We start from the raw sequence: 46,644 nt of genomic DNA, 5'->3' as shown, positions 1-46,644 counted from the left end.
ACCGAAGCGAAGCGGAGTGGAGAAATCCCTAATATACGTAAGAATAATAGATAAAAACAAAAAACTAGAGATCTCTCCATGCCCTCGCTACCGCTCATTTAGTCGAGATGGAAATAGAACTCTATTACAAACTTCGCCTGAATTAAAATGAAGTTGAGAAAAATGAAGAAATTCCATTATGTAGTTAATAAGTGAAAATACCCAATCCATTTCGACCGAAGCGAAGCGGAGTGGAGAAATCCCTAATATACGTAAGAATAATAGATAAAAACAAAAAACTAGAGATCTCTCCATGCCCTCGCTACCGCTAGTTTAGTCGAGATGGCAATAATACCACACCCATTTCGACTGTAGTGAAACGAAGTGGAATGAAATGGAGAAATCTTTAGCATATACCTAAGCTTGAGAAATTTCCAGCAAAACAATTAAAAAATTATTCGTGAATTAAAATTAATCATAACAAATTGATGATTAAGATATCATAAAGATAGCTTGCAATTCATATAAAGCAAAGTATATTAAACAAGTATGAATTATATATTATACAAATTTATCAAGGAATACACACAAAACTTACAAATTTTAATTATGTTGGTAAATTTCGCTAAAAATAGCCTATTCCTACATAAAGACTATTGTATATTTTGTGGCTAATATGTATAATATTATATGAACAACTTATTAATTTAATATTTAAAAAGTAAGCACGTTTCAAGTAATTGATTCATTCAATGAGTTGTATTCAGTTGTCACATTCTTCGGTAAAATAAATTTGGGGTTAGCGTCTCTAACCATGCTAAGACATCATTTGCCTTGGAAAAAATACTACTGATTCTTTTAAGTATTTTCGGAGTTTTTCGCTAAGGATCACTGTTTGATATTATAATCATTCTAAATTTATAATTAATAATTTACATAATCTATATTAATTATGCGATCATTCTAGAATTGATTATTCTATCAACAATTGCTTTTTCGCAAAAAATTTAATAAAAAGGAGAAAACAAAATATGAAAAAAGCAACAAATAGAATATTGTCATTCTTATCAGCTTTTGCAATGGTTCTAGGAATCCTAGTAGCACCATTCACATCTGCTAATGCTGCTGAAGGTGATGCTGATCCAGCACCAGAAACACCATCTGCTACAAGTGATGTAACTGAAACTTTGACAATCCATAAAATATTAATGGATAAAAAAGCTTTTGGTGACTTTAATGAAGGAACAAAAGGTAAGAATGGTACTGAATTTGATGGTAATAAAATTACTAGTTTACAAGATTTCTTTTTAGCAAAAGATAAAAACAATGAATACGTAGGTTCAGCAAAAGAAATTGAAGGTGTATACTTCAAATTGCAAAAGCCTGCTAAAGACGGAACAGATCCAGACGTAAATAAAGATTCTGACTGGGTAGACCTAGGTGAAGGTTACCAAGGTCTTACAACTGCAAATGGTTTAGAAATAAAAGACGTATCAAAACTAGAAGGAAAATACAGAATTGTAGAAGATTTAACTAAATCTACTTACAAAGGTGAAGATGAAGAAACTCTTGCTGCGGCAAAAGCTGTACCATCAGTAATTACACTTCCATTAGTAAACAATAAGGGTGTTGTAACAGATGCGCACGTATACCCAAAAAACACACAACAAAAACCACAAATCGACAAAAACTTTACAAAAGATTCAGCTTTAGAACACGCTGAAGGATTTGATAAAGCAGAAGAAGGTGCTGGTGCAGATGCTGGTGCTAAATACGAAAACTATGATAAAACAAAAGAGACTGCAAAAGCATATGTTGGTAAAAAAATTCCTTATGAAGTAAAAACAAAAATCCTAAAAGATTCTCACTACAAAAAACTTGTTTGGTCAGATGAAATGACAAAAGGTCTAACATACAATGAAGACCTAACAGTTTCAGGTGCTGGCCTTGCAGAAGCTGACTACAGAGTAGTTGCATCAGAACAAGGATTTGTACTTGAATTATTAAAATCTGGTCTAGACAAAGTTGAAGAAGCAGCAAAAACTTCTGATGTAGAAATCACATTAACATACTCTGCAACAGTAAACAGTGAAGCAGAAGTAGATACACCAGATGACAACATTATCAAACTAGACTACTCAAACAATCCATCAAATGACAATGAGTCAAAAACAGTAAAACCTAAAAACCAAGAAATCAAAGTTACAAAAACTTGGGCTAAGGAAAATACTGTAACAGAAGATGATAAAGACGCAAAAGTTGTTTACATCCTTCAAAAGAAAGATGGAGAAAAATGGACAGATGTAGATTCTGTAACTAAAACATATGATGAAGAAAATCCATCAGAGTCATTCAATCACACATTTACAGGACTAGATGATAACTCAGGATACAGAGTTATAGAAAGAGTTTCAGGATATGCACCAGAATACATCAAAAAAGGTGAAGATGGTGTAGTAGAAATCAACAACGAAAAAGATACAAAAAATCCAAAAACACTTGAACCTACAAAAGTTTCTGTAGTAACAGGTGGTAAAAAATTCGTTAAAACAAATCAAGACGGAAGTGAAAGACTTCCTGGAGCAGAATTTTACGTTAAAAATTCAAAAGGTGAATATTTAGTAAAAGCTGCTCAAAAAGATAACACTGCTGTAACAAATGCTAAAAAAGCATTAGATAATGCTAAAGCAAAATATGATGCATTAAGTCCTGAGGAACAAGAATCTGAAGAAGGTCAACAAGCTAAAGCAGAATTTGATAAAGCACAAGAAGCTTATGATAAAGCAGTTAAAGATAATCTTGGTGCAGGTGAAGGTTATGCTTGGGGCAAAAAAGACGCTACTAATGTTGTATTGTTAAAATCAAATGAACAAGGTCAATTTGAGATTACAGGTCTAGCATACGGCAATGACTACAAATTAGAAGAAGAAACTCCTCCAAAAGGATATGCTAAGCTAGATCCTAAGGAAAAACAACTTAAATTTAAAGTTAAAAAAGGTTCATATTCAACTGAAGATGTAAATATTAAATACAACGCAGCTGATAATGATGAATCAGCTAAACAAATCAAGAACAAGAAAGTAACAATCCCACAAACAGGTGGTATTGGTTCACTAATCTTCATCGTAGCAGGTATAGTTATCATGGCTATAGCATTCGCTATGAAAAGAAGAAACTCTTACGAAGAAGCTTAAGGTTTAGTTAAACTAAGAGAAAAATAAGAAAAAGCAATAAAAGAGAAAGGCTCAGGATAAGCTCCTGAGTCTTTTTTAAGTAATTACTGGAGAATAATATGTCAAAAGAAGAACAAAAGAAATCAAAAAAAATTAGTTGTGATTGTAAAATTGAACTTAAAAATGAAAACTCTAAAGAGATAGAAAATTATAAAGAAAAGTTAAATAACATATATAGTGAATATGAAAAATATAATCCCGATAATTTTTCAAGTAATTGGAAAAAAAATATACACTATTCTGTCAAAAAAACAGATGGAACTTTTGCACTATTATTAATTTTTGTAATTCTATTTATAGCATGTGCTCTAATCAGTAATAAATTGTTTGAATCAATTAAGAAAGATAAAGTAATCATTCTAATAATATTATCAATTCCAATTTTTATATTATTATTTATTCTTAAGCCAATAGAAGAATCTAGGGATATTGGAGATATAATAAGAATTATTGATATACTAGAAGAAAGAAACTTATTTAATTCAAATGAATTAACAAAACTTTCGCTAGCTTCACTAGATATCATCGAAAAACAAGATTCGATTAATAAAAATTTTAGAATATTAACTATTGATAGTTTAATTAATCTTATTGTGCTAATAATTAGTATTACTTTTCCGTTTTACATACAAACTTTATCAGGTGATAGTTTATGTCTTTTTATAGTGTACTCAGTTTTAGCATCTATATTACTTGTTTCGTTATTAGTTATAAAAAATGCAATTATTTCATTTAATTCAAACTCTGGAAAAAATAAAAAAAATGACTTTTATAGGTATATTATTGAAATCCAAGCTATATTTAAAGAAGCTAAATAAATTTATACTAGATCCTTTGAACTATTCTTTAAAATTACTATAATAAGTTATACTAAAAAATTATATCTAATTTGGATAATAAGATAATATTGATAAATATGGTGTTTGATGTTTTTTATTAGCTTGTTTTATAAAAAATATTTGTGAAAAGTGTTTTGCATTTATACTGTAAAATCATTCTATTATAACTTATAAAATATTATTTCTACAAATTTGCTTACAATTGATAATTATAAAAAAGAAGTTGTAGAAGTATTGAGTGATCTCGATTCAACTATAGATGATTTTGAGTATACAAAAAGGAAAGTTAAAGACAAAGTAGGTTATGATTTAGTTATTAAACGCAAAGGTCATAAGTATGATATTTCCTATGAATCTCAAGGTATACGCAAAATTGTAAATTTATTAATAGATATTTTAGGGATATTTGTGGGTAATACAGTACTAATTGATGAGTTGGATTCATCAATAGGTGCTAAAGCTTTAATTAGAATATTTAATAGTATTGTAAATAGCAATAAAAATGTGAAAGGACAGTTGATCATTTCATCGCACAATCTTATTTTGATGGGTTTTGGTTCATTTCATGCAAGTCAACTATATATATTTTCTAAAGATTGTAAATATCAAATTATTATAAGATCTATAGATGATTATGAGCTAAGATATGAAAAAAAGAATCTTCCTTCTTTGTATTTGGACGTATTTGGACGAATCTTTTGAGGTTTATTAAATGAGAAGGGATATTTACTTAAGATACAAATGCAAGTTATTATGCAACGAAAAACACTTTATCGTTCCAAAAATGAAACGCAAAGTGGAACGCAAATTTTACGTTGCAAAACGATAATTTTAAAATACCTTGTATTTAAAATTTTCTCAATCTGGGTATATATTTACTAATATTATAACAGATTACCCGAGGAGGATATTGTGACTGATAAATATGATGAAAAAACTGGGCCTAGTGAAGTAGATCAAAGTAAAAATGCCCATGAAGTTCTTGATAATAGTGAAGATATAGAGAAAAAAGAAAATTCTGAGAATCATAGTAAAGATATTGACAAAAAACTAGATCGTGGAGAAGAGATATATACTGGTTTTGGCTTTGATAATAGCAGGGATAATGATAATAAGCTTACTGATGATTTGCAAACAGAAAAAATTGATACTATAGCTGTAAATAAAGTAGCTAATAATTCTACAGATAGTAAGATTGTAGAAAAAGAAATTTATAAAGCGTCTACTGACGAATCTATAGTTGAAGATAATAATGTTAAGGCTGTGCCTGTAAAAGCAATTGAAAGAGAAGATATTAATCCAAGTACTTCTAGTAAGAAAAATACTACTAATAATTCGACAATTGTGATAAAATCTGACGGTAAAAATATTAAAAGCCAAAATAATGAAAATAAGTCTGTCAGATCACAAGAAAAAGTATTTTATAAAGATAATATAAAAAATAATTACAATGAATCAAAAAAAGATAATTCTACAATTGTAATTAAAACTAATGGGAATATCAAAAAGGACATTGAAGCTCCAAGTAAAGATAAAATTGTTCAAGATAAAGAAAGAGCAAATTATCAAGATAAGGTAGATTCTAATTATAATGACTTGAGTAGAGAAAGAAAATCAGTGAATTACAAGGAAATACCAGAAGATACTAAAGTTGTAATAAAGGCTGATAACGGAGATATTAATTATAAAGAAAATCACATAGAAAGTGGATATAATAGAGTAAATAAGGACTCCAAATTAATTGAAAATAATGATAGATATACTCGCCGTAATCATAAGGTGTTAGATTTCCCTGTAAATGAATCTAATGTCAAAGGGCAAGTACCAGCAGATTATCAATTGAAAAGTACTTATTATTCTAATGATCCTAGACCAAATACTTTATATAATACGCCTGAGTCAGTTTATAAAAATTACAATACCTTATCAATAAAGAAACACTACAAAGCAAAGAAAAAGGCAAATAGAAGAGGAATTTCTCTAAAAAAAGTTGCTATAGGTGTTGCAGCAGTTGCTGGTATTGCCTTGATTTTATTGCCTGAAGATGATGATAGTTCTTTTAGGTTTTAAATTGTAATTAAGTTAATAAGAGTTGTTATAAAAAGGGGACGAGCTTTTGCTCGTCTTTTTGATTTATACGAGTATAATAGATTTCTCCATTTCGCTCCACTACGTTTCGCTACAGTCGAAATGGATTGGGGTATTAACCATGAATTACCATCTCGACCGAACGAAGTAAGCGGAGAGATCTCAATAGGCTATAAGTTTTAAAATTTACTTACTATTAGGAATAAAGAGATTTCTCCATTTCGCTCCACTGCGTTTCGCTACAGTCGAAATGGATTGAGGTATTAACCATGAACTACCATCACGACCGAACGAAGAGAGTGGGGAGATCTATTAATATCTATTTATACCATTCTAGGGACAAGTCTTTCCATTCTGGATTTATTGAATTAATTAGCTTATTTTTCTTATTTCTATTCCATTTCTTTATTTGCTTTTCTCTAGCTAGGGCAGAATCGTAGTCATCTATCCATTCATAATATACTAGCTTATAACAGTTATATTTATCGGTGAAACTGCCTTTTGCTAGGTGGTTTTTGTGCTCGTATAATCTTTTTTCTAGATCATGGGTCATACCTATGTATACAGTTGAATCTGTTTTGTTTGATACTATATATACGTAGTAATCGTTAGACATGTTATTTGCTCCTTTATATAATTAACTGCGTTGGATTGAGATTTCTCCGCTTCGGTCGAAATGGATTGAGGTATTAACCATGAACTACCATCACGACCGAACGAAGTAAGCGGAGAGATTCCAATCCTATATTTATATATTTCTGATTTATATAAATAAAGAGATTTCTCCATTTCGCTCCACTACGTTTCGCTACAGTCGAAATGGATTGAGGTATTAACCATGAATTACCATCACGACCGAACGAAGTGAGCGGAGAGATCTCAATAGGCTATAAGTTTCAAAATTTACTTACTATTAGGAGTAAAGAGATTTCTCCATTTTGCTCCACTACGTTTCGCTACAGTCGAAATGGATTGGGGTATTAACCATGAATTACCATCTCGACCGAACGAAGTAAGCGGAGAGATCTCAATAGGCTATAAGTTTTAAAATTTACTTACTATTAGGAATACAAGAGATTTCTCCATTTCGCTCCACTGCGTTTCGCTACAGTCGAAATGGATTGAGGTATTAACCATGAACTACCATCTCGACCGAACGAAGTGAGCGGAGAGATCTCAGTTGCTTTAAGTTTCATATTATTACTTACTATTAGGAATAAAGAGGTTTCTCCGTTCCAGTTGAAATGGGAAGATTGAGTATACTAATTTTCATTTGTATTAAAAGTTTTCTTATTTAAAAGCATTAATAAAAAATGTAATTACAATAGGATTAAAGAAGTTTACTGCTATAGCTAGCACTATTGGGAAGACGAACATTGCAACGTCTGCGGGTCCTTCTTCTTCTATAATTGCTTCCATATTTGCAATGGCATTTGGTGTTTGTCCTAGTCCTACTCCACAATGTCCAGCTACCATTACTGCTGCATCGTAATCTCTACCTGTAATGTTAAAGGTAACTAGGCTTGTGTATATTGATATAAATATTGCTTGAGCAAACATGATTATAAACATTGGTAGGGCTAGATCGAGTATTGCACTTATGTCTAAATTTATAAGACTTAAGGCTAGGAAAAGATTTAGAGAGATGTTTCCTAAAATCTCAACATTATTTATCTTTACATCTTTTTTGAATCCGTCATATATATTTCTTACTACAAGTCCTCCAAATTGACAGCCTACATAGTATGGGAAATTGATGCTTGTATGTCCTAAAAGTTTATTGATAAATGTTCCTAAAAATGATGCTAGAGCAATTATTATGATTGCTTGCATTAGACTTTGCTGGTTAATTTCTTTTTTGACTTCTTCTTTATTTCTTTCTAATAAAATGCCCTTTGATTTTAGATTATTGTTACGGATTAGTCTTTTTGCTGTTGGACCTCCTACCAAAGAGCCTATTAAAAGTCCAAAGGTTGCAGCTGCTACTCCTATTGTCGTATTATTAGTTGCTCCATAGCTTTCCATAATCTTCCCAAAGCTTACTGCAGAGCCTATACCTCCTGTCATAGATGTGGAACCCATAGCTATGCCATGAAGTGGATTAATGCCTAAAACATAAGAAAGTCCTACTCCTATAAGATCTTGAAGTGGTAAAAGTATAATAATTGCTATGGCAAGTTTTAGACCTAACCAACCACTTTTCTTAAGAACTTTAAAACTGCATGACAGACCTATACAGGTAAAGAATATGTTCATGAAAAAGTCTTGAATAATTTCATCGAATTTTATAAACAAAAGTCCACTTTGACTCAGTATTAGGTTTATAATACTAATAATTAGTCCTCCTATTACAGGAGAAGGAATAAAGAATTTTTTGAAGAATTCTACTTTATTTTTAATTGATTGCCCTAGGATAAAGGCTATTATTGCTACACCTAGGGATTGTAAAATATCTAGTTCGATTTGCATATATACCTCTTTTTTAAAAATTTCTATTAACTATTATATAAGAAAAACTTTGAAATAGGTAGTATATATTATATAATTAAGAGTGATTGGAGAGAAGATGAAGATTATATTTTTTATAGCACTGTTTGCTATATTCTATGCTATGATTGGTTATCCTTTAACTCTTATCATTTTAGATAAGATATTAAAGAGAGATAATGAAAAGGATTTAACTTATAAACCTTTTGTATCAATCATAATTTCAGCTTATAACGAGGAAAAAGTTATAGAAAAAAAATTAGAAAATATTATACAAAGTACATATCCTTCTTATGAAGTGATAGTTGCTAATGATGCGTCAAGTGATAGGACAGTTGCTTTAGTAGAAGAGTTTATAGCGACTCATCCTCAGTATGATATCAAGGTTAATACTGTAAAAAATCATCTCGGTAAGACTAATGCTCAGGATGAAGCGGTGGATGTTGCAAAAGGAGAGATTATAGTTTTCTCTGATGCTAATTCTATGTTTAAAGAGGATGCTATTGATCAACTTGTAAGCTATTTTACAGATGATTCTATAGAGTATGTATGTGGATCATTAATCTATGCTAAGGATGATGATGTAGCATCTGCAGTGGCTGAAAATTCCTATTGGGACTTTGAGCTTGGTATGAGGGAAATTGAGTCAAAAATAGAAACTATTGCTGCAGGCAATGGGGCTATTTATGCTGTAAGGAAGAAAGATTATAGACACTATGACTTGGTAAGTAGCCACGATTATGAAATGCCTTTATATGCAGGTCTTAATAAAAAAAGAGCCCTGTACAATCCAGATGCTATAGCAGTTGAAAAGGCAGGACAGACAGCCGAGGATGAGTATAAGAGAAAAGTTAGAATGCAAAGAAGGATTCTATCAAATATATTTACCAACCTAAAAAGACTAAATATTTTTAAGTATGGTTGGTTTTCTTTCTTTCACTTTAACCACAAGACTCTAAGGTTTTTACAAGCTTTTAACCATATAGTATTGTTTATATCAAATTTAGCTTTGATAAATGCGGGTATATTTTATAGGGTATTTTTTATAGGACAAGTGATTTTCTTTATACTCGCAATAATTGGAAAACTTACAGGAACTTCAAATAAAGTTTTATATTTCCCGTACTATTATACGATGATGATGACAGCTCAACTTAAAGGTGCCCACAATCAGGTCACAGGCAAGAGCAAAGCTACTTGGGAAAAGGCTGAGACTACGAGGGTTTAATATGGATATAGAGATTCTAATATCGACAATGAATGAGGAGTCTATAGATTGTTATAAGAGATTTAACCTAGAAACAGATGCTCTTATAATAAATCAGACAGACTACAATGCCTATGAAGAAATCGACACTGGTGATTATAAAGTAAGGATGATTTCATCAGATACTAGAGGACTTGGTATTAGTAGAAATCTTGCTATACTTAATTCAAGATCAGATATTTTAGTTTTTGCAGATGATGATGAAGTATTTGAAAGTGGCTATTCTAAAAAGATTAAAGATGAATTCTTAGCTCATCCAAATGTGGATTTTTTCATATTTAAAACTATAATATATCAAGATGGCAAAGAAATTGTAAAGGTTAAAGAAGAGAAAGATCTTTCGATATATAATTCTCTAAGATACGGATCAGTGCATTTTGTATTTAAAAAAGAAAGTATAAGGCGAAACAATATTTCAATTTCTACGTATTTTGGTGCAGGAACTGGCAATGGATCTGGAGAAGATAGCTTATTTATAAGAGATTGCCTTAAAGTAGGTCTTAAGCTTAGGACAAGTACAAAACTTATAGCAAAGGTCTACAATGATGAATCAACCTGGTTTACAGGTTATGATGAGAAGTTTTTCTATGATAAAGGAATGCTATCTCGTGCTCTTTTTCCTAAGACTTATAAACTATATATAGAACAATTTTTGAGACGACATAAGGAAATTACAGAAAAGATAAACATTAAAGAGGCTCGTAAGTTCATGCTAGCGGGTGCGAATGAATTTGGAGGAAAGAATGGAAAATAAAAGATCCTTATTTTCAGCAATCCCATCAGCTATTATTTTTGGGATAATAATTGGAATGGTAACCTACTTTGGTTTGAATTTTGGTGGATACAAAGAATATCAGGCCCAATCAAAGGTAGTTACAACTAATATAGAGAATATCAATGATGCAGCTGCAACATCAGCAACCTATGCTGCAACAGTCAATAGTCAAAAGATTAAGCAAAAAACACTAGAAACGCTTAAAATTGACTGGCCTACTAGTAAGCTTGACAATAAGCTAGAGATCAGTCCTGTTGAAAATTCATCAATTATTGACATTGTTGTTACAGATAATAATAAACTAAGAGCAGAGGATTTGGCTGATCAATATGCTGATTATACTGTAAGAGTTTTAAATAATATATATAATTCTGGGGCCAAGGTTATGGAGTATTCATATGGATCTGCTAGCCAACTAGACAATACTTTAAGATACGCCTTATTTACAGGTGGTTTAGGATTCTTACTTTGGGCTATTTTTGATATGATTCATATAAATAATACTAACAAAAAATTAGGAGCAAACACAGAAAAAACGTCTGAAGAACTTACTGAAGTAAGAGAAGTTAAAGACAAACCTATTAAAAGAATAAAGAAAGCTCAAGGAAAGAAGATTAGCAAAGAAGCTTCTAATGATTCAGTAAGTTATGAAAGTGGATCAACTCAAGTAATTGATAAAAAAGAAATAGAAAATGCTTCTGAGGACAATGTGTCATCTAGCAAATATGAAGTTTTAGGTAGAATTCCTTCTTATGAAAAAGGAGACTTAGATGTTTAGAAAAAAAGTAGATGAAAACAGAGAAATACTTTTGCAATCTTTTTATAATCTAGAAGATAGACTTACAGAAAAGTTAGGGACTGATCTTGTAACAGTTGCATTTACTGCATCAAGTGAGAAAGCTCAAAAAATAGAAAGTTTAGTGACTCTATCTCGTCATTTGGTAGAAGATGGGGATAGGGTTCTATTGGTAGATGCTAATCTACGTGATAATGAGTTGGCAAAAGTAACTGAAAATAATAAGGACAAGGGATTTATAGATATTATTCTTGGAGATTATTCTATAGATGATGCTGTAGTGACTGATCCTAACTATGAGGATTTATCCTATATTTATACAGGAGATGTTGCAAGTCATGCGGATAAGTACCTAGACTCCGAAGCGATAAAAGAATTTTATACAAATGCACATGATAGATATGACTATGTATTTATAAATCTTACGGCAAATAGAGATATACCAGAAGCAAATATGTTTGCGGCTAAATCTGACGGAGTGGTTGTATTTTCAAGCTATGATTTAAGCAATAGTCCACAAACATTTGAATCTATCAAGCAATTAGAAAAAGAAAATGCAAATATATTAGGAATCATAATAACAGATTATATGTATGCTGAAGATGAAATCGATGAATTATTTGGAGGGGCCGATGAATAATAAATTTAAGATAGTAGCTATTTTAAGTTTAATTTTAGCAACAACAGCTTGTTCTTCTGATGACAATTATGTGTCTGTGAGACATCCTAAAGGTGAAGCTCAACAAGAAGTAACAGATGAGTCCTTAGAAAAAAAATCAAATGTGGATTCCAAAGAGAATACGGACACAGTAAATACTCAAACAGAAGAAAATGCTGATAATACTCAAGGGACTGACAGCGATTCGAGTGATAGCGGTGATGGTGTTATGTATACTGTAGAAAACGTAGTAAATGTAAGAGTAGCTCCAAGCGAAAGCTCAAATGTCATGACTACAGTAGAAGCAGGAGATGAGATACTAAAGCTAGGAGAATCCGATGATTGGTCAAGGATATCTATAGATGGTCAGACAGGCTATATTAGAAGCGATTTATTGGTAGCTAAATAAATTAAATATTGATTATTAATAATCTGAGATTTCTCCACTTCGGTCGAAATGGTTAGAGGTTAGATTTCTCCACTCTGGTCGAAAAGATCAATGGAGTTTAATTATCTATCTCGACCGAACGAAGAGAGTGGAGAGACCTCAATTAGCTATGAGTTTTAAATTTACTTACTATTACGAATACAAGAGATTTCTCCATTTCACTCCACTATCGCTTAGCTCCAGTCGAAATGGGTTGGGGTATTAACCATGGATTACCATCTTGTCCGAACGGAGTGAATGGAGCGCTCTCTATTTTAATAGCTATAGCAAGTAGAAGGAAGTTATGGAAATTTTACTTATAAAAAATATGATATGGCCAGCCCTTATGACAGTGGCTATTATTAGCTTCTTAGACTATATTTTAGATAGAAAAAAAATGAAAAGGTATATAGCTATAGCTTTCACTATGATAGGTATTATCGCTATGGTTTATTTTATGGTTAATAATAGTGAATATAAATTTTTGCAGATATTTTTATTTATGTTTCTATTATCCATATCATTAGTTATACTTGCATTAAAAAAAAGAATAGATGCTTTTACCATGATTGGCATAATTCTTATGCTTGTCATGCTAATTTTACTTTTGAGAACTAATTTAATATAAAATGGGGCTGGTGCAAAACTATGAATATTTATCGTTCCATCATCAGAAGGCACTCTTAGGAAATTTTTTATATAGCCTGTAGGCTCGTGGATACAAAATTTCTATAGAGCTTGTTCTTTTAATGATTTTGGGACGATTTGTTCATTCTGCAACAGCCCATTTTGTTAATTTATTTATTATTTTTCAGCTGCATCAACTATTAATTGAAGGTAACCAGCTGTATCAACTAATGTCGCACCTGATACTGCTTCTATAGCTTCACCTGGTTTGGCATCTGCTATTACATCTTTGACTTCATTTATAGTTTTTCCTGCAACAAAGTTTTCGATTGCTTCAAAGTTTTCTTTGATTGATTTTGTAGCTTTAGCCTTATCTTTCATAAGAGTGGAATAAGCTTCATCATTTTCTAGTTTACTTCCTAGAACAATATTATCTTTTGCATAGCTTTTAGCAAAGTCACTTTTAACATCTAATTTTGTTTTGCCTGCTTCAAGATATTGATATTCATCAATACTTGCTGCTATAATCTTATCTCCTTCAAGAGCAACTACAGCATTTCCAAAGCTTTTTTCTCCATGAGGAGCTCCTATAGCATATTTTAATGTTATATCATCTGGATTTTCGGCTGTACCACTTATAGTGAACATATCATCTTTTGCTGTGTCAACAACGTATTTTAATAGTTCAGGTGTAGATTTGAATGTTGCTCCAGTTAAAGCATCAATAATTTCTTCATCTTCATTATTAGAGATGAAATCTTCAAGCTCATCTATGGTTTTACCTTTCACATAGTCTATAATGGCATTGTAGTTATCCATTAGTGTAGCTTCCCCACCAGCTTCTTTCATTTCATCAGAGTAGAGCTCTTCGTTATCAATTTTTGAAGCTAGGATTCTACCTTCTTTTACACCTTCACCAAATTCTTTATCTGAGTTTGGGACACCTTTGTATTCAGAATTTTTGTCAAAAAACTGATATTCATCAATAAAGGCATCTACAATTTTATCACCACTTGTTGCTACTACTATAGTTGGGAAAGATCTACCTTCAGTGGCTGGATAAGCTCTGTGAAGAACAACATTTCCTTCTTCTGTAGAAGATTCGTCTGCTGTTTTTTCATCGTTTTTTTTATCTTCTTTGTCAACATTTTCTGTATTTTCATCATCATTATTTTCCGAATTTTTATTTTCAGTAGTTTCTTTAGAATCGGTTGTATCTTCTTTTTCATCTGTAGTTTCAGTTGTTTCTTTATCTTTACTTTCTTCTACAGCTGGCTCATTTTTATCATCCTCTTTGTTGTTATCGTTTGCGCACCCTGCAAATACCATAGATGTTGCTAGCATAATAGCTAGTAAATTACCTCTTTTTTTCAAATATACTTCTCCATTTTAATAATATATATTGTTAGATAATTATCTTTCTATATTCAATTATATTATAAATTATAACGTTTTCAACTATTTAATATAAATATGTTATTTTAGGGTATAAAGGTTTATATAGTTAATAAGGAGATATTATGCAAGTTAATGTGGATAAGAAACAAGCATTGAAAATAGCTGTAAGAAGCTTTGAGATATGTAAGAGGAATGAAGCAAAGCCTATTAGAGATGAATTTTTAAGTAAATATAAGAATATATTAAAAGAGCTAGGATCAGCATTTGGTTTATTAGAATATAATGCTATAGATAAATCATATATATATTCTGTTGGATTTGAACTTTCTGATGATAACCTAATAAAGGAAAATAGATTTAGAACTTACGAACTAGATGAGTCCATATACTTAGAAGTAGGCGTTGATGGTGAAAACTTGGAAGAAGCCTATGATTATGTTTATAAAGAGTATTTTCCAAATAAAAAATATTTTCATGGCTTAGGGCCAGATATAGAATTTTATCAATATGATATTAAAGAAGATAAAATAGGTAATATGAAATTATTTATTTGCCTAAAGGAAAATCCTCATGCTGTAGGAGTTAGGGAGGTCTGATATATGAAAAAGTTAATCTTCATAGTGGTCATATTTTTGGGATTGAGTTCTTGCTCCATACATGAAAGTGATCAGACAGATCAAAAATTATTTTATGGTGATACATTGGTTAAAGGACGTGGTCTTAGAGATAGGGAAAAAATAGATAGTGGATTTATTTATAACTATGAAGAAGACGAAGAGTGCGAAGATTGTCAAATATTATATTAGGCAAAAAAGTGGGTATATATTAATAAACAAAAGGAGAGTATTATGTCAAAATTAAAAACATTAACAAATTTAGCTAAATTGAATCACAAATTAGGTCTTTTAGATGCAGGAGATGTAGTAAATCTTGCAACAACAGCTTATAAAGTAAAACATTTTGATCCAAAAGATCATATGCCAGAATGGGAGATCTTTGAAGACGAAGAATACGAGAGAGCAGAAAGAAGAAAAACTATACTTATAGCAGGGGCAGCAGCAGGAGCCGCTTACTGGATTTATAAAAATGCACCAGCTATAAAGGAAGCTACAAGTCAGACAAAAAAACTATCAGCTGAAACTGATAGAGGAGAAGAAATAATCGATGATGTAGCTGATAAGAGCAAAAAAGCTTACAGGGATATTAAAGCAAAAGGTCAAGATATTTCACAAGAAGCCAAAGAAAAAGGTGAAGAATTTAAAGAAAAGGGCGAAGATATAGCAGAAGATGCTAAAGAAAAGGGAGAAAAAGCAAAAGATAAGGCAATAGATAAAGGTGCGGACCTAGCAGATGATGTAGCTGATAAAGCTAAAGATGCTAAAAAAGATATTAAAAAATTAAAATAATATTATAGAGTAGACATTTTGAGCTGAGTCCTTCAATCCTTATTATTGATTTTGGGGTTCAGCTCATTTAGTTGTTTTTATTTTATATTTCTTCTAAAAATCCTTCTATATCACTATTACTTGTCCTATAAGTGCTTACAAAGCGACCTACATTGTTGTTATCTCTTTTGCCCATAAGTTCAAATTTTGCTATTTTTTGGAAACTATCTACTTTTTCATCACTTAATTTTACAAAAACTTGATTAGATTCAAATGGGTAAGCCAATTCATATCCGTTAGATGTAAAACCTTCTGCTAGTTTTTTGGCCATTTTATAGGCGTGCGTTGCTCCTTCTAGGTATCCATTTTCTTTAGAAAATACTGTTTCAAACATTATCCCACTTACAAAACCTTTCGCCATAAGTGAAGATTTTTGCTTTTGTAGGTTGATAAAGTTTCTCTTTAATTCATTGTTTACTATGACAAGGGCTTCTCCATATAGTAAGCCATTTTTTGTTCCTCCTAGATAAAAAATATCACATAGGTTGCTTAGATCAGATAAAGTATAATCACATTTTTCACTTGCCAATGCGTGGGCTATTCTTGCTCCATCCATAAATAGATACATATCATGTGATTTACAAAAGTCATAAATTTCTTCTATTTCATCTCTTATATAGACTTCTCCAAGCTCTGTTGTATTTGATATATAGACTTTTTTAGGAACTGTTACATATTCACTGTTAAAGTGAGAGTATTTTTCCTCTAGGAGTTCTAAGCTTAGTTTACCATTATCTGAATTTATAGTTTCTATCTTTAGACCTGTTGCTTCAATAGAACCAGCTTCATGGCCTTCTATATGTCCAGTGCTTACTGAAATTATTGAGTCTTGTTGATTCATTCCACAGGCAAGACCTAAAACATTTGCGCCGGTGCCTCCAGGAATAAAGTGTATATCTACATTATCGTTTTTTAAAGCTTTTTTTATTAGATTTCTGGCATTTTCACTATGGCTATCAAAACCATAGCCTAAGTTATACTCATCTTGTGCATTTAATAGAGCTTGAAGAATATCTTTTCTTCCAATATCATTATAATCATTTACAAAAAAATACATTTTATTCTCCTTTTGCTGGGTTTTTAAGTGATTCATTTATTGATTTTTCTAATAGTTTTAGATAAGCTTGGTAGGCATCCTGCTTTCCATAAAAATGTACCCCATCTGTTCCTTGGTAGTATTCAGGATGGGCAATGCCTTCTTTTTCCCATTCCATGAGGGTTATGAAATCATATTTTTTAGCTATTTTTTTCATAGCAACGCTTACTCTATGGGGTTGGTCGTAGCGGTTATCATAACATGTAATTAGTATTAGTCTTTTACCTTTTGGTAGAGTTTCTACAATTTTTTTAAGACTCTCATAAGGTTCTACTTGGGCATTGGTACCTAAGGCAATTATTACTATTTGTCCTAGGTTTCCTTCGCTTTTCATTTGTTTCATTAAGTCTGAACCGCTTTCTAGAGGGCGACTTCCTTCCGCATTTACATAAAGCTTATTAATACTTTCTTGGAGTAGTTCTCTATTTCCTAAGATTACACTATCGCCAAGTAATGTTATAGTAGGGCCATTAGCGTTTTTATCTAAAGAAAAGCCGTTATTCTCCTCTTCTATTATATCAACTTGACTCTTATCTAGTTTAATTTTTTCTATATCTTGGAGTATAGATTCTTTTAGTATTTCTTTTTCTAGGCCAACCATATCACTAGATGCATTAGATATAGTATGGGCTAGACTAAAACTTACTATTATCATCAAAATTATGCTTATTTGAAATACAACTCTGTACTTCTCATAGTTGATCTTTTTTGTATTCCTATCTTTAATAATTGGTCTAACCTGTTTGTTGTTAAAGATTGGCTCAAAGATATGGTAGTTAAATAATACCAACAATATCGTTATAAGAATTGATAGTAGTAAGCCCTTAGTATCTGGTACAAAGCTTGATACTATAACAAAACTTGGCCAGTGGAATATATATAATCCATAAGTATAGTCAGAAAATCTTTTCATAATCTTGTCTTCATATAAATTTTTGTTTGAATAAGCTACAATTATCATGATAGAACTTATAAGGTCAGTTAAAAGAAATCCTACACAATAAGTAATCTTACTATCATAAGATAAAGTTAGAGCAAGTATTGCTATAAGTCCTGTACAAATGAGGGTGATTTTGTTGTAAGGCAGTTCTTTAATAGAAAATCTTTTTATAAATGAAGCTAATAAACTACCTATTACAAAAGAGCCCATGCGTGTAAGGTCAAAGAAGTAAACAAAGCCTGTATTTATGTTTTTATTTAGAGTTAGTATAAACGTTAATATATATGATATTAAGTAAAGTATTAGACAAATATCCATAAAATTAGACGAAAATTTACGTTTAAAGGCTCTATTATTTTCATTTTTCTTACAAATAAGAAGTAAGATTAAAGGCCAGATTATATAAAAGTGTACTTCTATGGCAAGTGACCAAGTATGCATAAAAAGTTGCCTTATAAATTGACTTTCATAGGAGCCTCCTCTAAGAATTTCAAAATAGTTGTAATTAAAGGAGAAAGCTGATATAAATTGGTCAAAATACCTTACTGTATAATCTTTATTTATGCTTATAGCAAAAAGTGTCGTAAGAAACAGCATAAGCAGTACTGGGGGGAATATCCTTATAAATCTTTTAAAATAAAAGTTTTTGATATCAATTCTCTTAGTTTCATGTATCTCATCTATCAAATGATAGCTTATGAGAAATCCTGAAAGTACAAATAGAATATTAACTCCTAAAAATCCAGCGGGTAAAACCTCGGGAAAGAAGTGATAGGATAAAACTAATAGTATAGCAAAGACGCGTATAAAATCTAATCCCTTAATTTTCATTGTCATCATCCATTTCTTTCCACTTACCATCTATCTTTCTATAAGAATTGCCATTTTTTAAAAAGACTGTAATATTAGAATTGCCTTTTTTCTTATCAAAATTTGCTATATACATATAATCATCTCCCTTGAATAGACCAGGACCATCAAATCTACTATCCTTAAATGCTCCAGAAAAAGTACCGTCAGAGCTTTTAAGGCTTGATCTACCTTGGAATTTATTTTTCTTTATAGTACCTGTGTAATATAGGTTTTCACCTAGTTTATAATCTTTAACTTCTTTTTTAAAATTACTAGATATTATATAAAATAAAGATATTACCATAATAATAGCTAAACCTATGCTCATCTTTGATAAAAATCTTTTATTATCCATGACACCTCCTTAAAATATCACAATTTTCATTATGGGTATATTATATCAAAAGGAAGAGGTTTTTTTATGAAATATATATATAAACAAATTGAAAAAAGTAACGATGTTGTTTTAAGAGGGGTCTTAAATACTCCAGATGATTTTGATGAGAATAAAAAGTATCCTACTGTAATATATTTTCATGGATTTGCAGATGATAGAAATGGTTTACAATTTATGAATATTCAAAATTCAAAATATATTACTGCGAATGGATATATAGTATTTAGATTTGATTTTTCAGGTTGCGGAGAATCTGATGGAAGTTTTTTTGATATAGACCTATCTCGTGAAATTGAAGAAGCTAAAATGATACATGATTTTGTAGAAAAGCAAACTTATGTAGATAGTAATAATTTGTTTTGGAAGGGACATTCTATGGGTGGAGCAGTTGCTACTGCTATAGCAGGTTATAAGAAACCTAAGGCACTTTCACTGTTTTCTCCAGCAGCTGACTTTAGTGCAGAAGAAAATTCATTAATGGATTCACTGCTTAAGACCTTTAGGTCATCCTATAATAGAAAAGATGGAGATGATGTAGGAGGACTAAAAATAAGTGATGAATTTATAGCTGATGTCACCTCTTACGACTTGTACGCAGAAGCTAAGAAGTATGATGGTCCAGTACAAATATTAAGAGGAGATGAGGATGACATTATATCAAAAAAATCCAATGAAAAATTAAACAAGTCTTTCAAAAATGCAATTTATAAGGAAATTGAGGGAACCGATCATACATTCTCAGATTATTCCCAAAGATTAGAAAGCTTTGAATTGATGTATGACTTTTTTGAAGCAAATAGAGATTAAATGTATATTTACGAAGAGGTTGTTGCAGAATTAATAAATCGTCTCAAAGCCATTAAGAACCTCTATGGAAATTCTGCCTTAATGAGCTAGCAGGTTATGTAAAAATTTTCTAAGAGAAGCTTCTAATAATAGGACTATAACTATTCATAATTTTTCAACAACCATTCTTAATGCATTTATAAATTTAGAATCAAGCTAAATTATTTTTATAGATTATTGGGATCTTTATAAATAATTTATAAAAATCATGTACATTAATTATTTATTTTTTGCAAGTTTAATTTAAATGTGTAGATTTAGGCATTGAGGAGAAAAATAAAAATAAAATATGATATTGATTATCATTATTTTATGTGGTATACTTTATACACAATAAAGAACCGCAAAACTTTATTTATATTTTAATATTTTATAAAAAATCTTGGTTTATATATAAAAAGTTCTATAATAACTCTGTATATAGCTAATATTAAAAGTACATTATAGAAACTTTACATGTGAGGAGGATTAATGACGAAATCATTAAAAGAAGCAAGTATAGGTGAAACCTTAACTATCGAAAAAGTTAACGGTCATGGACCTTTTAAGAGAAGAATATTAGATATGGGTCTTACTAGGGGAACTGAGCTTTATGTAAGAAAAGTGGCTCCTCTGGGTGATCCTTTACAAGTAAGTCTTAGAGGTTATGAGCTTACAATAAGAAAAGAAGATGCAGAAAATATTTTAGTGGAGGAAGCATGAGCTATACAGTAGTCCTAGCAGGTAACCCTAATTCTGGGAAAACTACACTTTTTAATGCATTAACAGGATCAAATCAAAGAGTGGGTAACTGGCCAGGGGTTACAGTTGATAAAAAAGAAGGAAATCTAAAAGGACATAGTGATATAACAATCCAAGATTTACCAGGTATTTATTCTTTATCACCTTACACTCTAGAGGAGAAAGTAGCTCGTGGATACTTAATTGAGCATAGACCAGATTTGATTGTAAATCTTGTTGACGCATCAAATCTTATAAGAAACTTATATCTTACAAGTCAGCTTATAGAACTTGGTATACCTACTATCATAGTTTTAAATATGATGGATATAGTAAGGAATAGGGGAGATGAAATTGATAAGAAAGCTCTATCAGACTTACTAGGATGTCCTGTAGTAGAAGTTATTGCTAGTAAAGAAAAGGGTGTGGATACCCTTATTAAAGAGGTAGTTCATACTATGGATAATGATTATTATCCAAATCCTATGGATTATTCCTATGATCTTGAAAATAAGCTTGCTGATATAAGAAATACAATAGATCCTTATGTAAGTGATGATCTTAGAAGGTTTTATACTATAAAAGCTTTTGAGGATGATACTGCTATGATCAATAAAATAAAGCTATCAAAAGAAGATAGTGATAAAGTAGCGGAGATTCGTAAGGACTGTGAGCGATATTTTGATGAAGATGCTGAATCGATTATAACTAATGAAAGATATCAAAGATTAGATGCTTTAAGCGATAGGGTTCTTACTAAACATGAATCAAAATTATCAAAAACTGAGAAGATTGATAATGTAGTTACATCAAGGATCTGGGGTCTACCGATTTTTGCCCTAACAATGTTTTTGGTATATTCTCTATCAGTATTTAAGTATTCACCAGGAACAATAGGTACTGACGCTGTCAATGGATTATTTGAAGATACTTTGGTACCTGGAGCAGCTAGCTTGTTAGAGTCAATTAATATAAATCAGATGCTAATAGGATTGGTAACTGATGGAATGCTTGCTGGTGTAGGTGCAGTTTTGGGCTTTTTACCACAAATGATGGTACTATTTGCTTTACTATCCTTACTTGAAGATATAGGATATATGTCAAGGGTTGCTTTTATAATGGATAGACTCTTTAGAAACTTTGGTCTTTCAGGAAAGTCATTCATACCAGCTATGATTTCTACAGGTTGTGCTGTTCCAGGTATACAAGCTTCTAGAACTATTGAAAATGATAGGGATAGAAGAATAACCATAATGACAACTTCATTTATGCCTTGTTCAGCAAAACTTCCTGTAATTGCTCTTATAGCAGGAGCATTTTTCCCAGAACATAGAGCTTTAGTTACCTTCAGCTTTTATATTATAGGTATAGCAGCTATTATAATGAGTGGTGTTATCTTAAAGAAATTTAAAAAATTCCAATCTGATCCATCACCATTTATAATGGAGCTACCTCTTTATCATGCACCAAGAGCAAAGTCAGTTTTAAGAGATGTATGGAATAAGACAAAAGCTTATATCAAACGTGCTGGAACTATTATTCTATTATCTGCAGTGTTAATCTGGTTTTTAACTAACTTTACCTTTAAGCTTAACTTAGCAGCAGAAGATGGAAGCAATTCAATCCTAGGTGTAATAGGTTCTTTCATTGCTTTTATATTTGCTCCACTTGGTTTTGGTACTTGGAAAGCCGTTGTGGCTACAATATCTGGATTTATTGCCAAAGAAAATATAGTATCAACCATGGGTGTACTACTAGGTTTAGGTGGGGAAGTTACAGAAGATAGTAATGCCTTACTAGCAGCATTTAATACTGCTATAGGTTCACCAATTGCAGGATATGCATTCTTATTATTTAATATGTTATGTATGCCATGCTTTGCAGCTGTTGGAGCTATAAAAACAGAAATGGGTGATACTAAATGGACTTGGTTAACTGTTGGATATCAAATGGGATTTGCTTATGCGATTACATTCATTTTCTACCAATTTGCAAGACTTATAGCATATAAGACATTCACTCCAGCAACTATAGTAGCAATTATAGTCTTAATAGCATTGCTTTACTTACTATTAAGGCCAGATAATTCTATAAAAGAAAATAAGTCTTATAGAACAGAACTAGCCCACAATTAGGAGGTAAATATGAACTTACAATCATGTATACTATTGATACTTATACTCTTATTATGCTCATATATAGTATATATTAGATTTATAAAAAATGATGCAGAAGGGGGGTGCAAAGATTGCCCAGGGCATAATCCACAAAAAGGGTTCAATAAAAATAAATTTTAATTAAAAATTGAAAGAAGTTATTGTTATATATTAGTGAATTATTAATCTAACACTCCTATGGTAAGATTATAATTTACTAATATATAATAACTTCTTTCAAAAAATTTTGATAGATGTTGATAATGAGTATCGTTATCTGATACTAAAATAATAATTAATATACAAAGGAGAATTAATATGTCAAAAGTTGCAGTAATTTATTGGTCAGGAACAGGTAATACAGAGAATATGGCAAACGCTATTTTTTCTAGATTAAAAGAGAAAAATGTAGAGGCAGATTTGTTTGAAGTAAGAGGTTTTGATATTTCTACTTTAGCAGATTATGATGGATTTGCCTTTGGATGTCCAGCTATGGGAAGTGAAGAACTAGAGGAAGCTGAATTTGAACCAATGTTTGAGTCAGTTGAAAACAAACTAGATAACAAGCCAGTAGTTATTTTTGGTTCATATGAATGGAATGATGGACAATGGATGCTTGATTGGCAAGAAAGATGTAAGAATGATGATATAAATCTAGCAGCTGATGGCCTTGCTGCCTATGGTAATCCAGAAGATGATGATATTAAAGCTTGCTATAATTTAGCTGATAGTTTAAGCAGCAAATTATAAGGATGGGAGAAGAATTATTAGCTCTCTATTGTAGTCAGGTTTTAGGAAATATCAAACCTTCGAATTTATTTACCATTTGCAATAAGTATTGCAATTTAGATAAAATGGTAAGAATATGGAATGATAATTTTAATAAATATGATATTTATTTTACTATCATATCTATTAGAGAGAATTCTTCATCGATCTTATGCTATAGAAAAAACTTGTTAAGCGATTGTATTAGATCTAATAATACAAAATGCCTTTTAAATACTTATGGATATGAAACAGATAGCATCGAAACTTGCATTCATTGCTTGAAAAAAAGATTGGCTCAAAATGAATTTCCACATGAAATTGGTTTGTTACTGGGCTATCCATTTGAAGATGTTATAGGTTTTATTGAAAACGAAGGAAGAAATTATCTTTACAGTGGATATTGGAAAGTCTATAAAAATAAAGAAGAAAAATGTAAACTTTTTAATTTATATAATCAAACTAGACTTAAATATTTAGCTGCTAAAGAAAGCCATATAGACATACTAAAATTAATTAAAGAAAGTAGGTGATAAGTAAAAGTGATGATTAAATTATCTGTCAAGTTCATGTAAAACTCCTAAGATAATATAAACTTAATGGCAGAATACGTAAACATACCAATTATTTTGTATAAGAGTTAGCTCAAAAATGGGTTAGCTCTTATTTTTTTGCTATTGTAAAATATATCTATTTACTTGATTAATGAAAATAATTCGTTATAATAATATCTACAAGTGTTGCATAATAAATTTATTTATATTTTATGAAAAATATATTTATAAAAGGAGTCGATATGACAATTAAAGATAATGCAAAAGAATTAATAGGAGATACTCCGTTACTTAAGCTTAATTCCTTAAAAAAAGAAGGAAGAGCTGACATATATGTCAAGGTAGAAAAAAATAACTTAGCTGGTTCTATCAAAGATAGGATAGCTTTATATATGATAGAAGAAGCAGAAAATGAAGGAAAGATTAAACCAGGTGATACAATTGTAGAGCCGACTAGTGGTAATACAGGAGTTGCCTTAGCTGCTTTATGTGCAGCAAAAGGCTATAAGCTAATACTAACTATGCCTGCATCAATGAGTAAAGAACGCGAACAATTAGCAAAAGCTTATGGTGCAGAGGTTATAAGAACTACAGAAGGTGCCTTACAAGGAGCTGTAGATAAGGCAAAGGGATTGGCAGAAAAGGAAGGGTATTTCTTGCCAGATCAATTCTCAAATCCTGCTAATGTAAAAGCTCACTATGAGACAACAGGTCCTGAAATATTATCAGAGATCACACCAGATGCCTTTATAGCTGGTGTAGGTACAGGCGGAACAGTTACTGGTGTTGGTAAGAGACTAAAAGAAAAAGATAGTAATATCAAAGTATATGCTATACAACCAGCAGAAAGTCCATTATTATCTGGAGGAGAAGCTTCTAGCCACAAAATCCAAGGTATAGGAGGTAACTTTGTTCCTAAAAATCTAGACTTTGATGTTGTAGATGGAATAATAAGCGTAGCGGGTGATGATGCTATAAAAATGAGTAGACAAATAGCAAAAGATGAGGCCCTTGCAGTAGGTATATCATCAGGTGCTAATGTAGTAGGAGCTATTGAAATTGCTGAGAAACTTGGTGAAGGTAAAAGTGTAGTAACGGTATTACCAGATACTGGTGAAAGATACTTATCTACTGAGTTATATCCAATAAATGATTAGCTACGATAAATATAAGAAAGAACTTTTGGAATCTGCTCTTAAAAAAGATCCTGCTCTAAGAAGTGAGGAAGAAGCTATACTCTATTCACCAGGAGTTAAAGCTCTTCTCTCACACTATAGAGCTCATGAACTTTGGGTTAATGGAAGTCTCTATGAAGCTAATGAATTAGCATTTAAGTCTAGAATGGAGACAGGAATAGAAATTCATCCTGGAGCATCTATTGGTAGAAGATGTTATATAGACCATGGAATGGGTGTTGTTATAGGAGAAACTGCCGAATTAGGAGATGACTGTTTAATCTATCATGGGGTAACCCTTGGCGCAGTTGAAAATAAAATAGGAAAAAGACATCCAACAGTGGGCAATGACGTAATGCTAGGAGCAGGATCAGTTATTTTAGGTGATATACATATAGGAGATCATGTAAAAATAGGTGCAAACGCTGTAGTCCTAGAAGACGTTGAAAGCCACTCAACAGCAGTAGGCGCACCAGCTAGGGTTTTAAAAAGATAATAAATATTAAAAAACACTTCTAAAGTAAAATCTTTATAGATTTACTTTGGAAGTGTTTTTATGTAATATTGAATTTACCGTCTAGATCGAACGAATAGAGCAGAGAGATCTACTTGTGATATTAGTTATTTGAGATACATAAAAGTCTAAGAGATTTCTTCGTTCCACTCCGCTACGCTCCATTCCAGTCGAAATGGATGGTTGAAGTAGATCATCTCGACTAAGCGAAAGAAATGAGCGCATGGAGAGATTCCCGATTAATGTTAAGTAATTGATCTACTTATAATATCAAGGGATTTCTCCATTTCATTCCGCTTCGCTACATTTCAGTCGAAATGGGTATCCATCTCGACTAATCGAATGGAATGAGCGCATGGAGAGATCCCCAGTTTAATAGTCAAAGTTACTTATACTAAAAGTACTCTATGGAAGTTTTTCTTTCCTTTTTTGATTATTATCTTATCATTTTCAAATGAATCCTCAGTGATTTCAAAACTTACATCAGATATTTTTTCATCATTAACTGACACGCCACCTTGTTTTACAAGTCTTCTTGCTTCACCATTTGACTGAGTTAGCCCTACATTTGTCATAAGTTGTAGTAAACCTATTGGTAGATCTACTTTTGATATTTCTGTTGTTGGCATTGCATCTTCATTACCTTTACCAGCAAATAAGGCTTTGGCTGCATCAAGTGCTTCTTTGGCAGCTTCTTCACCATGGATTAGCTTTGTAACTTCAAAGGCGAGTACTTCTTTGGCATGGTTTATTTCAGAGGCATCTTTTGCAGCACCTAGTCTTTTACATTCTTCAGTTGGTAGGAAGGTTAGTTGTAATAAGAATTTTTCTACATCTCTATCATCAACATTTCTCATATATTGGAAAAGTTCGTAAGGACTTGTTTTTTCTGCGTCTAACCATACTGCACCTTTTTGAGATTTGCCCATCTTTATACCATCAGCAGTTGTAAGTAATGAGAAAGTCATACCATAAGCTTTAGCATCTTCTTTTTTACGAACTAGATCTACACCACCTATAATATTTGACCATTGGTCAGACCCACCGATTTCAAGCACGCAATTATGGCGACGATATAATTCTAAGAAGTCATATGATTGTAATAACATATAGGAGAATTCAAAGAAAGTTAGTCCACCTGCTGCCATACGGTTTTTGTAAGCATCCTTTTTGATCATTTCATTTACTAAAAATTCGCTTCCTACATCTCTTAAAAATTCTACGAAGTTTAGGTCAAGTAACCAATTCTTATTATTATCAATTATAGCTGCATCTTCTCCAAATTCTAAGAATCTTTGGAATTGTTTATAAAAACTTTCTGCATTGTGCTTTATAGTTTCTTCGCTCATAACCATACGCATATCGCTTCTGCCAGATGGGTCACCTATCATAGTGGTTCCACCACCTAGAAGAGCTATAGGTCTATGGCCGTAGTTTTGCATCCTAATCATAACCATAATTTGGATTAAATGACCTACTGTTAGGGAGTCAGCAGTTGCGTCAAAGCCACAGTAGAAAGTAAGTTTCTCATTTTTAAGCTTTTCTTTAAGCTCAGCTTCATCAGTAGCAGCTTCAAAATATCCACGTTCAACAAGCTCTGTAAAAACATCATTGTACTCTTTATCATAAGTATATATCATAATTCCTCCTAAAATTAAGTATAAAAAAAGAGCATAAGAGGGCAAGATATCTGCGGTACCACCTCTTTTTATACTCTGTGCCTTGCCACACCCAAGGCCGGTGTTAAACAAAATGAAAGTGTAATTCAGGAAAAGTTCCTTACTGGATTTCATTATAAGTTTTATTTAGTTATTAATAATGTACCTTTTATAATTATCTTTGCAATAGCATGCTGGTTAGAAATCAATCAATTGTTTTATCATAGTAAATCGATATTAATATATCAAAAAATCCTTTTCAGCTATTGATTGCAATTAATTTTGAGGTATATTTGTGTTACAATTAAATATATAATAATATTGTTTTATATATAAGGCTAATAATGGAGGTAATTATGGATAAGGCATTAGTAGCTTATTTTAGTGCAACAGGTAATACTAAACAAGTAGCTAGCAAGCTTTCTAAAGTAGTTGAAGGAAGTTTACACGAGATTGTTCCAAAAGTTGCTTACACTGCAGATGATTTAAACTGGAAAGATAAAGAAAGTCGCTCTAGTAAGGAGATGAATGATAAGTCACATAGACCAGAAATATCTGATCAAGTGGATAATATGGATAGCTATGATACTATATATCTAGGATATCCAATATGGTGGGGTGTAGCTCCGACAATTATAAATACATTTTTGGAAAAGCATGACCTTGATGGAAAGAGTATTATAACATTTGCAACTTCAGGTTCTAGTGAAATGGGTGATTCTACAGAAGGATTAAAGATTTCTGCAAAAGAAGCGCATTTTAAGCAAGGACAAATTTAAAAAAAGATATTAATGATAAAGAACTTAAATCTTTTGTTGATAGTTTAAATAAATAATATAATAATATATATCATATCGTGCTAGTAACAGATACTATCTTTTATTAGCACGATTTTTAGATATGACAAATTTTTTGTATTCGTTTACACTCATTTAGTCGATGTGATGAACTTTATCCCGTTTTAATTAGAGTGTAATGAAGTGGAGGAATCTCTTGGGTTCTTTATAGTAAATAAAGATATGAAATTTAAAATAAATTGAGATCTCTCCATGCACTCATTTCATTCACTTAGTCGAGATGGTAAACACAACCCTTTATTTCGACTGTAATGAAGCGAAGCGTAATGTAACGGAGAAATCTCTTGGACTTATATGTATCTCAAATAATTAATATCACACGGAGATCCATTATAAAATAGAAGAAATTAAATAAGATAGATCTTGAATATGAAAATATTAGAAAGACTTAATGTGATTATTAACAAAAATTTTCCATCAACCATAAATCTAAATCTTCTAAAGTATAAATATTTTGATTAAGTAAGTTATCTATTATAATATAATTAGATACTAATCTGTTGATTTGATTAAAATCACATTAAATTTATATTAGTAGTTTGATTATGAGTATTAATATATTTGAAGTATGATATAACTATATGATTTCTAGAGAAAGGATAGCTTATGACAGAAAAAAAACCTTATTATATAACTACTCCAATATACTATCCTAATAGTAACCTACATATTGGAAACACTTATACATCAATTATTGCTGATGTTTTAAAAAGATATAAAAACTTAAATGGGTATGACGCATATCTTGTAACTGGTACAGATGAGCATGGACAAAAGATTATGAGAAGTGCTATAGCTCATGGAACTAGTCCACAAAAATTTGTAGATATTATTGCTGATGAAACTAAAGAACTTTGGAAAAAACTTGAAATTGACTATGATACTTTTATTAGGTCAACAGAAGCTCAACATGAAGAAGATGTAAAAAATATCTTTAAAAAACTTTATGATCAAGGAGATATTTATAAGGGTGAATATAAGGGATATTATTGTACACCTTGTGAAACTTTTTGGACAGAAAGTCAATTAGTTGATGGAAAATGCCCAGATTGTGGTCGTGATGTAGAATATCAAGAAGAAGAATCATATTTTTTCCGTCTTTCAAAATATGAGGACAGGCTCAAAGAACTATTTAAAAACAATCCGGAATTTCTTGAACCACAATTTAGGCAAAAGGAAATGCTCAATAACTTTATAGATAAGGGACTTTCTGATCTATCTGTTACCCGTAATTCTTTTGATTGGGGAGTAGATGTTCCGTTTGACAATGAACATGTAGTTTATGTTTGGATAGATGCTCTATCTTGTTATTTAACGGCTATTGGTTATGGTGACAATCCTAAAAGGTTTGAAAAATATTGGCCGGCAAGTGTTCACTTAATTGGAAAAGATATAGTAAGATTTCATACAATAATTTGGCCAGCACTATTAATGGCTCTAGATCTTCCGCTTCCTGAAAAGGTATTTGCTCATGGTTGGATTCTTTTTGATAATGATAAGATGAGTAAGTCTAAGGGAAATATCATGTATCCAGAACCGCTTGTAGAACTTTATGGTGTGGATGCTCTAAAATATTTTGTTCTTCGTGAGTTTAACTTTGGATCTGATGGAAATTTTTCAAGTAAGAAATATATGGAAAGATATAATTCTGATTTAGTAAATGACCTAGGAAATTTAGTAAGTCGTACCACATCTATGATTGATAAGTATAATGGTGGTATTGTAAAAAAAGGCAGCAAGACTGATCATTTTGATGATGAGCTTAAGGATTTGGCTGCTAAAACTTATAATGATTATACAGAACAAATGGACTCATTTGAATTTAATGAAGCTTTGCAAACTGTATGGACCTTTATACGTCGAGCTAATAAGTATGTAGATGAAACTGAGCCATGGATCTTAGGTCGCGATGAAAATAAAAAAGATAGATTAAATACAGTCTTATATAATCTTGCTGAATCTATTAGGATTGTAGCTCAGTTAATAGAACCAGTTATGAAAAATACTACTAAAGAAATCTTAGCTAAGCTTGGAACAGATAACAAAGGATTTGCTTCTGCATCAAAGTTTGGACTTATAGAAGAAGGTGCTAGTGTAACAAAAGGTAATAACTTGTTTGATAGATTAGATGTTGAAGAAGAACTAGTCAAACTTCATGATAAAAACAATGAATTAATTAAAAAAAGACTGGGAAATACCAAAGATGATGATGAGATTAAAGAAGATCAAGTAGCTGAGATTAGCTATGAAGATTTTGCTAAGCTAGATTTAGTTGTAGGGAAAGTTCTATCCTGTGAAGATCATCCGGATGCAGATAAGCTTTATGTTTTCAAAGTTGATATTGGAGAAGATAGACCACGCACAATAATTTCTGGCATCAAAAAATGGTATGATATGGATGATTTAGTTGGCAAAAATGTAATAGTAGTTAAAAACTTAGCTCCAAGAAAAATGCGCGGTATAGAATCAGAAGGAATGATGCTTGCAGCAGATTATAAAGATGAATTATCAATGTTAACAACTCTTAAAGATATGAAACCAGGAAGTAAGGTTAGTTAATGAAATTAATAGATTCACATTGTCATCTTACGGATGAGGCTTTTGATAATGACAGGTTATTTATTTTAAATGACCTGTCTAATTTTGCTATAAAAGCTATTATAAATCCAGCTACAAATTTAGAAGATTCAAAAAAAGTGATAGAATTATCAAAAAAATATGATAATATTTACCCTATGGTAGGCATCCATCCAGAAAATATAGAGAATATTGAAGATTCTGATTTAGAAGAACTAAAGAAGCTATCAGAAGATGAGAAAGTAGTAGCAATAGGTGAAATAGGACTTGATTATTATTGGAAAGATGATAATAAGGATAAGCAAAAAGAAATATTTATAAAACAGTTAGAACTAGCAAGAAGGCTTTCTTTACCAGCAGTGATTCACGTTAGAGATTCAAAAGATGATGTTATAGAAATCTTAAAGAATTATACGGATCTTAGAATTCAAATTCACTGCTTTTCAGACGATTTAAAGACTTTGGAGACCTATATGGATATGGGATTTTTTATATCAATTGGTGGAGTTGTTACATTTAACAATGGAGAAAACGAGCAAATTGCAGCTAGGAATGTACCTATAGATAGACTTATGATAGAAACAGATAGTCCATATCTAACCCCAGAACCATATAGAGGACTTAGAAACGATCCAAGACGTGTAGTAGAAGTTGCTAGGAAAGTGGCAGACTTACGCGATATGAAAATAGATAAACTTGCCAAACGCACTTACAATAACACTAAGGAGTTTTTTAATTTATGATTAAAGAAACAATAGTAGTAGAAGGAAAAGATGATATTGCTAATGTAAAACGAGCAGTAGATGCTGAGATGTTAGCAACCAATGGCTTAGCTTTTGGCAATGATTTAATAGACAAATTAAAAGTAATAAATGAACGTACAGGAATAATAATTTTTACAGATCCAGATCATGCTGGAAAGAAGATACGAGAAAAAATAGCTAGAGAGATTCCAACAGCTAAGCACGCCTACATAGATCGTAAGAAAGCTATAAAAAAGGGAGATTTGGGTGTGGAAAATGCAGACCCAGAAGTTATAATAGATGCACTAAATAATGCTAAGGCTGAAATAACAGAAAGTCGCAATGAATTTGTAATGGCAGATCTTTTAAATAATGGACTTTCTATAGGAAGTGGAGCAAGTAAAAAACGTGAAGAACTTGGCAATATATTAGGTATAGGTTATTATAACTCTAAACAATTGCTAAGTAAATTAAACTCTTTTGGAATCAGCAGGGAAGAGTTTGAAAAGGCGGTGGAGAAGCTATGAAAAAACTATATTCACCAAAGGTTGTAAAAGAGATAATTGACTTCTATGATTTTTCTTTTAAAAAGTCCCTAGGCCAAAATTTTCTTATAGATAAAAATTTCGTAGATAAGATTGTAGAGTCAGCCGATATAGAAAATCAAAATGTATTAGAGATTGGCCCGGGTATAGGAACTATCACTTATGAAATGGCAAAAACTGCCAAGAAAGTAGTAGTAATAGAGATAGACAAAAGCCTTATCCCAATACTTGAGCAAAACCTAGAAGAATTTGATAATGTAAAGATTATCAATGAAGATATACTAAAAGTAGATTTAGTTAAGTTAATAGAAGAAGAGTTTGATGGAGAAAGCTTTAAAGTAGTATCAAACCTTCCTTACTATATAACAACTCCAATCATAGAAAAGTTAATAACAACAGGTATTCCTTGCAAAGATATGACCATAATGGTGCAAAAAGAAGTTGGACAGCGCATGGTAGCAAGTGAGGTGGATAAGGAATATAGCTCCCTTTCAGTTTTTATAAAGTTTTACACAGAGGCTAAAACTCTAGTAAATCTACCAAAATCTGTATTCATGCCACAGCCTAAGATAGACTCTACTATCCTTAACTTAAAGCTTAGGATATATGATGAAAATGTAGACCAAGAAACCCTCTTTAAGCTAGTGAGGGCAGGCTTTAATAAACGTCGCAAGACTATTCTAAATTCTATGTCAGATGTGGTAGATAAAGAAGATTTAAAAGTGGCCTTTGAAAAGACAGGTCTAAAAGCAAACTTAAGAGCAGAAAATTTATCTATAGATGATTATATAAAGCTTGCCAATCAAATAAACCTGTAAATCAATATCCCCAAACAAGGGGATATTTTTTTAAAAACTCTATACAACAAATCTAGGCCTAGGTCTATCAACTAAAAATCAGATATACCAACATACTTTCTAAAGACGGATATAGTAAATATGAGATAAATAATCTAAGAAATTTAAACAATAAGGAATTTAAGGCGGAATTTGAAGAACTTTAACTTGTAAAATATTACTAATTCTTGAAATATCTAAAAAATTGGGTATAAATTAGTAGGTAAGAATAAAAGTTAAGGAGATAATAATGGCAGACATTAAAATTTACACATCAAACACATGTGTTTTCTGTAAAGCAGCTAAACAATATTTTAATGAAAATGATATTGAGTTTACAGAAATGAATATAGATGAAAATCCCGATGCTGTTGAATACCTAGTATCAAAAGGTTACAGAGGAGTTCCAGTTATCAATATAGATGGAGAAGATATAGTAGGTTTTGATAAACCAGCTATAGAAGCAAAATTAGGTTTATAAGAAAGAGGGTTTGGCCCTCTTTTTCTATGCCTTTTTTATATTTAGCCCTTGATTGTTTTAAGAAATACCGTCATATTCTATAGTATAGGAGTATAAAAACAATTTCATAAATTATTTTTATTAAGCTATATTTTATCAAATGATTTATGATGAGAAAAAATTTTTACAAATTTTAAAATATTGTTATAATCTTAATGAGAAAGGAAGTATATTATGTTAAATTTTAAAGAAGCAAAATTAAGAGTTGATGAAGTTATCAACCCTACTCATTTATTTTATTCAGATTATTTTTCTGGAGTCTGCAATAATAACGTTTACATAAAGCCAGAGAACTTACAAAAAACTGGATCGTTCAAGCTTAGAGGAGCTTATAATAAGCTTTCAAAACTTGATGATAAATCAAAAGAAGTTGGAATTATTACTGCAAGTGCAGGAAACCATGCTCAAGGAGTAGCTTATTCTGCTAATAAACTAGGTATAGATGCGACGATTTGTATGCCTGAGCAAACTCCTATGATAAAGGTGGATGGAACCTTAAAATATGGGGCTAAGGTAGATTTATATGGAAAAAGTTTTGATGAATGTAAAGACCATGCTATAGCTCTAGCTGAAGAAAAAGGATATACATTTATACCACCGTTTGATGATTTTGACGTTATAGAGGGTCAAGGAACTATAGGTCTTGAGATAGTAGAAGAGTTAAAATACGTAGACTATGTAATAGTACCTGTAGGTGGTGGTGGACTTATAGCTGGTATTGCAAAATGTATCAAGGAAATCAGCCCGCTTATTAAGGTGATAGGTGTAGAGCCATACTCAGCTCGTTCAATGCAAGAATCTATCAAAAGTAGTAAAATAATTAAGTTAGAGGGTGTAGATACAATAGCTGACGGTACAGCAGTTGCTGAGGTTGGTAAACATACATATGATATAGCAAAAGACTATGTAGATGACTGGATAACTGTAACAGATGAAGAAGTTCTAATGGCCTTTATAAATCTTATGGAAAAACATAAGTTAGTAGCAGAGCCATCAGGAGCTTTAAGTCTTGCTGCACTTCAAAAACTTAATTTTTATAATAAAAATGTAGTTTCAGTTATAAGTGGTGGCAATATAGATATGAGCTTTATATCTCAATTAATAAATCGAGGTCTATATGAAACTGGTAGAATAACCATAGTTAATGTTGAGGTACCAAATATTCCAGGAAAATTACAAGAACTTCTTGCTAATATTGCTTATACAAAAGCAAATGTTATTTCTATAAATCACGATAGTTTAAAAGAAACATCCAGATTTAAGAACATTAATGTAGAAATCACCCTTGAAACTAATGGGCCAGAACATGTTAAGAAAATTTGGGATGTTTTGGCTAAGAAAGGATATATTGTACATTGATCTTTGAAAATCTACTCGAAAAAATTGAGTATGTAGAATATAAGAAACAAAATAATATAGAATTACAAAATATTACTAATAATTCAAAAAATATAAAAGAAAATGATATATTTGTGGCCGTAGCTGGAAATCTTAGCGACGGTCATAAATATATAGCTAATGCTATAGAAAATGGAGCAAAAACCGTTGTCTACCAAAACAATATAGATTTTGAAGATGGTATCAACTATATCAAAGTTAGTGACAGCAGAAAGACTCTATCAGTTATATCAAATATACTAGAAGACTATCCATCAGAAAAGATGACGGTAATAGGAGTTACTGGAACTAATGGTAAGACTACAACAGCGACTACTATATATTATCTTATGAAAGAAATCTATGGTTCTGCTACAAATATTGGTACAGATGGCACCTTTATAGGGGATAAGAGAACTGATAATTCAAATACTACCCCAGATATCTACCTATTAAATAAGATTTTTAACGAGAGCTTAGAAAACGGAATCGATAGGGTGGTGCTTGAGGCATCAAGCCATGGACTTTATCAAAATCGTCTTATGGGTATTGATTTTGATTATGGGATATTTACTAATCTTTCTACAGAGCATTTAGATTATCATAAAACTATGGATAATTATTTTGATGCAAAGATGATTTTGCTTGAAAACTCTAAAAATAAACTTATAAATATAGATGATCCATATGGCAAAAAGGCTAAGGAAAGATTTATAGATGCTATAAGCTTTGGCCTAGATGAAAATGCAGACTATAGAGCGATTGATATTAAGAAAAATGAAACTACTACTGATTTTAAGTTAAAGGGAGTAGATTTTACTATAAATTCTATAGCTGATTATGAAATTTATAATAAACTTGCAGCCATAGCTACATTAAATCTTATGGGAGCTAGCTTAGAAGAAATATCTAGCAAATTAAAAGAATTTAAAGGTATTCCATCAAGATTTCAGTATGTAAAAAATGACTTAGGAAAAAATATAATAATAGATTTTGCTCATACCCCAAGAGCCTTTGAAGCTATTTTTAAGTCTATTCCAAAAGATGTAAAAACTATAGCAGTTTTCGGCATAAATGGCGATAGAAATGCTGAATTTAGAAGACTAATAGGTAATGCTTGTGCAAAAAATGATGTCTTTGCAGTAGTAACAACTGATGATCCGAAGTTTGAAACCTATGAAAAAATTAGAGATGAAATTGTCCTTGGTATTAAAGAATATGATGGAGAATACAAAACTATAAAAGACCGCAAAGAAGCAATGATTTATGCAATAAGTAAAGCTAATAAGGGAGATTATATCCTAATGTTAGGTAAGGGTGAGGAGCATTTTTTAAAACTAAATGGCAATGAAAAAACTCCTTATAATGAGTATGAAACTGTCCTTGAGGCGATAGCAGCTCAATGAAAATTATAGTAATTGGTGCAGGAGTAGCAGGCTTATTTTTTGCAAACTTTATGGGAAAATCCGATGTCAAAGTTTTGGATAAGAATGAATTTGCGGGAAGAAAATTGCTTGCAACTGGAAACGGTCGTTGTAATTTCACTAATCTTAATTATGGTGTGGATAATTTTACTTCATCAAATGATGATTTTGTAAAAAATGTAATAGATTATTTTACAAACATGGATCTTATAGAGTACTTTCATGAACTTGGAATAGCAACTACGCACCTTCCATCAGGAAGATGCTATCCAAAGACTATGTCTAGTAAGACTGTAAGAGATATTCTTTACTTATCAGCTAAAGAAAGTATAGAATTTATGTTTGATGAAAAAGTTACTGGCATTGATTTTAAGAGAAAAAAAGTAAAGACATCTACAAATAATTACTCATACGATAAGTTAGTTATAGCTGCAGGAGGTATTACTCTTAAAAACTCTGGCTCAGATGGTAAAATTTTTGAGCTTATAGAAGATGAGATTCCTATTACAAAAATGACCTATGCAATAACTAACTATGAAACAAAAGAGAAACTTTCAAAAAAGGCTAAGGGAACTAAGGTTTCTGCAAGAGCAAGCTTATTTGTAGACGGTAAATATGTAAAAGAGTCGGTGGATGACGTTATATTCCAAGATTATGGCTTGACAGGAACAGCTATTTTAGATATTTCTAATGATTTGTCTTTACACTTAATGAAAAACAGAGAATGTGAAATTAGAATAGATTTTTTCCCTGAATATAATAGAAAAGACTTTAGAAATTTTTTATTCAAGTTATCAAAAAAATTTCCAAGCAGACCTATAAAGGATATATTAATAGGTATAATAAATGAGAAACTAATAGATGATATACTAAATATATCAAATGTTAGTTTAAAAAAAATAAGCGGGAATTTAAGTGATAAGGATTTTGATAACTTAACAAAAAGCCTAAAGAACTTAAGTTTCTCGGTTAAAAAAATTCATGATAAAGAAAATGCACAGGTTACTATTGGTGGAGTTGATATCAAATATATAGATCCTAAAACTATGACTTCTACTATTTATCCAGATGTATTCTTTATAGGAGAATGCCAAGAAGTGGCGGGAGCTTGTGGAGGCTACAATATTAGCTGGGCAGCATCAACTGCCAAGATAGCCAGTGATTATATAAGGAGCTTAGATGTTTAAAATAAGTAGAAACTTAAATGAAATGAAATACAATGGTGAATCCATTAAACTTGCAATAATAGGAGCAGGAAAGATGGGTGCTAGCCTTATCTCACAATTATCAAATATTGACGCTATGGAAGTTAAACTAGTAATTGATAGAACACCACAAAAAGCCATAGATGCCTTAAAAAAAGCGGGTATTCCAGAAGAAAGAATAATATACACTGATGATTATAACGAGGGATATGAAGTATTGGAAAAAGGCTATGTGTGTGTGTCTACTAACTATAGACTTAGCTATAAGCTTTTACAAATAAACGCTGTTATAGATTGCACAGGAAATCCTTCGTTTGGTGCTGTGATAGCTCGCAAAACAATACAATATCACAAACATATGATTTCATTTAATGTAGAGTGTGAAGCAACTGTAGGACCTGTTTTACATGATATGGCAAAAAAAGCAGGAGTTGTTTATACAGGAATATTAGGAGATGAACCGGGTGCAATTATAGATCTATGCGATCAAGCTTTTGGGATGGGCCTAGATGTTCTTGTAGCTGCAAAAGGTAAAAATAATAAACTTGATGAGTATGCAACTCCAGAAACCTTAAAAGAAGAGGCGAAAGGAAAAAACTTATCTGCAAAAATGTTAACAAGCTTTGTAGATGGCACAAATACTATGCTCGAGCTTAACTCTGTATGTAATGCCTTAGGATTTTTACCAGATACATTTGGCTGCCATGGCATAGATACTAGTCCGGAAACAGCTGTTGAAGATTTTAAGTTAAAAAGAGAAGGTGGAATTTTAGATAATTATAAGATAGTAGAATTTTCTAAAGGAATGGCTCCTGGAGTTTTTATTATTGCTACAAGTGATAAAGAGGATGTAAGAGATCTTATGAAATTTCTAGGATTTGGGGATGGTCCAAATTATCTAATGTATAGACCATATCACTTAACAAGTCTTGAGGCGCCTATTACAATATATAATGCAGTTGTAGAAAATGAACCAACAATTGCTCCAATCCAAGGTCAAGTTGCAGATACTATAACAATAGCAAAAAGAGATATAAAAGCAGGAGAAAGCTTGGATGGTATTGGAAGTGAGAAAGTATATGGTAAACTTACAAGCCATACAAGATCGATGAATGAAGACTTACTTCCTATAGGTTTAATAACACCAAAAACAGTAGCAACTTGTGATATCCCAAAAGATACATTGATAGAAATGAATATGGTAGAAATCGATGAAAGAGCTACTATAACAAGACTTAGACGTAGACAAAACTCTATGAAATTGTAATAATATTTTAGTATTTAATAATTGATTTTAAAAAGTTAATAATAGAAAAGTCCCTCCAGATATATTTTAATGATTCTGAGGGATTTTTTATAAAGCATTAAATTTATAATTTTATTTTTAAGACAAAGCAAATCAATAGATTTCTCCACTCCTTTTTGCTCAGGTAGAAATGGTTGGAGCCTGCTTAATAAAATTGTGGGAAATACATACCATCTCGACCGAAGCGGAGGGATCCTTGTATTGATTATTACTAAGCTTTCTCCACTCCTTTTGCTCTGTTAGAAATGGTTGGAGCCTGCTTAATAAAATTGTGGGAAATACATACCATCTCGACTGAAGTGGAGAGATCTCTAATATTAAGCAAAAAAAGACAGGACATACTATTGTCCTGTTCTTAGGTAAATAAATTTTCAAATATAAAATTTATTTAAACATCTCGGATAATTTAGTATTTTCTAATTCCTCGTGGTAAAATACTATATTTTTAACATCATTTTGATATTTGATATCTCCCCAAAGAATTCCACCTACGTATTGATCGCTCATTTTAAATAGCTTGTAGATATTTCCGTCCTTCTCACTAGATATTTCTTCTATACCTTCACCTGAAGTAATTCCTGCCGAAAATATCTTTGTATCGCCTATCATTAAAGTTGAGAATGGCTTTGGCTTTTCGTAGCATTCGTTGCTACCTGTCATATTGTGTCCTGCAATTTTGCCCATTTCTTGGCTGGAAGTCCATAAGCCAATTGTAAAATTGCCTATTTGAGCGCAATCTCCTGCAGCAAATACATTTTCTTTCTCAGTTTGTAAAGTATCATCTACTATAATTCCTCGATCTACTTCAAGTCCTGAATTTTTAGCAACTTCTACATTTGAACGAACGCCAGCTTGAACCATGATTGCATCGGCATCTATAGTACTTCCATCATCAAGCTTAACTCCTATCACTTTGCCATCTTTAGATAAAATTTCACTAGTGTTTTTACCTGTATAAGTTGAAATTCCCATATCATTTAGTGTACTTTCAAGTTTTTGAGAAAGATCTTGGTCTAGTTGACGAGATAATAAATAGTCAAAGCTTTCTATAACTGTAACTTTTTTACCTAGAAGTTTTGCAGAATAAGCAGCTTCAAGTCCTAAAATGCCTCCACCTATAACAATAACTTTATCTTTGCCGTTTACATAATATTTAAAATTCATGAGGTCATCAATAGTTCTTATAGCAAAAACCCCATCGCTGCTAATATTTTTTATTGGTGGTACAAATGGATGTGCTCCTGTTGCAAGTAGTGCTTTTGCATATTCTATTTCTTCTCCATCTGATAGGACAGCTACATTTCTATCTAGGTCTAATTTATCTACAGCTGTTTGTAGTCTTTCATCTATATGTCTTTCGCTATACCATGGTTCTTTTTTTACATATATATCATCGTCATTGAATTCTTTAGAAATCAAATCAGAAAGTCTTGTTCTCCAATATGTGCTTGGTTTTTCAGCTGATACTATAAGTATTTTTGCGTCAGCATCTTTTTTTCTAATCTCTTCTGTAGCAGAAAGACCAGCTATACCATTTCCTATTATTAAATAATCGTACATATATAACACCTCTTTAAATTCTAATTATTTATCGTCTATGTTAAATTTTACCCGAATTTTCACAAATTACTTAAAAACAATAATGGTATAATGCTTTTATGAGAAAAGCAAATTTTAAAGATTTAGAAAAAGTATCAGAAATATTAGAACAAGCTAAGAAATCATTAAAAAATGATGGCGTTGATCAGTGGCAAAATGGTACACCTAATTTGTCATTGTTAGGTCAACAAGTTTCAAGAAATAATTCTTACGTATATGAGAAAGATGGAGAAATTTTAGCCTATGCTTATCTTAGCCCTGACTACGATCCTACTTATGCCAGTGTAAGAAAAGCTATGAAAGGCGATGATTCCATTACAATCCATACATTTTGTGTAGATAGAAATAAAGCTAGAAAGGGAATAGGAAGCCTATTTTTTGAGCAAATAAAAGATTTTGCAATAAAGAATGGTAAGGATTCACTTAGGATTGATACTCATAAGGATAATTTTAGGATGAGAGGGCTTATAAAAAAGCTTGGGTTTTCATATATAGGAATTATCTATATAAATGATAATGGTAGACCTATGCCGAGATATGCCTATGAACTATTGTTATGATTAATAAAGCCCAAAAGAAAGTAATAGAAGAAGCTAAAACTCCAGCTGCAATTATCGCAGGGCCGGGAACAGGTAAGACTTTTACAATTGTAAAAAAAGTTGTGGATTTGGTAAAAAATGAGTATATTCCAGCTAATAGAATCCTAATTACCACATTTACTAAAAAAGCAGCTGCAGAACTTAATAGTCGAATACTATCAGAATTTACAAAAGAAAATATAAATACGGACCTAAAAGATCTGAAAATAGGAAATTTCCATTCTTTAGCAAATATTTATATAGACCAATATAAGAAGCTTAATAATAACTTTTTTAAGGCTGAGGTAATCGATTCTTATACAGAAGGATATTTATTGGAAAGAAACTTATATCGTTTTGAACAAATAAATGGTTTTAAGGAAAGCTTTAGTGGCAATAGAGTTCGCCTTATACAAGAAGTTTTTGAAGATATTACTAATAATCTAATAGACATTAATTCATTAAAAATTTCAAATAATCCAAAGGATAGGCTAGCATATGAAGTTTATATAAATCATCTAGAGATATTAAGAGAAAATAATTTGATAAATTTTCAATTGATTTTAAAAAACTTTTATGATTTATTAAGTGATTCTCAAATTGGAGAAGAGATTAGAAACTCTATTGATTTTGTTATAATTGATGAATATCAGGATACAAACTTTATTCAACAAGAGATAGCCTTTAAGCTGATAAAAGATAAAAATATTATGGTTTTTGGAGATGATGATCAGTCCTTATATAGCTTTAGGGGAGCAGATCCTAAAAATCTCTTGGATTTTGGTAAAGTTTGTAAATACAAACTAGGAGTAGATGCTAATTTTTATAGCTTAGATATAAATTATCGCTCCAATCAATCTATAATTGATATAGCAAAGTCATGGATGGATGTTGAGGAATTTGATAATAAGGTGCTAAATTCTTTTAAAGATAACAAGAATGAGAATTCGGTTGTTAGGGCCAGAGCTGATAATTTTGAAAACCTATATAAAATTATAAAACTTTTAAATAGAGATATTGACTTAAACCAGATAGGTTTTCTTTTTCCTACCCTTAATAGCTATTATCCTAAAAGTTTGCAAGCATTTTTAGAATCAAAGGGACTTGCAGTCTTAAATATGGGATCAAGTAATTTTTTTGAAAGATATGAAATAAGAATTCTTATGTATATTTTTGTAAGAGCATTTACTTCTTATCCTAGTAATTTAGAGGATAATCCTTATCTAAGCTATGAGCAAAAAAAGAAGTTGGAATATAGACAGTATTTAGCATCGTTATTTGATGATCAAACTATAAAATCTAAGGAAATGGATAAGTTAGTATCTTATTTTAGAAACAAAAAAGATATTGGTTTAACTGAGATTTTGTATAAGTCCTTTAGTTTAAAAATTTTAAAAGAAATTCTTGATAAAAAACTGGGAAGTATAGAAAATGATAGAGCTCTTAATAATATAGGAATTTTTTCAAGAAAATTAAGTGAGTACGAGCAAATTTTTGATAAAAATGATTCTGATTATTATTTTGAATTTATTTATGGTTATATATTTTATTTTTACAAGACAAATTCTATAAGAGAATTTGAAGCCTTGAATCAATCATATGAAGCTATAAACTTTATGACTATTCATAATTCTAAAGGGTTAGAATTTGATGTGGTATTTGTATCTGGTCTTAATGATTACCCTAGGGGAGATCATCCTAGACTACTTGAGTATTACTCTTATAAAGAAAATGATAATAAAAGGCCGATTAAAGATTTTTATAGAAAATATTATACTGCATTTACTAGGGCTAAGAATTTGCTAGTTTTATTGGATAATTCTAGAGATTATAGATTAGAAAATTTTTCGAAAAAGCTTAATGATAGTTCAATTCTTTCAACTATTGATTTTAAAAGGCATGAAGAAAAAAGAAATAAGCAAATTTTGGCTTATACTACAGATATAGAAATATATAACGCATGTCCACTTAAATATAAGTTTTTAAGAAGGTTGTCCTATAGTTTACCTAAAACTAAAAACTTAATTTATGGTAGTAGAGTTCATGAGCTAAGTGAATATATTTCAAAATATCCTAGCGATTCTAATATAGAACCTTTTTTAAAGAATAATTTAAAATATAAAAATGTTATTTTAAATTTTATCAAGAAAGATTTCAAGGTGATAGACACAGAGTCAAATTACAAGTTAGATAGGGATTTTTATATACTCCAAGGAAATATTGACATTATCTTAGAAGACAATTCTATTATGGATATAAAAACAGGGTCATTTGATGATTTGACTTTAAAAAAATATAAAAATCAGCTGGTAACTTATAAGTATCTTATGGAGCTTAATAAGGAAAAAACTAATAATTTATATCTTTATTTTATAGAAAAAGACGAGTTAATTAAAGTAGAAGATTTAAATTTTGATATAAGTGTTATTGATGGGATAGCAAAAAATATTTTAAACGAGAATATATATGGTAAAACATCGGATACAAGTGAGTGTAAGTTTTGCCCTATGAAATATTATTGTGATAGGTATTGATTATTGTCTACTATGTTATACAATATAGAAAGGTGATAATATGATAGAATCTCAAATGCTAAAAGGGGTAATAGATGGGGTAATTCTCCATATTATAAAAAATAATGAAACTTACGGCTATGAAATAGTAGAAGAGCTAAAGCATAATGGCTTCTATACTATGACAGAGGGTACAGTATATCCAATTTTGCAGAGACTTACAAAAAAAGGTTATATATTGGGAGGCTATAAAAAGTCGGAGATAGGTCCACGCCGTAAGTATTACTATATAACAGCTAAAGGTAGTAAGTATCTAGAAGATTTCTATGAATCTTATAAGGAACTTAACCAAGCTGTATACAAAGTGATAGGGGGAATAGATGAGAGTAGATAAGATGATTGGAAATGCTAACCTTGATACAAGAAGAAATATCAAGCGTAATGCAAAAAAAGGAGCTCTAGTTATTAATGGGGATATTGTCAAAGATACATCAACCCAAGTTGATCCTAATGTAGATGAAGTTTTTTATATGGGGGAATTTGTAGAATATTTTGAAAATATCTATATAATGATGAATAAACCACAAGGTTACATATCTTCAACTTATGATGTTGATCCCACTGTAGTTGATATTTTGGATGATTTTTATAAAACCCTTGACTTATCTATAGCAGGCAGGCTAGATAAAGATACTAGAGGATTATTAATTTTATCAACAGATGGAAATTTTATACATAAGATTACAAGTCCTAATTCAAATATTGAAAAGACATATGAAGTAGAGACTAGGGATTTAATAGATGAGTCTTTAGTAGAAGAATTTTTACAAGGTGTTTACATAGCAGAAGATGATTATCAAGCTCGTCCAGCTAAACTTAAGATAATAGATGATAAAAAAGCCATAGTAAAAGTTACTGAGGGAAAGTTTCATTTAGTAAAAAGACTTTTTTCAAATTTAGGAAATGAAGTAGTAGAGCTTAAGAGAATCGCAATAGGGGAACTTAGACTGGATCCATTCCTAAATGAAGGCGATTATAGAGAATTAAACGAAAAAGAACTTGCTTTGTTTACGAATTGACTAAATGAGGGCAAGGAGGTTATATGTATCAAAATTTAATAAAACCATTATTAGACTTTTTATTAAGTTTAATACTTATAGTAATCCTTAGCCCATTATTTTTGATAATAGCTATTATATCAAAAATATATGAACCGAAAGGAACTGTGTTATTTAAACAAGAAAGAGCAGGCAGGTATAACAAGCCTTTCTTATGCTATAAGTTTAGATCTATGAAAATGTCGGCTCCCAAAAACGCTTCCACATGGGAGCTAGATAATCCAGATGCTTACATAACTCCTTTAGGAAAGTTTTTAAGAAAGACAAGTCTTGATGAAATCCCACAGTTAATTAATATTCTTAAAGGTGATATGAGTTTTGTTGGGCCAAGACCTGTAATTTTAAAGGAAAAAGAATTGTTAGATTTAAGAGCTGCTAATAATGCTTACTCAGCAAAACCAGGTATTACTGGACTCTCACAAATATCTGGTAGAGATAATTTATCTCCAAAAGATAAGGCCTATACAGATGGTTTATATGCTAGTCAATTAACTTTTATGAATGATTTGAAAATATTTTTAAAAACAATCCCAAAAGTTTTAAGTGGAGATGGTGTAACAGAAGGTAAGCAAAATTTCTAGTAAAATATTTAGGAAAAGATTTGCAAAACTATAAAATTTATGATAAAGTGTATATATAATAATATGAGTGATGAGAAACGAGCCAATTGAATATGAATGGGCTCGTTTTGTCCTTTTAAATGGAGGTTTTATGACTAGGGAAAGTATTTTCGAGGAGCTTTATAGTAATCCAGTGATTATGGCAATAAAAAATAATAAAGATCTTAGAAAATGCTTGGAATGCGATAATAAAATTGTCTTTGTACTTTATGGCAATATTGAAACTATACCAATTATAGTAAAAAAACTTAAGGATAGGGATAAGATTGTTATAGTCCATGAAGATCTTATAGAAGGTCTTTCAAGCTCTTCGTTTGCTGCAAGTTTTATAAAAAAATATACTGAAGCTGATGGAATTATTTCTACTAAGGCTTCTAATGTAGTTTATGCAAGAAAACTTGGACTTTTCGCAGTTTTAAGATTTTTTGTTATTGACAGTATGAGTTTTGAAAATATGAAACAAACTATAAAAGATGTTAACTGTGATATAATCGAGATACTTCCTGGAATATTACCTAATCAAATTAAGGACATAAAAAAAAGAACTAATATACCAATAGTTGCTGGCGGATTAATTTCTACAAAGAAGGAAGTTATGGATGCCTTAAATTCAGAAGCTATTGCAATCTCATCATCCAATTATAATGTATGGCTTATGTAGGAGGAAGGATATTATGAGTAAATACATCATGGCCTTAGATGCTGGTACAACCAGTAACAGAGCAATCATTTTTGACAAAGAAGGACAAATTATTTCAGTTGCACAAAAAGAATTCACCCAATATTTCCCAAAAGCTGGATGGGTAGAACATGATGCTACAGAAATCTGGTCAACTCAACTTGGAGTTTGTACTGAAGCTTTAGCTAAGAAAAATATTGATGCAAGTGATATTGCTGCAATTGGTATTACTAACCAACGTGAAACTACTATAGTTTGGGATAAAAAAACAGGTGCTCCTGTATATAATGCAATCGTTTGGCAATGTCGCCGTACCGCTGATATGGCTGATAAGCTCGTAGAAGATGGTTATGGCAAAATGATAAAAGAAAAAACTGGTCTTGTAGTTGACCCATATTTCTCAGCTACAAAAATCAGATGGATTCTAGATAATATTGAAAATGGTCAACAAA

At 31.1% G+C, this 46,644-nt stretch carries 46 protein-coding genes (1 of these 46 running past the window's edge); 38 read left to right on the top strand and 8 right to left on the bottom strand.

All coding sequences use genetic code 11. The features are described 5' to 3' along the window. Positions 1 to 1,010 precede the first annotated feature (1,010 nt). The 4 genes from J2Z39_RS05575 to J2Z39_RS05560 all read left to right on the top strand — a co-directional run bounded on the left by J2Z39_RS05575 (position 1,011) and on the right by J2Z39_RS05560 (position 6,121). Positions 1,011 to 3,173 (top strand): pilin N-terminal domain-containing protein, encoded by a 2,163-nt coding sequence (locus J2Z39_RS05575; protein WP_209814168.1) that lies wholly within the window; start codon positions 1,011 to 1,013, stop codon positions 3,171 to 3,173. A gap of 98 nt (positions 3,174 to 3,271) precedes the next feature. Continuing rightward, a complete protein-coding gene (locus J2Z39_RS05570) occupies positions 3,272 to 4,030 on the top strand; it encodes a hypothetical protein (RefSeq protein ID WP_209814166.1) in 759 nt (252 codons plus the stop codon). 255 nt (positions 4,031 to 4,285) lie between these two features. Beyond that, positions 4,286 to 4,753, top strand: a complete 468-nt coding sequence (locus J2Z39_RS05565; protein ID WP_209814164.1) for an AAA family ATPase — start codon at positions 4,286 to 4,288, stop codon at positions 4,751 to 4,753. Between the two features lie 210 nt (positions 4,754 to 4,963). Further along, complete coding sequence (locus tag J2Z39_RS05560; RefSeq protein WP_209814162.1) at positions 4,964 to 6,121, top strand: hypothetical protein; 1,158 nt, start codon at positions 4,964 to 4,966, stop codon at positions 6,119 to 6,121. Between the two features lie 337 nt (positions 6,122 to 6,458). Here J2Z39_RS05560 and J2Z39_RS05555 read toward each other — a convergent pair whose 3' ends face one another. Together J2Z39_RS05555 and gltS are read right to left on the bottom strand one after the other, a co-directional pair. Beyond that, positions 6,459 to 6,755, bottom strand: coding sequence for a GIY-YIG nuclease family protein (locus J2Z39_RS05555; RefSeq protein ID WP_117521855.1), 297 nt, complete (start codon positions 6,753 to 6,755; stop codon positions 6,459 to 6,461). A 674-nt stretch (positions 6,756 to 7,429) separates the two neighbouring features. Further along, positions 7,430 to 8,608, bottom strand: coding sequence for a sodium/glutamate symporter (gene gltS / locus J2Z39_RS05550; RefSeq protein ID WP_209814161.1), 1,179 nt, complete (start codon positions 8,606 to 8,608; stop codon positions 7,430 to 7,432). 97 nt (positions 8,609 to 8,705) lie between these two features. Between gltS and J2Z39_RS05545 the strand changes: the two genes are divergently transcribed. The 6 genes from J2Z39_RS05545 (at position 8,706) to J2Z39_RS05520 (ending at position 13,177) form a co-directional block, all read left to right on the top strand. Next, complete coding sequence (locus tag J2Z39_RS05545) at positions 8,706 to 9,854, top strand: glycosyltransferase (protein WP_209814159.1); 1,149 nt, start codon at positions 8,706 to 8,708, stop codon at positions 9,852 to 9,854. 1 nt (position 9,855) lies between these two features. Continuing rightward, complete coding sequence (locus tag J2Z39_RS05540; protein ID WP_117521852.1) at positions 9,856 to 10,647, top strand: glycosyltransferase family 2 protein; 792 nt, start codon at positions 9,856 to 9,858, stop codon at positions 10,645 to 10,647. After that, a complete protein-coding gene (locus J2Z39_RS05535) occupies positions 10,637 to 11,446 on the top strand; it encodes a YveK family protein (protein WP_117521851.1) in 810 nt (269 codons plus the stop codon). Before J2Z39_RS05540 ends, J2Z39_RS05535 begins: the two co-directional genes overlap by 11 nt. Next, positions 11,439 to 12,104 (top strand): AAA family ATPase, encoded by a 666-nt coding sequence (locus J2Z39_RS05530; RefSeq protein WP_209814157.1) that lies wholly within the window; start codon positions 11,439 to 11,441, stop codon positions 12,102 to 12,104. The genes J2Z39_RS05535 and J2Z39_RS05530 overlap by 8 nt, the downstream gene beginning before the upstream one ends. Continuing rightward, positions 12,097 to 12,531 carry an SH3 domain-containing protein gene (locus J2Z39_RS05525; RefSeq protein ID WP_209814155.1) on the top strand — a complete coding sequence of 145 codons (435 nt, stop codon included), beginning with the start codon at positions 12,097 to 12,099 and terminating at the stop codon, positions 12,529 to 12,531. Before J2Z39_RS05530 ends, J2Z39_RS05525 begins: the two co-directional genes overlap by 8 nt. A gap of 322 nt (positions 12,532 to 12,853) precedes the next feature. After that, positions 12,854 to 13,177: a hypothetical protein gene (locus J2Z39_RS05520; RefSeq protein ID WP_117521848.1), complete on the top strand. Its 324-nt coding sequence runs from the start codon at positions 12,854 to 12,856 to the stop codon at positions 13,175 to 13,177. A 176-nt stretch (positions 13,178 to 13,353) separates the two neighbouring features. Here the strand turns inward: J2Z39_RS05520 and J2Z39_RS05515 are convergent, their stop codons facing one another. Further along, on the bottom strand, positions 13,354 to 14,550 hold the full coding sequence (locus J2Z39_RS05515) for a peptidoglycan-binding protein (protein ID WP_245325705.1): 1,197 nt from the start codon (positions 14,548 to 14,550) through the stop codon (positions 13,354 to 13,356). A 146-nt stretch (positions 14,551 to 14,696) separates the two neighbouring features. Between J2Z39_RS05515 and J2Z39_RS05510 the strand changes: the two genes are divergently transcribed. Genes J2Z39_RS05510 through J2Z39_RS05500 form a run of 3 tightly spaced genes read left to right on the top strand, consistent with a single transcriptional unit; the run spans position 14,697 to position 15,980 of the window. Further along, positions 14,697 to 15,170 (top strand): GyrI-like domain-containing protein, encoded by a 474-nt coding sequence (locus J2Z39_RS05510; RefSeq protein ID WP_117521847.1) that lies wholly within the window; start codon positions 14,697 to 14,699, stop codon positions 15,168 to 15,170. A 3-nt stretch (positions 15,171 to 15,173) separates the two neighbouring features. Next, a complete protein-coding gene (locus J2Z39_RS05505; RefSeq protein WP_117521846.1) occupies positions 15,174 to 15,380 on the top strand; it encodes a hypothetical protein in 207 nt (68 codons plus the stop codon). 42 nt (positions 15,381 to 15,422) lie between these two features. Further along, positions 15,423 to 15,980, top strand: a complete 558-nt coding sequence (locus J2Z39_RS05500; protein WP_209814153.1) for a hypothetical protein — start codon at positions 15,423 to 15,425, stop codon at positions 15,978 to 15,980. Positions 15,981 to 16,062: 82 nt separating this feature from the next. Here J2Z39_RS05500 and J2Z39_RS05495 read toward each other — a convergent pair whose 3' ends face one another. From J2Z39_RS05495 to J2Z39_RS05485, 3 genes are read right to left on the bottom strand one after another with little or no spacing between them, the layout of a single operon-like run. Then, positions 16,063 to 17,076 carry a threonine aldolase family protein gene (locus tag J2Z39_RS05495; RefSeq protein ID WP_209814151.1) on the bottom strand — a complete coding sequence of 338 codons (1,014 nt, stop codon included), beginning with the start codon at positions 17,074 to 17,076 and terminating at the stop codon, positions 16,063 to 16,065. Position 17,077: 1 nt separating this feature from the next. Next, positions 17,078 to 18,886 carry an acyltransferase family protein gene (locus tag J2Z39_RS05490; RefSeq protein WP_209814150.1) on the bottom strand — a complete coding sequence of 603 codons (1,809 nt, stop codon included), beginning with the start codon at positions 18,884 to 18,886 and terminating at the stop codon, positions 17,078 to 17,080. Next, positions 18,876 to 19,262, bottom strand: a complete 387-nt coding sequence (locus J2Z39_RS05485; protein ID WP_117521842.1) for a hypothetical protein — start codon at positions 19,260 to 19,262, stop codon at positions 18,876 to 18,878. Before J2Z39_RS05485 ends, J2Z39_RS05490 begins: the two co-directional genes overlap by 11 nt. 66 nt (positions 19,263 to 19,328) lie before the next feature. Between J2Z39_RS05485 and J2Z39_RS05480 the strand changes: the two genes are divergently transcribed. The 8 genes from J2Z39_RS05480 to epsC all read left to right on the top strand — a co-directional run bounded on the left by J2Z39_RS05480 (position 19,329) and on the right by epsC (position 26,019). After that, positions 19,329 to 20,111 (top strand): alpha/beta hydrolase family protein, encoded by a 783-nt coding sequence (locus tag J2Z39_RS05480; RefSeq protein WP_209814148.1) that lies wholly within the window; start codon positions 19,329 to 19,331, stop codon positions 20,109 to 20,111. A gap of 510 nt (positions 20,112 to 20,621) precedes the next feature. Beyond that, positions 20,622 to 20,852, top strand: coding sequence for a FeoA family protein (locus J2Z39_RS05475; RefSeq protein ID WP_117521840.1), 231 nt, complete (start codon positions 20,622 to 20,624; stop codon positions 20,850 to 20,852). Continuing rightward, complete coding sequence (gene feoB / locus J2Z39_RS05470) at positions 20,849 to 23,005, top strand: ferrous iron transport protein B (protein WP_209814146.1); 2,157 nt, start codon at positions 20,849 to 20,851, stop codon at positions 23,003 to 23,005. Before J2Z39_RS05475 ends, feoB begins: the two co-directional genes overlap by 4 nt. Before the next feature lie 9 nt (positions 23,006 to 23,014). Continuing rightward, the gene (locus J2Z39_RS05465; protein WP_209814145.1) at positions 23,015 to 23,167 is read left to right on the top strand and encodes a FeoB-associated Cys-rich membrane protein; all 153 of its coding nucleotides are present in this window, start codon (positions 23,015 to 23,017) and stop codon (positions 23,165 to 23,167) included. Positions 23,168 to 23,344: 177 nt separating this feature from the next. Beyond that, a complete protein-coding gene (locus J2Z39_RS05460) occupies positions 23,345 to 23,776 on the top strand; it encodes a flavodoxin (protein ID WP_117521837.1) in 432 nt (143 codons plus the stop codon). A 2-nt stretch (positions 23,777 to 23,778) separates the two neighbouring features. Further along, the gene (locus J2Z39_RS05455; RefSeq protein ID WP_209814143.1) at positions 23,779 to 24,327 is read left to right on the top strand and encodes a DUF3793 family protein; all 549 of its coding nucleotides are present in this window, start codon (positions 23,779 to 23,781) and stop codon (positions 24,325 to 24,327) included. 263 nt (positions 24,328 to 24,590) lie between these two features. Then, a complete protein-coding gene (cysK, locus tag J2Z39_RS05450; RefSeq protein ID WP_209814142.1) occupies positions 24,591 to 25,505 on the top strand; it encodes a cysteine synthase A in 915 nt (304 codons plus the stop codon). Beyond that, positions 25,498 to 26,019 carry a serine O-acetyltransferase EpsC gene (epsC, locus tag J2Z39_RS05445; RefSeq protein ID WP_209814140.1) on the top strand — a complete coding sequence of 174 codons (522 nt, stop codon included), beginning with the start codon at positions 25,498 to 25,500 and terminating at the stop codon, positions 26,017 to 26,019. Before cysK ends, epsC begins: the two co-directional genes overlap by 8 nt. A 407-nt stretch (positions 26,020 to 26,426) precedes the next feature. Here the strand turns inward: epsC and tyrS are convergent, their stop codons facing one another. Continuing rightward, positions 26,427 to 27,677 (bottom strand): tyrosine--tRNA ligase, encoded by a 1,251-nt coding sequence (gene tyrS / locus J2Z39_RS05440; RefSeq protein ID WP_209814138.1) that lies wholly within the window; start codon positions 27,675 to 27,677, stop codon positions 26,427 to 26,429. 374 nt (positions 27,678 to 28,051) lie between these two features. Between tyrS and J2Z39_RS05435 the strand changes: the two genes are divergently transcribed. The 10 genes from J2Z39_RS05435 (at position 28,052) to J2Z39_RS05390 (ending at position 39,046) form a co-directional block, all read left to right on the top strand. Next, entirely contained in the window at positions 28,052 to 28,474 is a 423-nt protein-coding gene (locus J2Z39_RS05435) for a flavodoxin (RefSeq protein WP_245325704.1), read from the top strand. Positions 28,475 to 29,158: 684 nt separating this feature from the next. After that, positions 29,159 to 31,111, top strand: a complete 1,953-nt coding sequence (gene metG / locus J2Z39_RS05430) for a methionine--tRNA ligase (RefSeq protein ID WP_209814136.1) — start codon at positions 29,159 to 29,161, stop codon at positions 31,109 to 31,111. After that, positions 31,111 to 31,872 carry a TatD family hydrolase gene (locus tag J2Z39_RS05425; protein ID WP_209814135.1) on the top strand — a complete coding sequence of 254 codons (762 nt, stop codon included), beginning with the start codon at positions 31,111 to 31,113 and terminating at the stop codon, positions 31,870 to 31,872. The genes metG and J2Z39_RS05425 overlap by 1 nt, the downstream gene beginning before the upstream one ends. Further along, positions 31,869 to 32,399 carry a ribonuclease M5 gene (gene rnmV / locus J2Z39_RS05420; protein ID WP_209814133.1) on the top strand — a complete coding sequence of 177 codons (531 nt, stop codon included), beginning with the start codon at positions 31,869 to 31,871 and terminating at the stop codon, positions 32,397 to 32,399. The genes J2Z39_RS05425 and rnmV overlap by 4 nt, the downstream gene beginning before the upstream one ends. Beyond that, on the top strand, positions 32,396 to 33,235 hold the full coding sequence (gene rsmA, locus J2Z39_RS05415) for a 16S rRNA (adenine(1518)-N(6)/adenine(1519)-N(6))-dimethyltransferase RsmA (RefSeq protein ID WP_117521829.1): 840 nt from the start codon (positions 32,396 to 32,398) through the stop codon (positions 33,233 to 33,235). Before rnmV ends, rsmA begins: the two co-directional genes overlap by 4 nt. Before the next feature lie 268 nt (positions 33,236 to 33,503). Next, positions 33,504 to 33,734, top strand: a complete 231-nt coding sequence (locus J2Z39_RS05410; RefSeq protein WP_117521826.1) for a glutaredoxin family protein — start codon at positions 33,504 to 33,506, stop codon at positions 33,732 to 33,734. Positions 33,735 to 33,947: 213 nt separating this feature from the next. Beyond that, the gene (gene ilvA, locus J2Z39_RS05405; RefSeq protein ID WP_117521825.1) at positions 33,948 to 35,132 is read left to right on the top strand and encodes a threonine ammonia-lyase; all 1,185 of its coding nucleotides are present in this window, start codon (positions 33,948 to 33,950) and stop codon (positions 35,130 to 35,132) included. Further along, positions 35,129 to 36,556 carry a UDP-N-acetylmuramoyl-L-alanyl-D-glutamate--2,6-diaminopimelate ligase gene (locus J2Z39_RS05400; protein WP_209814131.1) on the top strand — a complete coding sequence of 476 codons (1,428 nt, stop codon included), beginning with the start codon at positions 35,129 to 35,131 and terminating at the stop codon, positions 36,554 to 36,556. Before ilvA ends, J2Z39_RS05400 begins: the two co-directional genes overlap by 4 nt. Next, positions 36,553 to 37,761, top strand: a complete 1,209-nt coding sequence (locus tag J2Z39_RS05395) for an aminoacetone oxidase family FAD-binding enzyme (protein ID WP_209814129.1) — start codon at positions 36,553 to 36,555, stop codon at positions 37,759 to 37,761. Before J2Z39_RS05400 ends, J2Z39_RS05395 begins: the two co-directional genes overlap by 4 nt. Next, positions 37,754 to 39,046: an NAD(P)H-dependent oxidoreductase gene (locus J2Z39_RS05390; RefSeq protein ID WP_209814127.1), complete on the top strand. Its 1,293-nt coding sequence runs from the start codon at positions 37,754 to 37,756 to the stop codon at positions 39,044 to 39,046. Before J2Z39_RS05395 ends, J2Z39_RS05390 begins: the two co-directional genes overlap by 8 nt. Before the next feature lie 423 nt (positions 39,047 to 39,469). On the opposite strand, the gene J2Z39_RS05385 is transcribed toward J2Z39_RS05390, so the two are convergent. Beyond that, positions 39,470 to 40,645 (bottom strand): NAD(P)/FAD-dependent oxidoreductase, encoded by a 1,176-nt coding sequence (locus tag J2Z39_RS05385; RefSeq protein ID WP_117521821.1) that lies wholly within the window; start codon positions 40,643 to 40,645, stop codon positions 39,470 to 39,472. 98 nt (positions 40,646 to 40,743) lie between these two features. Between J2Z39_RS05385 and J2Z39_RS05380 the strand changes: the two genes are divergently transcribed. The 7 genes from J2Z39_RS05380 to glpK all read left to right on the top strand — a co-directional run. Next, positions 40,744 to 41,244, top strand: a complete 501-nt coding sequence (locus J2Z39_RS05380) for a GNAT family N-acetyltransferase (protein ID WP_117521820.1) — start codon at positions 40,744 to 40,746, stop codon at positions 41,242 to 41,244. Beyond that, a complete protein-coding gene (locus tag J2Z39_RS05375) occupies positions 41,241 to 43,796 on the top strand; it encodes an ATP-dependent DNA helicase (protein WP_209814124.1) in 2,556 nt (851 codons plus the stop codon). Before J2Z39_RS05380 ends, J2Z39_RS05375 begins: the two co-directional genes overlap by 4 nt. Positions 43,797 to 43,836: 40 nt before the next feature. Next, positions 43,837 to 44,169 (top strand): PadR family transcriptional regulator, encoded by a 333-nt coding sequence (locus J2Z39_RS05370; protein WP_181965134.1) that lies wholly within the window; start codon positions 43,837 to 43,839, stop codon positions 44,167 to 44,169. Beyond that, positions 44,156 to 44,854: a 16S rRNA pseudouridine(516) synthase gene (locus J2Z39_RS05365; RefSeq protein ID WP_209814122.1), complete on the top strand. Its 699-nt coding sequence runs from the start codon at positions 44,156 to 44,158 to the stop codon at positions 44,852 to 44,854. The genes J2Z39_RS05370 and J2Z39_RS05365 overlap by 14 nt, the downstream gene beginning before the upstream one ends. Positions 44,855 to 44,877: 23 nt before the next feature. Continuing rightward, on the top strand, positions 44,878 to 45,474 hold the full coding sequence (locus J2Z39_RS05360; RefSeq protein ID WP_209814120.1) for a sugar transferase: 597 nt from the start codon (positions 44,878 to 44,880) through the stop codon (positions 45,472 to 45,474). 130 nt (positions 45,475 to 45,604) lie between these two features. After that, positions 45,605 to 46,174, top strand: coding sequence for a glycerol-3-phosphate responsive antiterminator (locus J2Z39_RS05355; protein ID WP_209814118.1), 570 nt, complete (start codon positions 45,605 to 45,607; stop codon positions 46,172 to 46,174). 13 nt (positions 46,175 to 46,187) lie between these two features. Then, positions 46,188 to 46,644, top strand: the beginning of a protein-coding gene (gene glpK / locus J2Z39_RS05350; RefSeq protein ID WP_209814116.1) for a glycerol kinase GlpK. 1,046 nt of this gene lie beyond the right edge of the window; 457 of the gene's 1,503 nt are visible here — the first part of the coding sequence; its start codon is at positions 46,188 to 46,190; its stop codon lies beyond the right edge, outside the window.

Origin of the sequence: Anaerococcus nagyae (assembly GCF_017874535.1) — a bacterium.
Lineage (GTDB): Bacteria > Bacillota > Clostridia > Tissierellales > Peptoniphilaceae > Anaerococcus > Anaerococcus nagyae.
Note: the sequence above shows the minus strand (reverse complement) of the source record. Positions and strands in the feature narration are given on the sequence as shown.

What these genes read in the sequence shown, in the direction of transcription:
- J2Z39_RS05575 (WP_209814168.1), top strand. Translation starts at nt 1,011, where the DNA reads ATGAAAAAAGCAACAAATAGAATATTGTCATTCTTATCAGCTTTTGCA.
- J2Z39_RS05570 (WP_209814166.1), top strand. Translation starts at nt 3,272, where the DNA reads ATGTCAAAAGAAGAACAAAAGAAATCAAAAAAAATTAGTTGTGATTGT.
- J2Z39_RS05555 (WP_117521855.1), bottom strand. Translation starts at nt 6,755, where the DNA reads ATGTCTAACGATTACTACGTATATATAGTATCAAACAAAACAGATTCA.
- gltS (WP_209814161.1), bottom strand. Translation starts at nt 8,608, where the DNA reads ATGCAAATCGAACTAGATATTTTACAATCCCTAGGTGTAGCAATAATA.
- J2Z39_RS05545 (WP_209814159.1), top strand. Translation starts at nt 8,706, where the DNA reads ATGAAGATTATATTTTTTATAGCACTGTTTGCTATATTCTATGCTATG.
- J2Z39_RS05540 (WP_117521852.1), top strand. Translation starts at nt 9,856, where the DNA reads ATGGATATAGAGATTCTAATATCGACAATGAATGAGGAGTCTATAGAT.
- J2Z39_RS05535 (WP_117521851.1), top strand. Translation starts at nt 10,637, where the DNA reads ATGGAAAATAAAAGATCCTTATTTTCAGCAATCCCATCAGCTATTATT.
- J2Z39_RS05530 (WP_209814157.1), top strand. Translation starts at nt 11,439, where the DNA reads ATGTTTAGAAAAAAAGTAGATGAAAACAGAGAAATACTTTTGCAATCT.
- J2Z39_RS05525 (WP_209814155.1), top strand. Translation starts at nt 12,097, where the DNA reads ATGAATAATAAATTTAAGATAGTAGCTATTTTAAGTTTAATTTTAGCA.
- J2Z39_RS05520 (WP_117521848.1), top strand. Translation starts at nt 12,854, where the DNA reads ATGGAAATTTTACTTATAAAAAATATGATATGGCCAGCCCTTATGACA.
- J2Z39_RS05510 (WP_117521847.1), top strand. Translation starts at nt 14,697, where the DNA reads ATGCAAGTTAATGTGGATAAGAAACAAGCATTGAAAATAGCTGTAAGA.
- J2Z39_RS05505 (WP_117521846.1), top strand. Translation starts at nt 15,174, where the DNA reads ATGAAAAAGTTAATCTTCATAGTGGTCATATTTTTGGGATTGAGTTCT.
- J2Z39_RS05500 (WP_209814153.1), top strand. Translation starts at nt 15,423, where the DNA reads ATGTCAAAATTAAAAACATTAACAAATTTAGCTAAATTGAATCACAAA.
- J2Z39_RS05495 (WP_209814151.1), bottom strand. Translation starts at nt 17,076, where the DNA reads ATGTATTTTTTTGTAAATGATTATAATGATATTGGAAGAAAAGATATT.
- J2Z39_RS05490 (WP_209814150.1), bottom strand. Translation starts at nt 18,886, where the DNA reads ATGAAAATTAAGGGATTAGATTTTATACGCGTCTTTGCTATACTATTA.
- J2Z39_RS05485 (WP_117521842.1), bottom strand. Translation starts at nt 19,262, where the DNA reads ATGGATAATAAAAGATTTTTATCAAAGATGAGCATAGGTTTAGCTATT.
- J2Z39_RS05480 (WP_209814148.1), top strand. Translation starts at nt 19,329, where the DNA reads ATGAAATATATATATAAACAAATTGAAAAAAGTAACGATGTTGTTTTA.
- J2Z39_RS05475 (WP_117521840.1), top strand. Translation starts at nt 20,622, where the DNA reads ATGACGAAATCATTAAAAGAAGCAAGTATAGGTGAAACCTTAACTATC.
- feoB (WP_209814146.1), top strand. Translation starts at nt 20,849, where the DNA reads ATGAGCTATACAGTAGTCCTAGCAGGTAACCCTAATTCTGGGAAAACT.
- J2Z39_RS05465 (WP_209814145.1), top strand. Translation starts at nt 23,015, where the DNA reads ATGAACTTACAATCATGTATACTATTGATACTTATACTCTTATTATGC.
- J2Z39_RS05460 (WP_117521837.1), top strand. Translation starts at nt 23,345, where the DNA reads ATGTCAAAAGTTGCAGTAATTTATTGGTCAGGAACAGGTAATACAGAG.
- J2Z39_RS05455 (WP_209814143.1), top strand. Translation starts at nt 23,779, where the DNA reads ATGGGAGAAGAATTATTAGCTCTCTATTGTAGTCAGGTTTTAGGAAAT.
- cysK (WP_209814142.1), top strand. Translation starts at nt 24,591, where the DNA reads ATGACAATTAAAGATAATGCAAAAGAATTAATAGGAGATACTCCGTTA.
- epsC (WP_209814140.1), top strand. Translation starts at nt 25,498, where the DNA reads ATGATTAGCTACGATAAATATAAGAAAGAACTTTTGGAATCTGCTCTT.
- tyrS (WP_209814138.1), bottom strand. Translation starts at nt 27,677, where the DNA reads ATGATATATACTTATGATAAAGAGTACAATGATGTTTTTACAGAGCTT.
- J2Z39_RS05435 (WP_245325704.1), top strand. Translation starts at nt 28,052, where the DNA reads ATGGATAAGGCATTAGTAGCTTATTTTAGTGCAACAGGTAATACTAAA.
- metG (WP_209814136.1), top strand. Translation starts at nt 29,159, where the DNA reads ATGACAGAAAAAAAACCTTATTATATAACTACTCCAATATACTATCCT.
- J2Z39_RS05425 (WP_209814135.1), top strand. Translation starts at nt 31,111, where the DNA reads ATGAAATTAATAGATTCACATTGTCATCTTACGGATGAGGCTTTTGAT.
- rnmV (WP_209814133.1), top strand. Translation starts at nt 31,869, where the DNA reads ATGATTAAAGAAACAATAGTAGTAGAAGGAAAAGATGATATTGCTAAT.
- rsmA (WP_117521829.1), top strand. Translation starts at nt 32,396, where the DNA reads ATGAAAAAACTATATTCACCAAAGGTTGTAAAAGAGATAATTGACTTC.
- J2Z39_RS05410 (WP_117521826.1), top strand. Translation starts at nt 33,504, where the DNA reads ATGGCAGACATTAAAATTTACACATCAAACACATGTGTTTTCTGTAAA.
- ilvA (WP_117521825.1), top strand. Translation starts at nt 33,948, where the DNA reads ATGTTAAATTTTAAAGAAGCAAAATTAAGAGTTGATGAAGTTATCAAC.
- J2Z39_RS05395 (WP_209814129.1), top strand. Translation starts at nt 36,553, where the DNA reads ATGAAAATTATAGTAATTGGTGCAGGAGTAGCAGGCTTATTTTTTGCA.
- J2Z39_RS05390 (WP_209814127.1), top strand. Translation starts at nt 37,754, where the DNA reads ATGTTTAAAATAAGTAGAAACTTAAATGAAATGAAATACAATGGTGAA.
- J2Z39_RS05385 (WP_117521821.1), bottom strand. Translation starts at nt 40,645, where the DNA reads ATGTACGATTATTTAATAATAGGAAATGGTATAGCTGGTCTTTCTGCT.
- J2Z39_RS05380 (WP_117521820.1), top strand. Translation starts at nt 40,744, where the DNA reads ATGAGAAAAGCAAATTTTAAAGATTTAGAAAAAGTATCAGAAATATTA.
- J2Z39_RS05375 (WP_209814124.1), top strand. Translation starts at nt 41,241, where the DNA reads ATGATTAATAAAGCCCAAAAGAAAGTAATAGAAGAAGCTAAAACTCCA.
- J2Z39_RS05370 (WP_181965134.1), top strand. Translation starts at nt 43,837, where the DNA reads ATGATAGAATCTCAAATGCTAAAAGGGGTAATAGATGGGGTAATTCTC.
- J2Z39_RS05365 (WP_209814122.1), top strand. Translation starts at nt 44,156, where the DNA reads ATGAGAGTAGATAAGATGATTGGAAATGCTAACCTTGATACAAGAAGA.
- J2Z39_RS05360 (WP_209814120.1), top strand. Translation starts at nt 44,878, where the DNA reads ATGTATCAAAATTTAATAAAACCATTATTAGACTTTTTATTAAGTTTA.
- J2Z39_RS05355 (WP_209814118.1), top strand. Translation starts at nt 45,605, where the DNA reads ATGACTAGGGAAAGTATTTTCGAGGAGCTTTATAGTAATCCAGTGATT.